The sequence below is a fragment of the Caulobacter sp. X genome, assembly GCF_002742635.1.
GTDB lineage: Bacteria > Pseudomonadota > Alphaproteobacteria > Caulobacterales > Caulobacteraceae > Caulobacter.
Map to the genome: position 1 here is coordinate 113,486 of NZ_PEGF01000003.1, position 53,912 is coordinate 167,397.

61 protein-coding genes (1 of these 61 cut by a window edge) are annotated in these 53,912 nt (G+C 65.8%); 27 read left to right on the top strand and 34 right to left on the bottom strand.

Annotated features, from left to right (window positions below; genetic code table 11):
- Positions 1-9 precede the first annotated feature (9 nt).
- Complete coding sequence (locus CSW60_RS22395) at positions 10-441, top strand: hypothetical protein (RefSeq protein ID WP_099539298.1); 432 nt, start codon at positions 10-12, stop codon at positions 439-441.
- Here the strand turns inward: CSW60_RS22395 and CSW60_RS22400 are convergent.
- Positions 438-1,448, bottom strand: a complete 1,011-nt coding sequence (locus tag CSW60_RS22400; RefSeq protein ID WP_099539299.1) for a phosphoadenosine phosphosulfate reductase family protein — start codon at positions 1,446-1,448, stop codon at positions 438-440. The two genes, CSW60_RS22395 and CSW60_RS22400, sit on opposite strands and share 4 nt — an antisense overlap.
- A gap of 143 nt (positions 1,449-1,591) precedes the next feature.
- On the opposite strand from CSW60_RS22400, the gene CSW60_RS22405 reads away from it, so the two are divergent.
- Positions 1,592-2,305, top strand: coding sequence for a helix-turn-helix transcriptional regulator (locus CSW60_RS22405; protein WP_099539300.1), 714 nt, complete (start codon positions 1,592-1,594; stop codon positions 2,303-2,305).
- Positions 2,306-2,322: 17 nt separating this feature from the next.
- Here the strand turns inward: CSW60_RS22405 and CSW60_RS22410 are convergent, their stop codons facing one another.
- The 20 genes from CSW60_RS22410 to CSW60_RS22510 all read right to left on the bottom strand — a co-directional run bounded on the left by CSW60_RS22410 (position 2,323) and on the right by CSW60_RS22510 (position 23,287).
- Positions 2,323-3,255: an SLOG family protein gene (locus CSW60_RS22410; RefSeq protein ID WP_099539301.1), complete on the bottom strand. Its 933-nt coding sequence runs from the start codon at positions 3,253-3,255 to the stop codon at positions 2,323-2,325.
- A gap of 534 nt (positions 3,256-3,789) precedes the next feature.
- Positions 3,790-5,598: a DNA cytosine methyltransferase gene (locus CSW60_RS22415; RefSeq protein ID WP_099539302.1), complete on the bottom strand. Its 1,809-nt coding sequence runs from the start codon at positions 5,596-5,598 to the stop codon at positions 3,790-3,792.
- 1 nt (position 5,599) lies between these two features.
- Entirely contained in the window at positions 5,600-6,457 is an 858-nt protein-coding gene (locus CSW60_RS23560; protein ID WP_099539303.1) for a hypothetical protein, read from the bottom strand.
- A 13-nt stretch (positions 6,458-6,470) separates the two neighbouring features.
- Positions 6,471-7,184, bottom strand: a complete 714-nt coding sequence (locus CSW60_RS22425; RefSeq protein ID WP_099539304.1) for a RadC family protein — start codon at positions 7,182-7,184, stop codon at positions 6,471-6,473.
- Between the two features lie 58 nt (positions 7,185-7,242).
- Positions 7,243-8,316: a hypothetical protein gene (locus CSW60_RS22430; RefSeq protein ID WP_099539305.1), complete on the bottom strand. Its 1,074-nt coding sequence runs from the start codon at positions 8,314-8,316 to the stop codon at positions 7,243-7,245.
- Positions 8,313-8,927, bottom strand: coding sequence for a hypothetical protein (locus CSW60_RS22435; RefSeq protein ID WP_099539306.1), 615 nt, complete (start codon positions 8,925-8,927; stop codon positions 8,313-8,315). Before CSW60_RS22435 ends, CSW60_RS22430 begins: the two co-directional genes overlap by 4 nt.
- A gap of 9 nt (positions 8,928-8,936) precedes the next feature.
- Positions 8,937-9,380 (bottom strand): hypothetical protein, encoded by a 444-nt coding sequence (locus CSW60_RS22440; RefSeq protein WP_099539307.1) that lies wholly within the window; start codon positions 9,378-9,380, stop codon positions 8,937-8,939.
- Positions 9,381-9,392: 12 nt separating this feature from the next.
- Positions 9,393-9,917: a hypothetical protein gene (locus CSW60_RS22445; RefSeq protein ID WP_099539308.1), complete on the bottom strand. Its 525-nt coding sequence runs from the start codon at positions 9,915-9,917 to the stop codon at positions 9,393-9,395.
- A gap of 120 nt (positions 9,918-10,037) precedes the next feature.
- Positions 10,038-10,625, bottom strand: a complete 588-nt coding sequence (locus tag CSW60_RS22450) for a hypothetical protein (RefSeq protein WP_099539309.1) — start codon at positions 10,623-10,625, stop codon at positions 10,038-10,040.
- A gap of 226 nt (positions 10,626-10,851) precedes the next feature.
- Positions 10,852-11,748 carry an ArdC family protein gene (locus CSW60_RS22460; protein ID WP_099539311.1) on the bottom strand — a complete coding sequence of 299 codons (897 nt, stop codon included), beginning with the start codon at positions 11,746-11,748 and terminating at the stop codon, positions 10,852-10,854.
- A gap of 118 nt (positions 11,749-11,866) precedes the next feature.
- Entirely contained in the window at positions 11,867-16,090 is a 4,224-nt protein-coding gene (locus CSW60_RS22465; RefSeq protein ID WP_099539312.1) for a bifunctional class I SAM-dependent methyltransferase/DEAD/DEAH box helicase, read from the bottom strand.
- A gap of 137 nt (positions 16,091-16,227) precedes the next feature.
- Positions 16,228-18,453, bottom strand: coding sequence for a ParB/RepB/Spo0J family partition protein (locus tag CSW60_RS22470; RefSeq protein WP_143324253.1), 2,226 nt, complete (start codon positions 18,451-18,453; stop codon positions 16,228-16,230).
- A gap of 128 nt (positions 18,454-18,581) precedes the next feature.
- Positions 18,582-18,995, bottom strand: coding sequence for an antirestriction protein (locus tag CSW60_RS22475; protein WP_143324254.1), 414 nt, complete (start codon positions 18,993-18,995; stop codon positions 18,582-18,584).
- Positions 18,996-19,095: 100 nt separating this feature from the next.
- On the bottom strand, positions 19,096-19,332 hold the full coding sequence (locus tag CSW60_RS22480; protein WP_099539315.1) for a hypothetical protein: 237 nt from the start codon (positions 19,330-19,332) through the stop codon (positions 19,096-19,098).
- Positions 19,329-19,910, bottom strand: coding sequence for a hypothetical protein (locus CSW60_RS22485; protein WP_099539316.1), 582 nt, complete (start codon positions 19,908-19,910; stop codon positions 19,329-19,331). The genes CSW60_RS22480 and CSW60_RS22485 overlap by 4 nt, the downstream gene beginning before the upstream one ends.
- Positions 19,911-20,023: 113 nt before the next feature.
- Positions 20,024-20,569 (bottom strand): hypothetical protein, encoded by a 546-nt coding sequence (locus CSW60_RS22490; protein ID WP_143324255.1) that lies wholly within the window; start codon positions 20,567-20,569, stop codon positions 20,024-20,026.
- A 283-nt stretch (positions 20,570-20,852) separates the two neighbouring features.
- Entirely contained in the window at positions 20,853-21,818 is a 966-nt protein-coding gene (locus tag CSW60_RS22495) for a toprim domain-containing protein (protein ID WP_143324256.1), read from the bottom strand.
- 77 nt (positions 21,819-21,895) lie between these two features.
- Entirely contained in the window at positions 21,896-22,774 is an 879-nt protein-coding gene (locus CSW60_RS22500; RefSeq protein WP_099539319.1) for a S1/P1 nuclease, read from the bottom strand.
- Positions 22,771-22,959, bottom strand: coding sequence for a hypothetical protein (locus CSW60_RS22505; protein WP_099539320.1), 189 nt, complete (start codon positions 22,957-22,959; stop codon positions 22,771-22,773). The genes CSW60_RS22500 and CSW60_RS22505 overlap by 4 nt, the downstream gene beginning before the upstream one ends.
- A 7-nt stretch (positions 22,960-22,966) precedes the next feature.
- Entirely contained in the window at positions 22,967-23,287 is a 321-nt protein-coding gene (locus CSW60_RS22510; RefSeq protein ID WP_099539321.1) for a hypothetical protein, read from the bottom strand.
- A gap of 73 nt (positions 23,288-23,360) precedes the next feature.
- Between CSW60_RS22510 and CSW60_RS22515 the strand changes: the two genes are divergently transcribed.
- Together CSW60_RS22515 and CSW60_RS22520 are read left to right on the top strand one after the other, a co-directional pair.
- Complete coding sequence (locus CSW60_RS22515; RefSeq protein WP_099539322.1) at positions 23,361-23,609, top strand: hypothetical protein; 249 nt, start codon at positions 23,361-23,363, stop codon at positions 23,607-23,609.
- Position 23,610: 1 nt separating this feature from the next.
- Positions 23,611-23,859: a hypothetical protein gene (locus tag CSW60_RS22520; protein WP_099539323.1), complete on the top strand. Its 249-nt coding sequence runs from the start codon at positions 23,611-23,613 to the stop codon at positions 23,857-23,859.
- Between the two features lie 22 nt (positions 23,860-23,881).
- Here the strand turns inward: CSW60_RS22520 and CSW60_RS22525 are convergent, their stop codons facing one another.
- Complete coding sequence (locus CSW60_RS22525; RefSeq protein ID WP_099539324.1) at positions 23,882-24,199, bottom strand: hypothetical protein; 318 nt, start codon at positions 24,197-24,199, stop codon at positions 23,882-23,884.
- Positions 24,200-24,676: 477 nt separating this feature from the next.
- Between CSW60_RS22525 and CSW60_RS22530 the strand changes: the two genes are divergently transcribed.
- The 10 genes from CSW60_RS22530 to CSW60_RS23335 all read left to right on the top strand — a co-directional run bounded on the left by CSW60_RS22530 (position 24,677) and on the right by CSW60_RS23335 (position 29,294).
- Positions 24,677-25,435 carry a hypothetical protein gene (locus tag CSW60_RS22530; RefSeq protein ID WP_099539325.1) on the top strand — a complete coding sequence of 253 codons (759 nt, stop codon included), beginning with the start codon at positions 24,677-24,679 and terminating at the stop codon, positions 25,433-25,435.
- Entirely contained in the window at positions 25,432-25,788 is a 357-nt protein-coding gene (locus CSW60_RS22535; RefSeq protein WP_099539326.1) for a hypothetical protein, read from the top strand. The genes CSW60_RS22530 and CSW60_RS22535 overlap by 4 nt, the downstream gene beginning before the upstream one ends.
- 61 nt (positions 25,789-25,849) lie before the next feature.
- A complete protein-coding gene (locus tag CSW60_RS22540) occupies positions 25,850-26,110 on the top strand; it encodes a hypothetical protein (RefSeq protein WP_099539327.1) in 261 nt (86 codons plus the stop codon).
- Entirely contained in the window at positions 26,110-26,376 is a 267-nt protein-coding gene (locus CSW60_RS22545) for a hypothetical protein (protein WP_099539328.1), read from the top strand. Before CSW60_RS22540 ends, CSW60_RS22545 begins: the two co-directional genes overlap by 1 nt.
- A gap of 3 nt (positions 26,377-26,379) precedes the next feature.
- On the top strand, positions 26,380-26,721 hold the full coding sequence (locus CSW60_RS22550; RefSeq protein WP_143324257.1) for a hypothetical protein: 342 nt from the start codon (positions 26,380-26,382) through the stop codon (positions 26,719-26,721).
- Between the two features lie 32 nt (positions 26,722-26,753).
- Positions 26,754-26,996, top strand: coding sequence for a hypothetical protein (locus tag CSW60_RS22555; RefSeq protein WP_099539330.1), 243 nt, complete (start codon positions 26,754-26,756; stop codon positions 26,994-26,996).
- Positions 26,993-27,124 carry a hypothetical protein gene (locus tag CSW60_RS24275; RefSeq protein WP_255409030.1) on the top strand — a complete coding sequence of 44 codons (132 nt, stop codon included), beginning with the start codon at positions 26,993-26,995 and terminating at the stop codon, positions 27,122-27,124. Before CSW60_RS22555 ends, CSW60_RS24275 begins: the two co-directional genes overlap by 4 nt.
- A 49-nt stretch (positions 27,125-27,173) precedes the next feature.
- Entirely contained in the window at positions 27,174-28,103 is a 930-nt protein-coding gene (locus CSW60_RS22560; protein ID WP_099539331.1) for a hypothetical protein, read from the top strand.
- Positions 28,100-28,279: a hypothetical protein gene (locus CSW60_RS22565; RefSeq protein WP_099539332.1), complete on the top strand. Its 180-nt coding sequence runs from the start codon at positions 28,100-28,102 to the stop codon at positions 28,277-28,279. Before CSW60_RS22560 ends, CSW60_RS22565 begins: the two co-directional genes overlap by 4 nt.
- Before the next feature lie 109 nt (positions 28,280-28,388).
- A complete protein-coding gene (locus CSW60_RS23335; RefSeq protein ID WP_143324258.1) occupies positions 28,389-29,294 on the top strand; it encodes a hypothetical protein in 906 nt (301 codons plus the stop codon).
- Between the two features lie 117 nt (positions 29,295-29,411).
- Here the strand turns inward: CSW60_RS23335 and CSW60_RS22575 are convergent, their stop codons facing one another.
- Positions 29,412-29,993, bottom strand: coding sequence for a hypothetical protein (locus CSW60_RS22575; RefSeq protein ID WP_099539334.1), 582 nt, complete (start codon positions 29,991-29,993; stop codon positions 29,412-29,414).
- Between the two features lie 287 nt (positions 29,994-30,280).
- Between CSW60_RS22575 and CSW60_RS22580 the strand changes: the two genes are divergently transcribed.
- Genes CSW60_RS22580 through CSW60_RS23765 form a run of 4 tightly spaced genes read left to right on the top strand, consistent with a single transcriptional unit; the run spans position 30,281 to position 33,828 of the window.
- On the top strand, positions 30,281-31,414 hold the full coding sequence (locus tag CSW60_RS22580; RefSeq protein ID WP_161495684.1) for an acyltransferase: 1,134 nt from the start codon (positions 30,281-30,283) through the stop codon (positions 31,412-31,414).
- Positions 31,415-31,461: 47 nt separating this feature from the next.
- Complete coding sequence (locus CSW60_RS22585) at positions 31,462-32,808, top strand: DUF1173 family protein (RefSeq protein ID WP_099539336.1); 1,347 nt, start codon at positions 31,462-31,464, stop codon at positions 32,806-32,808.
- Between the two features lie 10 nt (positions 32,809-32,818).
- The gene (locus CSW60_RS22590) at positions 32,819-33,199 is read left to right on the top strand and encodes a hypothetical protein (protein WP_099539337.1); all 381 of its coding nucleotides are present in this window, start codon (positions 32,819-32,821) and stop codon (positions 33,197-33,199) included.
- Entirely contained in the window at positions 33,196-33,828 is a 633-nt protein-coding gene (locus tag CSW60_RS23765; RefSeq protein ID WP_201723119.1) for a thermonuclease family protein, read from the top strand. Before CSW60_RS22590 ends, CSW60_RS23765 begins: the two co-directional genes overlap by 4 nt.
- On the opposite strand, the gene CSW60_RS22600 is transcribed toward CSW60_RS23765, so the two are convergent.
- The 3 genes from CSW60_RS22600 to CSW60_RS22610 all read right to left on the bottom strand — a co-directional run bounded on the left by CSW60_RS22600 (position 33,800) and on the right by CSW60_RS22610 (position 36,119).
- Positions 33,800-34,636: an aminoglycoside O-phosphotransferase APH(6)-Id gene (locus tag CSW60_RS22600; RefSeq protein ID WP_000480968.1), complete on the bottom strand. Its 837-nt coding sequence runs from the start codon at positions 34,634-34,636 to the stop codon at positions 33,800-33,802. The genes CSW60_RS23765 and CSW60_RS22600 overlap by 29 nt on opposite strands.
- On the bottom strand, positions 34,636-35,439 hold the full coding sequence (gene aph(3'')-Ib, locus CSW60_RS22605; protein ID WP_001082319.1) for an aminoglycoside O-phosphotransferase APH(3'')-Ib: 804 nt from the start codon (positions 35,437-35,439) through the stop codon (positions 34,636-34,638). The genes CSW60_RS22600 and aph(3'')-Ib overlap by 1 nt, the downstream gene beginning before the upstream one ends.
- A gap of 65 nt (positions 35,440-35,504) precedes the next feature.
- On the bottom strand, positions 35,505-36,119 hold the full coding sequence (locus tag CSW60_RS22610; protein WP_000904906.1) for a recombinase family protein: 615 nt from the start codon (positions 36,117-36,119) through the stop codon (positions 35,505-35,507).
- A gap of 125 nt (positions 36,120-36,244) precedes the next feature.
- On the opposite strand from CSW60_RS22610, the gene CSW60_RS22615 reads away from it, so the two are divergent.
- The gene (locus CSW60_RS22615) at positions 36,245-39,130 is read left to right on the top strand and encodes a Tn3 family transposase (protein ID WP_001138082.1); all 2,886 of its coding nucleotides are present in this window, start codon (positions 36,245-36,247) and stop codon (positions 39,128-39,130) included.
- Positions 39,131-39,229: 99 nt separating this feature from the next.
- On the opposite strand, the gene CSW60_RS22620 is transcribed toward CSW60_RS22615, so the two are convergent.
- The 8 genes from CSW60_RS22620 to CSW60_RS22655 form a co-directional block, all read right to left on the bottom strand.
- Positions 39,230-39,580, bottom strand: coding sequence for a hypothetical protein (locus CSW60_RS22620; protein ID WP_099539338.1), 351 nt, complete (start codon positions 39,578-39,580; stop codon positions 39,230-39,232).
- A 33-nt stretch (positions 39,581-39,613) separates the two neighbouring features.
- Entirely contained in the window at positions 39,614-40,138 is a 525-nt protein-coding gene (locus CSW60_RS22625) for a hypothetical protein (protein ID WP_099539339.1), read from the bottom strand.
- Positions 40,139-40,143: 5 nt separating this feature from the next.
- Positions 40,144-40,536 (bottom strand): hypothetical protein, encoded by a 393-nt coding sequence (locus CSW60_RS22630; RefSeq protein WP_099539340.1) that lies wholly within the window; start codon positions 40,534-40,536, stop codon positions 40,144-40,146.
- Complete coding sequence (locus CSW60_RS22635; RefSeq protein WP_099539341.1) at positions 40,536-41,225, bottom strand: ParA family protein; 690 nt, start codon at positions 41,223-41,225, stop codon at positions 40,536-40,538. The genes CSW60_RS22630 and CSW60_RS22635 overlap by 1 nt, the downstream gene beginning before the upstream one ends.
- A 501-nt stretch (positions 41,226-41,726) precedes the next feature.
- Positions 41,727-43,097: a helix-turn-helix domain-containing protein gene (locus tag CSW60_RS22640; protein ID WP_099539342.1), complete on the bottom strand. Its 1,371-nt coding sequence runs from the start codon at positions 43,095-43,097 to the stop codon at positions 41,727-41,729.
- 611 nt (positions 43,098-43,708) lie between these two features.
- On the bottom strand, positions 43,709-44,758 hold the full coding sequence (locus CSW60_RS22645; RefSeq protein ID WP_099539343.1) for a transglycosylase SLT domain-containing protein: 1,050 nt from the start codon (positions 44,756-44,758) through the stop codon (positions 43,709-43,711).
- The gene (locus tag CSW60_RS22650) at positions 44,755-45,162 is read right to left on the bottom strand and encodes a hypothetical protein (RefSeq protein ID WP_099539344.1); all 408 of its coding nucleotides are present in this window, start codon (positions 45,160-45,162) and stop codon (positions 44,755-44,757) included. The genes CSW60_RS22645 and CSW60_RS22650 overlap by 4 nt, the downstream gene beginning before the upstream one ends.
- 125 nt (positions 45,163-45,287) lie before the next feature.
- Positions 45,288-46,025 carry a hypothetical protein gene (locus tag CSW60_RS22655; RefSeq protein ID WP_143324259.1) on the bottom strand — a complete coding sequence of 246 codons (738 nt, stop codon included), beginning with the start codon at positions 46,023-46,025 and terminating at the stop codon, positions 45,288-45,290.
- 351 nt (positions 46,026-46,376) lie between these two features.
- On the opposite strand from CSW60_RS22655, the gene CSW60_RS22660 reads away from it, so the two are divergent.
- The 8 genes from CSW60_RS22660 to traC all read left to right on the top strand — a co-directional run.
- Entirely contained in the window at positions 46,377-46,697 is a 321-nt protein-coding gene (locus CSW60_RS22660; RefSeq protein ID WP_099539346.1) for a hypothetical protein, read from the top strand.
- Positions 46,698-46,879: 182 nt separating this feature from the next.
- Positions 46,880-47,167, top strand: coding sequence for a type IV conjugative transfer system protein TraL (traL, locus tag CSW60_RS22665; RefSeq protein WP_099539347.1), 288 nt, complete (start codon positions 46,880-46,882; stop codon positions 47,165-47,167).
- Positions 47,168-47,170: 3 nt separating this feature from the next.
- Complete coding sequence (locus tag CSW60_RS22670; RefSeq protein WP_099539348.1) at positions 47,171-47,770, top strand: TraE/TraK family type IV conjugative transfer system protein; 600 nt, start codon at positions 47,171-47,173, stop codon at positions 47,768-47,770.
- Entirely contained in the window at positions 47,767-48,516 is a 750-nt protein-coding gene (locus CSW60_RS22675) for a type-F conjugative transfer system secretin TraK (protein ID WP_099539349.1), read from the top strand. The genes CSW60_RS22670 and CSW60_RS22675 overlap by 4 nt, the downstream gene beginning before the upstream one ends.
- Positions 48,513-49,925, top strand: a complete 1,413-nt coding sequence (locus tag CSW60_RS22680) for a TrbI/VirB10 family protein (RefSeq protein ID WP_099539350.1) — start codon at positions 48,513-48,515, stop codon at positions 49,923-49,925. Before CSW60_RS22675 ends, CSW60_RS22680 begins: the two co-directional genes overlap by 4 nt.
- Before the next feature lie 156 nt (positions 49,926-50,081).
- Positions 50,082-50,915 carry a DsbC family protein gene (locus CSW60_RS22685; protein WP_099539351.1) on the top strand — a complete coding sequence of 278 codons (834 nt, stop codon included), beginning with the start codon at positions 50,082-50,084 and terminating at the stop codon, positions 50,913-50,915.
- Between the two features lie 4 nt (positions 50,916-50,919).
- Positions 50,920-51,405, top strand: a complete 486-nt coding sequence (locus CSW60_RS22690) for a TraV family lipoprotein (protein ID WP_099539352.1) — start codon at positions 50,920-50,922, stop codon at positions 51,403-51,405.
- Between the two features lie 11 nt (positions 51,406-51,416).
- A protein-coding gene (gene traC, locus CSW60_RS22695; protein ID WP_099539353.1) for a type IV secretion system protein TraC crosses the window boundary here: on the top strand, positions 51,417-53,912 show its 5' portion. Its footprint extends 273 nt past the window's final position; 2,496 of the gene's 2,769 nt are visible here — the first part of the coding sequence; the start codon lies at positions 51,417-51,419; its stop codon lies off the right edge, out of view.

The window sequence follows — 53,912 nt, forward strand, 5'->3', positions numbered from 1 at the left end:
CTCGCCCTTATGAGCCCGCTCGCCCAACTTATCTCCTTGGCCTTGCTCGTCGTCGCCGCCCTTGTCGGCCGCCGCGAAGCGCGCCTGGCGGCGCTCGGCAAGGTCACGGCCTTGGGGCTCTATCTAGGGGTCGACGGCCTTTGGGCAGGCCCCACCTCGACCGGCGCCTTGGCGGTCGCCGGGGCGGTTGGCGTTTACTGGGCGCTCCTCGTCGTGCGATCCGGCGCCCCATGGCTGGCGGTCCTGCTGGTGTCCCAGGGGCTGCAGCTGATGGTTCAGGGCGCGGCCTTGATCGGTCTGGCGACCGCCTCTCAAGCGCTCGCCGCCGTCGGAGCCGCTTTGATCGTGCAGGTCGTCGCCATCGCCAGCGCCGCGGCGATGGAGGGATCGCGCCGCTTCAGGCCCCGCTACGTTTCGCTGCTGGGCGCGGGAGAACGCTAGGCAGGACCGGCCGAAGCGTTCTTGAATGCGCCGGCGGGCAAACGCCATTCGGAAGGTGGCACGATAACGGGCGGTAGCGGCGCGCGACCATCGGCGATCGCCAGAAGGTCCGGACGCGATAGGACCTCCGGAAACGCCGTCCCCCGCGCCGCCCGCGCCCTCACGTCGAGCTCGCGGTCGATGGTCAGGCCGGTAAGGGCCTCGTCGGTCGCCAACGCCTCGAAAACCGGCGGAAATCCGACCTCCAGGCTGCGCAAGGCGTCCTCGCCATTGAAGATGCAGGTCCTGCATGAGGTTCTCGGCCAACCGAGCTGATAGGCCGGATGGGCGACGACTCCGTGGCGTGCGAGGATGTTCCACACCTCACCCTCGCGCCAGGCGTGGATCGGTCGCCAGGCGTCGATGTGTCGCCGGCCGGATGTGCGCGCATCGGCGCGATGGGTCTCGAACACAGAGTAGTTGGCGCGCGCCGGACTCTCCTCGGCGCGGCACCCGTCCACGACGAGGAGACGTCTGCCCTGAAGGCGAGGGTCATGGCGCAGCACGATGTCGAGCACGTCGATTTTCAGGACGCCGCTGCACCAGCGAACGCGAAGCGTCGCGGTCACCTGGGGAAAGCGTCGGCGCGTGTTCGCGGGGCCGTTGCCGCCGACCGTGATGCGGCGGCCGCCGGCGGTTTCGAAGGTGACTGGCGCGCTTGGCGCGTTCGTCTTCCAAAGCTCTCGCGCGAACCCGCCTTCGCGCCAGCTGAAATAGATCGGAACACCAACGGCCTCGGCCACCGCGCTGACATAGGCATGGGTCACGGGCCAGTCGAAGCGCGTCGGGCCGTCGCCGTCCACCAGGTGGTGGTGCAGCTCCAGCCGCTCGCGCGGTATGCCGATCTCAAGCAGGTGAAGCAGCGCCGCGACGCTGTCCTTGCCGCCGGAGAAACAGACCAGGATCTTGTCGTATTGCAGCAAGGCTTTGCGGTCTAGGACCGGATAGGCGGCGGCGTCGAACGGCATGGCCTGTCTCCAGGGCGGTTACATCCGCCCCGCTTCGCCCTTCCTCCACCTCCAGCCTGAGGTGTGGGGATATCCCATGTTTATGGATTGTGCCGTCGGGGAACCGGAGTCATGGTCCGCCACGGCTAGGTCAGGATTTGCGTTTGAACCCCTTGGCAGCGGCATATCCGTTCGGAGAACTCGGCGCGCGCCTGAAAGCCGCCCGCCAGTTCAAGAACGTGGCGCTCGAAGACGCCGCCGAGGCCTGCCGTGTCGACGAATGGCTCTACGTCGACCTCGAGCGCGGCAAGTACCCCATCACGCACGCCCAGCTGATCGCGCTCGAAGCGCTGCTTGGCATAGATCGCCATTGGGTCGAGACCGGGATCAGCCCCGTGGCGCGTCTCATCGAGCTGACGGATTCCGACCTGGTCGGAATGTTCGGATCGGCGGTCAATCCTGACCTGCCGGTGGCCGACGTCGCCGAAGGGATCCGTCGCGCATTGAGGGCCAGACTCCTCGTCGGTGACGTGGGCGACATCCCCAATATCGTGCCCGTGGTCGAGCCGGTGCGATTGGCCGATCGGATCGAGGCGGCCGGAAGGTTGGCGGCCAAGGGCGGATTGTTCGGATTCCTGGTGACCTTCGTCGTCCTCCTCTTCGCCGTCGTTGCGACGTCGTTCACCGCAAGCGGCATGTTGCGCGCCTTCATGGGCTTTGCGTCGATCTTCTTGGCCGTGTGGATGCTGGTTGCGGGCGTGGGGCTCATTGTCGCCAGTGTCGCGCGCCGATCGCCGCCAACCGTGGGGAACGCCCCGTCGGTCTCCCCCCTGCCCCACCCCGCGCCCCGGGAGAGGAAAAAGGGCCTCGCCGCGTAGCGAGGCCCCTTGGGCGGTTAGGCCTTGGCGGTGACGGCCTTGGCGAGGATCCGCTGATGACGCAGGCCCGCCTGTTCGGCCTTCTGACCAAGGTTCAGCGCCGGGCCAAAGCCGCTCTCGTTGGCCATCTTCTTGTCGAGGCTGTTGGCCAGGGTCAGAACACAGACCGGATCGAAGGCCAGCATTTCGTCATTGGCTCGGAACGGCGCGGCCTTGCCGTGGCCGTCGAAGTTCACCTTGCAGAGGATGACGTCGACGTTGTTGCGCTGCGCCCAGGTGATGGCGATGCGTTCGGGACCCTTGGCGCCCGTCGTGGCCAGCTTCATGCCAGGAAACTCGGACCTGGCCCAGTTCAGGGCGTCCAGCAGGCGGTTGGCGTCTTCGGCGCTCTTGGCGTGGGGCGCGGCGCGCAGAGCCACCACCTGGTCACCCGGGTCGGCGGCGGCGTGGTCGCGAGCCTTGCGGGCGCGGAGCGCGTCGCGGGCGTCGATCTGGGCGATGGTCGAGGCGGTGCGGCGGACCGAACCCTTCCAGGGCGACCAGGTTTCGCCGGTCTGGACGGTGTAGGTTTCGCTGGCCGCGCTCTGAATGATCTCGACGGCCATGATGATGGCGTCGATCGCGCGGCTTTCACGCGTGGCCTCCTGGATTTCCACGTCGACGATCTCCGATCCGTCGTTGTCGCGGACCAGCTGACGAAGCTTGTCGTTGGCGCGGCCGCCTTCGCGTTCCAGGCGAAGCTTCAGGGATTGGAAGCCGCCGAGCATCGCCTCGGCCATGGCCGGGACGTGGTCTTCGAAGGCGGTGCCGCGCATGGCGTCGAGCATTTCGTTCATGACGGAGACGCCGACATGGCGCAGTTGGTCTTGTTCGGGATGGCCGCGGCCGTCGTCGGCGGCGGCGCACAGGGCTTCAAACGAGGTCAGGTCGCCAGTGAGAAAGAGAGACATGTTCGGGTCCTTTCGCGGTGCTCTTGGGAGGGCGGCTTTCGCCGCAGAGGCCGCCTTCCGGCTGCGCCTCTGGACCTGCCCCGGCCGCGCCGTGGGATAAGGATCAAGGGGCCGCGCAGCGGATCGGACACGACGCCCCGCAGGGGCGCCCTTGAACCTTCGACCACAAGCGGCAAGGTCCAGGATCAAGGCGCAGTCGGAGGCCTTTCGGGCTCAAGGCGCGCCCGACATCGCACCGCGTCCCGAACCCGCTCTTTTGCTGCGGTCGACCGTGGAAGCCCCCGCCGCCGCTGACCGCGAGCCATGAACAAGCTCACCTCGCCGCGATCTCCGCAGACGAGTGACGCCTAACCCGCGCCGTCCGATGCAGCCCGCCGGCTGGCCTTCCGTGCGGCTTTCCATCTTGCTTCGCCTTGGCGTGGTCGCGCGACGGTTCGGCTTCAAAGGTCCGGGCAAGGGTGGTGGCCGACCAAGGCAGGAGCCGCGTATGACGCGTAATACGCGCCATACGCCTTCGAGACGGAGCGCGTCGCCCTAGGCCGCCAGGCGATCGCTGTCGCCGGTGGCGAAGTCCGGCGCCGCGTCGGCGGCCAGGGCCAGCACGCAGGCCTCCATCTTCTCGACCGACACGGCGTTGCCGATCTGCTTGATCTGGTCGGTCTTGGTGCCGACGAACCGATAGGGCCCGGTGTCGCCGACCAACCCCATGGCCGCCGAGAGCTCACCGACCGACATCATGCGAAGCTCGATATCGTAGGTGCGCCCGTCCGGGCCGATCAGAAGATCGCCCTGGAACGCCGCTTGCGGCGCCACGTCCTTCGCGGCCGACTGATCACCAGGCTCACCGTTATGACCGGTCACGATGGCGAGTTCGCCCCGGTTGGCGCCGGTGACCGTGGGCACCGGTTCGGCCTTGGCGTCGCGTGAACGCATCGAACCATCGTGGTGGGTCAAGGGCATGACCATGGCGAACTCACCACGCTTGGACGTCGTCATCGTCGGCACGGGCTCGTTCAAGGATCGCGCCCGGGCGCCGCCGTTGCCCTGGGTCACGGGCAGAACCAGACCAAAGCGCGCTTTCGTCGAGGCCGTGGGCAAGGGTTCGTTGCTGCTCGTACAGCTGAGCCCCGACCCGTCGCCGTAGTACGGCGCGATCAGCGCGTGAGCGCCCTTGGTCGCGATCGTCGGCAGCGGCTCGTTCTTCGACCGGGTCACGCCTCCCGCTTCCTGTGGGAGAATGAAGGCCTCCACAAGAGCTGGTCTGGCGCATCCACGCCGCCTGGCCGCGCCCGCGCCGCCGGTCATGATCGTGGGCAGCGGCTCTTTGGTGGGTCTGGCGACGCCCGTCGAATGTTGGGAGATGACCAGGGGCTCGGCCACGGCGACGTGGCTGGCCTCGGCGGTCAAGGTCGGCACGGTCTCGTCCAGGGTGCGGGCGGCGGCGCCCTTCTTCAGGTTGATCAGCACGGGCTGGGCGACGGCGATGTGCTGGCCGCCGGCGGTCAGGGTCGGAACCGGGACCGTCATGCCGCGCGTCGACATGTGGTTGCGGAGGATCACGAGGAAGGCCTCGTCCCAGCCGTGCTTGACGGCGCCGGCATAGATCCGCGCGATCGTCTTCTCGGCGAGCGGCTTCTTGCGGTTGAAGATCGACTTGCCCCGCAGCGTCGGGTCGATGATTTCCCGCGCCGCGCGCCAGGGCTTCAGATGCGGCTCCTTGACCGGATCTGGATTGCGCGCGTGGGTATGGGCCGGCCAGATAATTCGGCGTCCGTCGCTGCGGCCCATCATGATCAGCCGACTGCGCGTCGTGGCGCCCCCAAAATTTGCGGCGTTCAACTTTTTGAGCTCGAGCGTGTGGCCCAGCCGTTCGATCGCCTCGCGCCAGACCTCGAAATATTCGCCCTCGCGCTCCTTGATCGGCTTGCCGGTGACCTCGTCGACCGGCCCCCATTTGAGGAACTCCCAGACGTTCTCGATGATCAGCCGCTTGACGCGCAGCTGGGTCAGCCAGGGCAGGATATGCCAGGGATCGCTGCGCTGCTGGTCGCTCTTTCGGCGGCCAGCCGACGCCGGACTGAACGAAACGCAGGACGGCGAGGCCATCAGCAGATCGAGGTATCCTTCCGGCACGAGGAGATGGGGCTGGACCGTCGCGATGTCTTGCACGTAGTGGCGCGCGTGAGGGTGGTTGAGCTGGTGGGTGGCGATCGCCACGCCCCAGTGATTGACGCAGACGAGCTCCATCTCGAGCCCGAGCTTGTCGAGGGCGCGCTTGCAACCCGTCGAGGATCCGCCCGCGCCGCACAGCAGGTCGGCGACTAGGAATTTGGGACGCGACATCTCATTCCTCCCAGTCTGCGGGCGCCGTGAGCAACCGGGCCTTGGCGATGCCCCAGGCGTCGGTCCACAGGCTGGCGTCGTCGTCGTCGTCGGCTCGCAGCTCCCGGCCGACGACCTCGATGTAGGCCTCGTTCATGACCATGTTGGCGTCGAGGAAGTCGTGGGAAGCGCAGCAGTCGTCCTTGAGCCCGCGGTTGCGCTCCCGCACCTGGGCCAGCTTGTCGGGGCCAAGGTCGAGGGCCAGCTTCTGGGCGAAGAGGTGCGCCAGCACCAGGCGCTGCACCTGGCCCCAGTCCTCGGTCTCCAGGAGCGCCGGCTTGCCGAGCGCGCCGCCGGCGGCGTCCGTAGCGAACACCACGAAGCGGTCAGCGCCGACCTCGCGCGCCGCCCGGTCTTCGACGTCGATCGAGAGCGCCAGGCGAAGGCGCGGATGGAAGAAACTCGGCGCGCCGTCTTCCTTCCAGCTCTGGTCGAGGAAGCCCGTCGGGATCTTCGGCAGGCTGTCCTGGTCATAGGCCGGAAAATGCTCGCGGATCCGCGAGAAGAACGGGTTCCCCGCCTCGCGCGGCCGGTCCTGCCCGGGCGCTGGCTTCATGCAGAGCGCCGTGGCGTTGACCGTGGCGATCGTCCAGCCCTGACGGGTGTAGTGCGCCGCGATCGACACCATGAACTGGGTCGCCAGGGGACGCAGCGGGCTCTCGGCCTGTTGGACGGCAAGCAGCAGGGTGTCGTCCACGCGGTACTCCGCGATCGACACCGACACCGGCAGACGGTCCTGACCGGCGTGATGGACGTGGCGATGGATGCGCGGCGTCACGCACGCGACGGCTTGGCCGTCGGCGAGTTGATAGGTCTCCATGGGGATCTCTCCGCTAGAGGAGCTGCAGGCTGGCGAAGCTGACGGCTTGATCGCCGGCGATGAGGACGTGGTCGATGAGCTTGATCTCGACGGCGGCGAGGCCGTCCTTGATCTTCCGCGTCATCTCGATGTCCTGGCGGCTAGGTGTGGCCGATGAGCTGGGATGACAATGGCTTATTATTGCCGAGGTCGCCCCTAGACTGAGCGCCCCGTGGACGATCGTGCGCACCGAAGCCGGCGCGAAGTTCACTGTGCCCTCGGTCCACGTCTCCCGAATGAGACGGGCGGCGTTGTCGAGATAGAGCACCCGGAAACATTCGACGGAACGCCCGCGCATGGTGGACATCAGGTAGGCGTTGACCTTCGCCCATGAGCAGAGGTCTTCGCGGTCGAGGACCCGGCCGAGCGACATGCGCTTCACGAACTCGCGCAGGACGCCCAGATAGGTCGCGGTGTCACGATCAACGATACCGGCCAGATGCTCGGGCGGATCATTGAAGATCCGACCCAGATCACCGTGATAGTCGACCAGCTCATGCGCCAGCTGAGCCTGGAACGGTGCGTCGCTGCCGCGCAGGAGCACCGCCAGGAGCTCGGTGTCGGTCAAGGCGCCCGGTCCGGAGGCGTTTGCGCGTGCGAAACTGTCGGCCACCGTCGTTGGGGCGTGCAGGCTGTAGGGCGTGATCGCCTCGGCGACTCCGGGTCCGGAAAGGCAGGCGTATGGCATTGGGGGTCCTCCTCGTGGGGCTCACTCACGAGGTCCCTCCCCTCTCCCCTTTGACGGGCTAGGCCGCGATGCGCATCGGCTCGCCGCAGTCGCCGCGCACCATCCTCACGGCGTCGTCGGGATCCGCTTCAAGGATCCACCCGAGGTAGTCAGCGAGTTTGCGGCGATCTCGGCCCGAGGTGGCGTCAATGGCGCTTCTCAGCTGATCGAAGCTTCCGTACTCCGCGATCAGGTCCTCGAACGCCGCCGCCCGCGCCCGTCGCCCCAGGATCTGGACGAGGCGATCATGCCGCCCGACCGCTCCCTGGCCCGCCGCGACGATGACGCTGCGTAGCGGGTTGCCGTCCGCCGACACGACGACGTCGTCGTCGATGCCGGCGCGCACGATCTGCGAGAGGCGCGGACCCAGACGTGACGCGGCGAACGCGCCCAGGATATGGATCTCGCGCGGTCGGCACGCGCGGAGAAACGCGATGTGCTCATCGGCCGTGAAGGCGGCCGCCTGCGAGGGGATGCCGACGCGGAACCGATCGGTCCCGAGGATCTGGGTGGCCTCGTGATAGGCCTCGGCGGCGGAGCGGCGGCCGCGCTGGATGGGAACGATCGGGACGCAGGTGTCGAAGCGACACGCGATGCTGACCCAGTCAGCGTGGACTTTAAGGGCGTGCAGCGATGCGTCCTGGTCGCCCACCACGTCCGGCGCGACCATGAGAGGCTTCGGGTATTCGTCCTCCACGGCGTTTTCTTCGGCGATCAGCGCCAGCACCTGGTCGTAGGTCGCGAGAACCGGGCGAAAGTCCATGGGCTCTGGCGCCGCGCCGCGCGCGAGCGCGCGCCGGAAGTCACCATAGGCGCCGGTGTCGATGAAGGTTGGACACCGGTAGTCGAGGATAGCGCGCACCAGGGCCTGCATTGTGTTCGCTGAAAGCTCGCCCGCTTCAACGCCCACGCCGTGCTCGGCCCACGCCGCGGGAAGGAGATCCGCGCTGCGGCTAAGGCCAGACGCGAAGATTGTGGTCCGGGCGTGCAGCTGCAGCAAGCGACCCGCGAGCGGATCGCTGGCTGAGTCGAACAGTCCCGAGCGCCGAAGGCCCTGCGCGGCGGCCAGCATGTCGCGCGCGGGGATGGTCACGCCGCCCTCGTCGTCGTCGCCGGCGTCGGGCCGAGGATGTCATGCTCGCGTTCGGCCGCCTTCGGTATTCTAAACGCCTGGCCGGAGGTGAGCGCCCTGAAGGCGGTCACGCTTCGCCGTCCGTGGGGCGCGATGACGATGTCAAACACGTCCTCGTGCGTGCCGTCTCCGAGCGCCAAAGGCGTCTTGAAACGGATGCGCACCCCTGGACGGATCCTGGCCGCCGCTTTGTTCTGGCGGGCTAGCGCGGCGATGTGCTGGCGACATTCGCGTCGCCAGCGGCGTGCGTAGTCGTTCGGCGCCTCCGTCAACAGGTCGAGAATGGACGCCGGCGCGACGCACTCGCCGATGCCCATGCTTTCGTCCATGTCCTTCCAGCCGAAGTGGAAGCCATCTTCGGCCGTCGGGTCGTGTCTGGTCAGGGCGACCAAGGCATAAACTATCGTGGGATTGCCCACCTTCTCGACCTGCGCCGCGGCGATGTAGGTCGAACCGACCATGACGCTCTTGAGGATCGTGTGGCGACGGCCCGGTTGCTCGCTGGTGAAACGGCGATCGAGGTAAGCCCGCTTGTTGGGAAGCAGGCGGTCGCGGGTGAATGTCCAGCCCATGGCGGTCTCCTACTGGATGGGGGCGGGGGGGTGGCCCGCCCAGAGGGCGGAAAGCTCGCGTCGGACGTCACGCCACCAGTCGGTCAGCGCCTCGGCGTCGATCGGCGCGGTGTCGAAGTAGGTGGGGTGGTAGATCAGGGCGCCGTGGATGGCGTGGTCGACGTCGTAGCCGTCGGCGCCGTCCGCCAGTTCGGCGCGGGTGGCCATGACCTGGAGCTGCACGTCGATCCGGTACTTGACGTGTCGGTCCGCCAGCATGGCCTTCGTCAGAGCGAGCGTTTCGCGCCAGTTGGCGCCGATAGCCGGCGTCGGGAGGCCGTGAGTCTTGGCGCAGCTATTGGCGACGAACGTCGCGCACCGATCGGCGGCTTCTTCCGCCGCCGCGAAGGTCGAGAAGATCTGGTGCAGCTGCAGGAGACCGTCGGCGTGGACGGTGAGGATCGTCAGGATCATGGGGGTCGCTCCCTAGTGAAGCGGGCAGCTCCGCAGCTGCAGGAGGAAGGCGCGCTCGGCCTGGGCGCGCAGCTGCGCCACCTGGTCCGGGGTCGCGCCGTAATGGGCCAGGGCTCGGATGGCCGCGTCGGCGGCGCTCTGCAGGGCCTTGGCGGGCGTGATGTTCGGGTCAAGAAGCGCCTGGCCGAGCTTTTGCGCGGCTTGCACCAGGGCCCCAGCCGGACCTCGCGTGCCTTGTTCGCGCGCGGCCTTGGTCGCCATGGCGACCAACAGGCCAAAGCTCTCCGGTCGGCTGGGCCGGCCGGTGAGCGACAGGCAGACGGCGACCGACTGCGCCACGCGGGCGCGGCGATCGCCCAAGGCCTTTCGGCCGGCCCGCGACTTTTCGATCGCGTCGATCGCGGCGATGACCTCGAGCACGCCGGTGGCGACGGCGCGGATTCCGGTCGAAGGCGGGATCTTCGATAGCTCGGCGGACCGATCCGCCCGCGTGAAGAGATCAGGCAGGTGAGGCTGCTGCGGCGCTGGCGTGATCATGGGCGTCTCCTGCGCCCGTCTCGGCCAATCCGGGCGGGCTCGCCCCGCCGGTCCCTCCCTCCTTTCCTTTCGGCGGCCCGCGAAGAAAGAGCCTCGACGCTGGGCGCCGAGGCTCTTGGATTATCGCCCCTTGTCCGACAGGAGCTTTTGGGCCGCCGCGACCCCGCCCAGGAACGAACAATCGTCCGGCCGTGCGTCGTCGTTGGCGTAGATGTGGTCCTCGATCGCTTCCTCCAGGAGGGCCTTGAGCCGAACGATCAGGTCCAGCACGCCGTCTTCGTTGCTGTCGGCTCGTGGGTCGAGCGCCAGGAGTCGTTTTCGCGCATCGGCCAGGCAGACCTTCCGATAGGCGATCAGGGCCGCCTTGCGGGCGGCCGGGTCTTGGCCGTAGGCCTCGGCTTGACGCTCCTCGCCTTCGATGCTGACAAAGGCGCCGCCGACAACGCGCTCGGCGAGGTCGATGAGAAAATGTTCGAACTCGTCGTTGAACCCGTGATGGGCCTCGGTATCGACGATGATCTCGAGGAATCGACCGCTGTTGGAGAAAGTGAACGCCGGGCCATTCGATTCTTCCCACGTCACCTCGCCCGTGGGGTAGTTGAAGAGGTCGTTGGCCTTGGCGTCGGGGTCCCACATCTGGACGACCTGCAGCGGCGTGACGTCCTCGAGGAGCTCGGTGCTGATTTCGTAATAATAGTCGCGCGCCATGGTGCGTCTCCTGATCAGGCGTCGTTCGCCGCGTAGCTGGGGAGGTTCTGGCGCGCCCAATCATGAGCGATCTGCCAGGCTTCGGATTTGGTGGGCGCCGAGCCCACCCAGGCGCCGCAGAACCGGACGACGCGCTGCTGCTTTCGATGGCCGGTCCATTCGGCGCGGACGGAAAACCGGTGATCGCGCCGGCGTCGGCGACCGCGTCTTTGGGATATCGGGCCCATCACGCGGCCAACGGCAGGGCCGCCGCCTCGGCTTGCTGGATCAGGTAGTCGACGGCGCGCTGGGCCGCGGCGGCGGCGGTGAACAGCGCGTTGGGTTGCTCGCGAAGGCGTTTCGCCCAGGAGGCCAGATAGCTGGCGTGGCCGTCGATCAGCGCTTCCGAATAGGGAACACCGCAACGCATGGACAGGAAGTAGCTGCCCAGCTCGGCGATCAGCTCTTCTTCGGCCCGGGCGCGTAGGTCCTTGTGATAGTCGGCGAGGCACTGGCGATCCAGGCGTGACGCATGGCCGGTGCTGTGGATCTGCTCGTGGGCCAGGGTGGCGCAGTAGTCGGCGAAGCTGTCGAACGCCGACGGATGCGGCATTCGGATCGTGTCGATCGCATCGTAGTAGGCCGGCTCGAAGGACCCGTAGGCGATATCGACGGGGTAGTCGCGAAGCGTCGGCGGCAGGGCCGCCTCGCTCCATTTAGGGAGGGGCGGCGGCGCATAGTAGGCCGGGTCCAGGCCTTCGATCTGGTCGGCCGAGAAGACTGTGTAGGCCGCCAAATAGGCCCGGCCGCGCGAGGCCGGCGCGCCGCCGTCACCATCGCCGTCGTCGTTGTCGTTGGCCGAGCGCACCGGCTTGTAGAGCAAGGCCGGCGCGCCTTTCTCGCCCTTGCGCACGCAGGCGTCCAGGGCGAGGGCCTGCTTGAAGGTGAACCAGTGCGCGGAGGTGTAGCCGCGCGCGTCGCGGGCGATCGACAACAACATGGCGTTTGCCCCGGTGAACGGGACGCCGTCGCTGCGCAGCGGGGTCCCCGCCCCGCCCGACTGCCAAGTCTTCCGCCAGGGCGCGACGCCGGCGGCGATGCGATTGGTCAGGTCGGCGACAAGTTCGGTGAGGGCGGTGTTCATGGTGGGGTTCTCCGTTGATCGGCGCTCCAGACCATTCCGGCGCGCTCATCCGCGCCGGTCCTCCCTTTCTCCTCTCGCGTCGCGCAAAGCCGCCCCTCTCTCGAGGGGCGGCTGGCGATCAGGCGACCATGCTCTGGTTGTGGAAGTTCACGACCGGGAAGCGCTGCAGAAGCGCGGCCAGCACGTTGAACCGGTCGATGGGCACGAACCCGCGCGCCTGGAACGAGATCAGCTCGAAGAACACGCCAAGCGACCGCAGGACGTCGGCCTGGGCGCTCGCCCCATCGACCTCCATCCGCATCTGGCCCATGACCCGGCGCGCGACCAGGAAAAGGCCTTCGGCGAGCTCGACGGTCATGCTCTGCTCCATGACGCAGCGCCGGATGTCGATGGGCGCGACGCTGCCTTGCACGGCCAAGCCGAGCTTGGTGCGCAGCTGATGTGCGCCGACTTCGTCGAGCACGCGCCCAAGCCAGCGTCGGCCATCAGGCGCCTTGATCCGCCGGACCTTCACCGAATGGCCCTCGAGGTGCTTCCAGACGGGCAGGATCTCGCCGGTGACGAGGTAGAGGTCGCAGACTTCCTCGGACGGGAGGGATGCGACGCGGTCGTCCCAGAGTGTGATCCACTGGGTCTCGTCCACCTCGACCCAGGCGCTGTCCTGGTACTGCTGCAGGGGCATTCGGCTGGTCTCTTGCGGCGTGATCAGCCGCACGCCGGGGATGATCGCGTCTCCCTCGCCCACCAGGGTGATGCCGAGGATCGCCAGGCCGACGTTGCCCGAGCGTTCGTTGCGCAGCAGGCGGAGGTCGTGGCGGCGCGATCGCGGCGTGATCGCCAAGGCCTCGCGCGCCGAGAGGCGCTCGACCGGCTCAATGGTCTTGAAGTGGATCATCCGCGTCGTCGCGCCGGTCCGCGGGTCGGTGCGGATCACCTGCTCGTCGACCAGCTCCAGCTGGCTCGGCGTCATGTCCTCCATGCCCTTGTCGAGCGTGCCGTCGGCGGCGGCCTTTTCGAGAATGCCTTCATGGATCCGGTCGAAGGCCTCGAAGATCACGTTCTGGTCCTCGACCCGCAGCGCCAGCACGCGATTGAGGTGACGACGCAGTTCCGGTAGGTCCTCGGCGTCCAACAGGTCGCCCTCCTCGTCGCGCAGCATGAGCGCCGTCTTGCGTTCGAACTCGGTGATCGACATGGCGCAGTCGCCGCGCTTCATGGCCTTGTAGAGGGCGATCTGCGCCCGCCGCGCGAACGGCGTTTCCAGATTGTCCGACGGTCTGAACATGCCGCCGCTGTTGGAGCGACGCTCGCCACGCGTGAGGGCCCCCATGCTGTCGAGCCGCCTGCAGATCGTTGAGAGAAATCTACGCTCCCCGGGCAAATTGGTGACGTAGGGCAGAACGGTCGGGGCGCTGGCCTGGTTGGTGCGGTGCGTGCGTCCAAGACCTTGGATCGCGGTGTCCGACCGCCATCCATACTCCAGGGTGAAATGCGCCCTGGGCCTGTCGGCGCTGCCGCTCTTCAGATCGGCGTGGTAGCTGCGCCCCGTCCCGCCGGCTTCCGAGAACACGAGGATCTTCTTGCGGCCGGACTGGAAGGCATCGGTCTCGGCGCGGTTGGCGCTGGAGCCGCGGCGTTCGACCACCATCCGTCCGTTCTTGCGCACCACGCGCTTGCTGCGGCCGGTGACCTCGGCCACCGCGTCGGCGCCGAAGGTGTCGATCACCGAGTCGAGGATGCCATTGCAGGCGGGCAGCATGGCGAGGTTCATCAAGGTTCGTTCGCGAAGGGCCAGGGCCTCCTGCGAAATGACGTTGTTGCCGTCGGCGTCGCGCAACGGCACCGATACGTCCTTGCCGTCCGGACCGGTCTCGACGGTGTAGGCGTTCACCGGGAAGGCCTTCTCGAGGTACTGCAGAACGACGTCGCGGGGCGTCAGGTCGACGACGACATTGTGCCAGGTCTTCGGGTCGGTCTCGGCCAGGCGCCGGTCCAAGGTGGCTTCGTTGGTCGAGATGAGCTGGATGACCACGCTCATGCCCATGTCGAGGCGCTCGCGGATCTTGCCGTGCAGGGACGGCGCCTTGATCCCCGACAGCAGGCCCAGGAAGAAGCGCTGGCTGGTCGATGCGAAGGCGCTGCGCGCGGCCGACTTGGCGTTCTTGCACAGTTGCGCCCCCGACACCTCGAGGGCGGCTTCGACATGGGAGTGGATCATCTGGAAGGCGTCCGCCCAGGCGTTCCAGAGCTTGATGTCGGCCTCGGTCAGCTCGTGGATTTGCGGCTCGATGACCACGCCTTCGAGGCTGATGGACCGCGCCAGGTAGAGGCCGGCGGCTTTGAGGTCTCGCGCGACAATCTCGGCCAGGGCCAGACCGCCAGCATCCGCGGCCGTCAGGAAATCCTCACGGCTGTTGAACGGCGCCTCCGTGCCGCCCCAGAGCCCCAGGCGCGTGGCGTAGGCGAGATTGCGCGCGGTCGTCGCGCCGGTCGCCGATTCATAGACGACGCGGGCGTCCGGCAGGAGGTTCTGCAGCGCCAGGCCCATGCGACCTTGCTGCGAGGCCTTGGTCGGGCCGCGGGCGCCGTCGCCGCCGCCGGCGGCGTTGCCCATGCTGTGGGCTTCGTCGAACAGGATGACTCCGTCGAAGTCCTCGCCGAGCCAGTCGACGATCTGGTCGAGGCGCGACTTGGCCTGGTTGCGACCGAGCTGCCGAAGCGTGGCGTAGGTCGTGAAGAGGATCATCTCGCCGCCGATCTTGTCGGCCTGGCTGAAGCGCGAGTGCGGGACGATGTCGGTCTCGCTGCCGCCGAGCGCCTTCCAGTCGCGGCGGGCGTCGTCGATGAGGACGTCGTTCTTGGAGACCCAGAGCGCCTTGCGGCGGCCCTGGGCGAAGTTGTCCATGATGATCGCCGCGCCCTCGCTGCCCTTGCCGACGCCAGTCCCGTCGCCGATGAAGAAGCCGGCGCGGTAGGGCTTGGCCTCCGGATCGGCCGTCAGGTTCCATGGCTGCTCATCGGTCGGGCGGAATCGGCCGGGCAGATGACGGCTGTGCGCCTCGCCGGCATAGATGACAGCCTCCATCTGTTCGAGCGACAGATAGCCCAGGGCCAGCGTCGCCGTCGGCAGGACGGGCTGATAGCTCGGCGCGGGCGGCGCGATCGAGGCCATGGCCGAGCTTTCCACGAGATTGGCGGGATGGACCGGGTATCCGTCGGCCTTGATGCGCGAGACGCGGTACTCCTGGAAGACGCCGACGTCGCGACCCTCGCCGGTCCAGTCGATCACCTCATAGGTCACGGGCGCGACGCTTTCGAACAGCGCGAACCGCCGTCCGCCAACGCCCGGACCGCGCACCCGCTGCGCCAAAGGAGCACTGACAGTCCGAAAGACCCGTGGCTTGGCGGTCAGTCGCTGCGGCAGGGCCTGCAGGGCGGTGATGACCGCCTCGACGTCGTCGTCGTCGTGGATGGGCGCGATCGGCGCGTCGCGGCCGCGGTCGACGATCAGGAGCGCGGTGTCGACGGACGTGCCGTGCTTGGCGAAGGCGTTGGCCGGAAGATGGACGCGCCCGACGATCGCGCCGTGGGCGCAGAGCGCCTTGGTCAGCGTCAGATCCGTCAGGGCGCGCTGCGGCACGATCGCCACCAGGCGCCCGCCGTCGGCGAGGCATTTGAGGCTCGAGACGAGGTGATCGGCCAGATGTTGGAAGGGCGGATTGGTGATCGCCACGTCGAAGCTGCCCGATGTGTTGATCAGGTCGTGCAGGTGGGCGCCGTCGAGGCCAAAGCGCTCCGCCCCCGGAAACACCCGCTCGAGGATCCCGCGACGGGTCTCCGCCAATTCGTTCAGCGTCAGTTGAGCGCCGCAGATCTCGGCCATCACCGCAAGCAGGCCCGTCCCGGCCGAGGGCTCGAGCACGCGGTCGGTCGGCCTGACCAGGCCAGCCAGGGCGGCAAGCGCCGCGATCGGCGCGGGCGTGGAGAACTGGTCGAGCTCCACCTGCTCCTCGGATCGGCGGGTATGGGTGAGGGCCGCGCGCGACAGGGTTTCGAGGAGCGTGTAGGCCTGTAGAGGGTCATCCTCGAGACGCACGAGACTCACGCCGTGGCGCTTGATGTGCAGCACCGTGGCGACCTCGATCGCCTCGTATGCGTCCTTCCAAGACCAGGCGCCGTTCGCGTCATCACCGCCGAACATCATGGTCATGACCGAGGCCACCGACTTGCGGTCCATCGGTTTGTTCTTTGCCATGGCGTTGGCGATCGCCTTGCCGGCGCCAACGATATTGGCGGCCTTGTCGTCGCGGGCCGCGGGGTCGAAGAGGCTGAGCATGGTCATGACGGGGTCTCGCACCGGGCCGCGCGGAACCCTCTTCCGCGCTTCCCTCCGGTTCGATCTCCCCGCCCCCTTCCTCCGACCTTTCTGCGCGGCGGCAGAAAAAGAGCCCCGACGTTTCCGCCGGGGCTCGATCAGGGTTAGGCCGCGATATCGTCGTCCGCGAAGTGCATGGCGTCTTCGCCCAGCTCGTCGTGGAGGTCGGCGTCGATGACGATGTCCTCGAGGTCGTCGACCGCGTCGTTGGCGGGCGCCTCGGCGCCGGCGCCGCCGGCCGAGGGATCCGTCAGTTCGACTTCATCCTCCGGCGTTTCGGGTTGATCGTCGCCGGCGGTGTCCTCCACATCGTCGGCTTCACCCTCCTCCTCGTCGTCGGAGTCGAAGTCGGCCTGGTCGGCTTCGAGCAACTCGATCGACCAGTCCAGGCCCTTGGGCACGTAGCGGGCGCTCAAGGCCGCTTCTTCGACCGAGGCGACGATCTCGTGCTTCTTGGCCTTGGAGAGGCTGGTCGTATCGAGCTTGAGGTCGTCGGCCATCTTCAGCAGCAGGCCCTTGGAATGGGCGGCCAGGAACTCGGCGTCAGGCGTCCAGTGACGGCTGATGTCGCTGCCCAGCAGTTCCTGGATCTCGGCCGCGTCGGCGCGGCGGCTCGAGCTGACCGAGCCCGTGCCCACTTCCTTCAGGTCGAGGGAGAGCGCGACAAGATCGGCGATCAGCTGCAGGCGGTCGGCGTGCGACAGGCCGTGGACGAAGGCGATCGGCCGCTTTTGCGACTCGACGAGACGATCCTTCCAGGCGCAAACCCGCAGGCGGACTTCGCCGTCGAGCTCAGGGATGACCTCGAACCGCGACGAGTAGAGGTCGCAGGTGATGCGGGCGGCGAAGTTGTAGCTGCCCTCGTGCGTGACCGCCGAGGTCAGCAGCTTGGCCGCCAGGACCGTCAGGGCCACGTCGGGATCGTCCGCCAGGTCGCGGATCAGGCCCTTGGTAGCGACGTCGGTGCGGCGCTCATGAAGGCTGTTGTTGAGACCTTCGACGTCGACCTTCACGCGCGGCGCCGACGCGATCTTGTGGGTGGTGACGGCGTAGGCGCTGCGGGCGTCCTCGGCGGCTTGCTTGGCCTCGGCGGCCTCCTGGTCGGCGCGGATCTCGTCTTCGGTCTTGACCGGCGGGACATAGGCCTTGAGCGCGGGCCTGGCGGTGACCCCGGTTTCCCGATGCGGGAAGAGGGTGATGGCGCCGATCTCCTTCTGCACCTGTTCGTAGGTGTAGAGCTCGGCGTTGGCCCACAGATACTCGGCGATGCGCTGGGCGTCGAACTCGCCGCTCTGCACCAGGCCCTTGATCTCGGTCTCGAAGTCGATGACGGCGCGACGATCGGCGTTGAACTGGGCCTTCAGCTCGGCGCCGACCTGGTGTTCGCTGAGATAGTTCCAGGGCGCTTCCATCCCGGCCGGGATCTCGACGCGATCCTTGGCCGCGATGAAGATCTCGACGCCGCGCTCGGCGAGAATGTCGGTGATCTGCGCGACCTTGCCCTGCCACAGCTCGTCCAGCAGCGGGGTGTCGAGAACGCTGTCGGGGAACTCGCCGAACAGGTCCTGCTCGATCCGGCCGCCGGCCTCGGCGTATTCGGCCATGGTGACCAGGACAAACCGAGGATCCTGGGTCGTGGCTTTGTCGCCGCGGATCATCGACTGGACCGCGACGTCATCGAAGTAGAAGCCGTCCAGGACGCGATCGGCGTGCGCGCGTTGCAGATCCTGGTCCTCGAGGCGCGCCAGCATCCGCAGGTGGCGCGGCTGCAACTTGCCGGCGCGGAACGCTTCGATCGCGCGTGGGTGGACCGAGGCAAGCCGGATCAGCTTGTTCATCTCGGACTTCTTGTAGCCGAGGGCGCGGCCGATCTGGTCGGGCGACATGTTCTTCTTCAGAAGCTTGGCGATCGCCTCGATGCTGTCGGCCGGATGGGGCTGCAGGCGTTCGGTGTTCAGCAGCACCACGGCGCGGGCGATCTGCTCCTTGGTCTCGCAGATGGTGATGCGCACCGGGTGGTCGTTCTCGATGCGGCCTTCGGCCAACAGATGGTCGAAGCCGAACAGACGGCGCCGGCCGTCCAGGGCCATCCACGGCAGTTCCGAGCGCTTGCCGCGGCGGACATAGATCGGCACGACCTGGCCGCAACCGTCGTCGGTGACGAGGGTCTCGGCCATGTTCGGGATCTCGTCATCGGCCGGCACGTCGGCGCGCGGGTTCTCGGGCGCGATGCCGATGTCACAGCGCGGGACCATCATGGTGACCATGTCGGCGGCTTCGGTCTTGGTCGCGACGGCTTCGGGCTTGGTCTTAGCGGACTTGGCGGTCATGGGAATCATCCTGAAAGCCTCGAACCGGGCTCATCCCGGCCCCTGCAGGCTCGCTTCCCGCCTCCCTCCCTCTCTCCTTTCGAACCGCTGCATGAGAAAGGCCCGCGCGACGGCGGGCCTTGAGAGTGTCAGTCGATGGCGCGGTAGATGAGGTCGCGCTCCGGAAGATGCGGGATGAGGGCTCTCAGCCGCTCGTAATGACCAAGGAGCGTCTCGCTGGGGACTTGTTCGAGGCTGGCGGCCAGGGCGACCAACGTCACGACCACGCCGACAGCTTGATGGGACAAATGGCCCTCGAATTGATTTCCGGGGATCATTGCGTCGAGCCCGCCTTCGCCGGCCGGCGCCATGAAGCCGGGGCGCCCGTCGATAAGAAAGAAGTCCCATTGGCCACCGTTGTAGGCGGGGAACCACTTGCGCGTGACGCCATAGACGAGCGCTTCGCCGCGGCTGAAGCAGCCGGGAAAGAGCCGGGGAAGAAAGTCCATCCGCTCATCGTCTGGCACGAGGGTGACGGTTGGACTGTTGGGAGTGGGAACCATGGTGACCTCCTGGCTGATCACCCCTCCCCGCCCTTCCTTCGCCTTTCTTAGGCGCCCACGAAAAAGGCCCGCCTGGTGAGGCGGGCCTTAGCTGGTGGGCCTATCGCGGCGTTGTCGCTCTTGGCGGCGCGATCGGCGGTTCGGCGCCGTCAGGCTTGATGAGATAGGTCGCTCCGAGGAGGGCCCCGAAGAGCGAGACCAGGATGACCAGGCCCAGGAGCGTCCGCTTGGCGTCGCGGATAGCCCGCTGCTCATGGATCGTGTCGTGGCTGGCGACCATGCTTTGGGCGATGCGCCGATATTCGTCGATCCGGTCTTGATCATCTTGGCTGATCATGGCGAGCCTCGCGTTCCGTCCGGCCACACGGTGTGCTCATCATAGAGCACTTTGTCACGGTCGAGTTTGCCGATCTTCATCCCCGTGAGGTCCTGCCCGCGAAGATCGACGCCGGTCAGGTCGCTGTGAGCATAGAGGGTTTTGGCGTCAAAGCCGCCGATTTCGGCGAGCTTTCGCAGGTCCACTTCGTCGGATCGAAGGATGGCCGCGATGCGGGATCCCCAGTCATCCTTGCCCGCCTTTGTTGAAGGCTCGGCGCGACGCGTGCGGCCGACGTTCCGCGAAGGTGAAGCGCGGCGAGACAACGCGGCATGTTCTAGCTCGTCGATCACCTTCCAGTGGCCAAAGAGCTGGCCGCCGTAAGGCAGGCGTCCATCCACCAGCTCGATTTCATGTTCGGCGACACCCGGGCCCTCTGACTCAACGCCAAAGAGCTGGAAGCGGACGTCTCCACGAACACCGACGGTCACCACGTTGTCGCGGGGACGCTGCACATAGGCGAAGGGACCGATAGCGGCGCCTTCGCCAAGGTCGGCTTTCCCGACGGGGTTTGTCAGCAAGAGAAAGAAGGAAATCATAGGTGGCCCCTTTCAGGCTCGATCGGTCACCCGATCCGCCCTCCCTCCCCGCCTTTCATCACCCGCCCCGTGAAATGATCGGCGTGAGAGCGCCTGGCGACGCCGTTCTTGGATCAGACCCGCCGGCGGACGCCGGACCACCCAAAGTCGGGGTCTTGAGGGTCGAGATGGGCTGGTAAGCCGCTCGGGAGATAGGCCGCCAGGTTGGCGAGCGCCTCCACGCGCCCCAGGATCTTCAGGCGCTTGGCGGCGTCCAGGGCGGCCTCCTCGAGGGGAGCGGTCCACCACAGAACATCGCCGCCGCAGCGTTCGGTCACGATGGGATTGGACCATCCGGCCTGCATCCAGCTGTCGAGGCCGTCCTGCACGGCCGAAAGCCACGCCCGGGCCTTCGGGCTGTCGGGGCCTTGCAGGGTGAAGGCGAAGGCCGGTCGCAGCGCCCCCACCTTGCCGGTCTGTACGAGCTGGTAGGCGACCGCTTCAGGCGGGAGGCCATACAGGCTGACGAAAGCAGCAAGGTGGAGCCGTGCGATGTCCTCGAGCACCGTTCGCGTGGCGATGTCGTCATCGCCCGAGGGTTTGGGGATGCGCGCCTGCAGTGGCGCGGGCGGCATGAGGACGCAAGTCGTGGTGGTCAGAAGGGGGCTGGTCTGGCGCATGGCGGTGGAACCTTCAGGCAAGGGCTGGCGATGGGCGCCATAAGCCGCGAACCGATGACGGAACGCGGGCGAGTAGGTCGGGGCCGGGGTCATGGCGGAGCCTGGCCCCAGCCGGCGCCGCGAACGATGCGAGTGGCGACTTCAAGAACCTGGGCCGCAGACGGGTCGGCGTTGGCCATGGCTCTTCGAAAGCCGTCTTCTCCACCCGGGTGCTTGCGCGTCCAAAGGCCTTGGGCGACGGCGGCGGCGTCGGGACCAAAGGGCGGCCGGTGACGCCGCGCGCTCACGCGGTGTTGTCCGCTTGCGCCGAGGCCTCGATCGCAGCGCGGAGCGCTTGCAGGGCTTCTCGCCGGCCCCAGGTGTCGAAGTCGTCGAAATCGACCGGCGGCGCCACGATCTCCGTCGCGACCCTGTGTCGGCGGAAGGTGGCCGCGAGGATCCTGGCTGACCGTTCGCCGTCCGGGCCATTGTCTCGCGCGATGACCGCGCGCTTGAGGCCAGGCGGCGGCGCGAAGAACCGCATGTTTCGGGTGCAGAGCAAGGCGCGCGACGGCAGCTTGAAGCGCTTGCGGGCGTGAAGCGTCGTGAAGGCGCCTTCGGCGAACAGCATCTCCTCGGCGATGGGGTCGATATGGACCGAGCAATGGGCTTCCGGATCGAACACGCCGATGTTCTTGCGCGACAGACGCAGGCCGTGGTCGCGGCGGCCGCCCAGGGTGAGGTAGGTGATTTCGATGGCCGAGAGGTCACCGCTGGGCAGTCGGATGGCCGTCAACAGCGCCGGTCTTGTGAAGTTGGCGCTGGGCCTGAACACCGACACCGGCGTCTCGCCGAGGAAGCGAAACGAGTGGGACGGCAGCTTGTCGGTGATCGCGCGCGCGTGAGCATAGCGTTCGGCGAGCGTTCGGCTGACATCTCGGGCTTGGTTCCAGAGTTCCATCGCCCGCGCTCGCCGAGCCGCGTCATCGGGGGTCTCCGGCAAAGGCTTGGAGGACACCGAACTATAGCCGGTTGGCCGACCGTCGGCGTCGATCAGATGCTTGGCCCGCAGGAGCGCGAGGACCTCACGCCAGGAGACGTGCTTTTTGGTGCTGTAGCAGTTGACGAGGATGCGGCCGTCGTCCCGCAGGCCCAGGGAGACGGAGCGATCATCCTTGGAATGGCCCGGGGCGGGGATATTGGCCTGACGGCCGTTCCGGAAGAGGTCGCCCTTCATGGTCCTGGCGATGTGCGCAAGCGGTCCTGCCATGGTCAGCTCCTGGTACGATCTGGCGCGGATCCTCTCCGCGCGGCTTCACCCCCAGACCGCCCTCCCCCCTTCCTCCGCTAGTCCAGGACAGCGTTGAGAACGGCGGCCAAGCGAACGCCCGCCTTCTGGATCTGTTGCCCCGCCACGGCCCGCGCGCGTTCTTCGTAGGCGGGCGACAGGCGGGTCACTGATCGTGATCTGGCGCAGGCGTTTGGTCCGCCGTACCGGTAGGCGATCTCGACGGCCAAGGTATGGCTCTCGGCGATCCAGCTTGAGGTCTTCGCGCCTGACCAGGCCCTGGCTTGGCTGGGCGTGATCTGGGCATTCAGCGTTTTGGCCAGGGCCTTGGGATTTCGGGCGAGATCCGTAACGACCGTGGTGTCCCAGTAGCCGTGGAGGCTGGTGTCGCGACCGCTCACGGTCTCGATCCGTTCGGCGTTTCCGCCGGCGTCGTGGCAGCTGGAGGCGGCGTGAAGGGGTTGGTGGGCCTCGCCTACGAAATGGGTGAGGTAACGCAGCGCGAGGCCCCGCTCCCGATCCGACTGGCGGGGATCGGAAAGCGTTCTGATGAAATCGTCGATCTTGGTTAGGAGACAGGCTCCCTGGCCGGTCGTGCTGACCCGGCCGGCTTCGAAGGGAACCTGTGGGCAGGCGGCCGCCACGTCCTCGGCGCCGACCTCGAGATTGACATAGTGCCACGAGGCGGTGAGCGCGCGGGCTTCAGCGCTGCTGTCGCGCATCACGTCCGCCCACACGGCAGCGTCCTCGAACGTGGGGCCGACAAGCCCCGTGTCGGTGGCGGCCAGAAGCTGCTCGGCTTTGCGAAGCGCCTTTGGCGACATGCGCGCGGCGGCGATGTCAGCGATGGCCCGGTGTGCGTTGCCGCCCCAGGCGAATGCGCCGCTCGGCGCGCCGATCACGAGCGCCATCGACGTCAGGACGGCGGCGGCTTTCATTCGGCGAGTTCGGCCAGCGCGGCGAGGACCTCGGCGCGATCGGCCTCGGGGTCGATCGGCTCGGCTGGCGTTGTCTGGGGATCTCGGATCTGAAAGCCCACCAAGACCGACAAGGCGATCATGGCCGAACAGCCGATCGTGAAGAGCGCCATGGGCGTATAGTGCAGGGTCTCGAAGGAGATCATCGCGACCTCACCAGTGATAGAGGCGCCAGAGCCTCACGAAGTACCAGAAGCAGGCCAGGACGCAGCCGAAGCCGCAAAGTCCGGCGGCCAGGAGAAGTGGCCGATAGCCCGTGAGGGTCGAAGCCTCTTCGAAGAGGATGCCGAGAGCCATGGCCGCCGCCGCGGTGATCACCGGCGCGCGTTCGCTGCTCGGCAGCCATGGGGGGTGTTCTTTGGCGAGGCTCTTGGCCTGCGCCTCCCGTATGACGCGCAGCGCAGGAGAGCCCTGGTTGGGGACGCGGCTCGCCGGCTTAGCGTTTTCGAGGGGCTTTTCGCTGATCTGGGTCATGGCCGCATCTCCCGAGCGCATATTGGCTAAGGACGGCCATTAGTGCAAGGTACCTTGCACTTTGGAATGAGACGTGATCGACCGGATCAAACACCGTCTGCCCTTCTCGGCGCGAGACTATCGGCGGCTCGCGGCCGTCAGCTTGACGGGAAAGGGCTTTGCGATCGGCGCGAGCGGTTGGCTCGTGGCGAGGGGCGGCGAGTTCGCGATCCTGATCCTGCCAAGCGCCCTTTATTGGGTGGTCATGGCCTGTTTGATCACCTGGACCTGGAACCATCGGACGCGGCGGCGCGACGAAAAGCCCCCTCGGCAAGGAGTCTAGAATGAATGTCGTGATGCGGCGCTTCTGCGCCACGGGCGCGGCGGCGGGCCTGGTGCTCGCTCTTCAGTCGCGGGAAGCCCCATTCGTCGGCTCGCTGGGCGTCGCGGCCGTCTTGATGAGCCTGTTGCTCTTTGGCCTCGTGACCCTGGCGGCCCATCAGGCCCGCATCCATCTGGCCCTGACGACGGCGCGCAAGGCAAATGCCCCACGGCATAAAAATAGCGGCGACACTGGCGAGTGTCGCCGCTGAGGTAGGAACCCGTAGAGCGCGCTTAGAGAATGGCGGTCGCCAGTCCGCTGGTGATGGTCGCGCCGGTTGCGGCCGTCAGACCGATGCCCAAGGCTCCGCCGATCATCTTCCAGTCGAACTTCAAAACCATGCCCACGAGAGCGCCGGAGATGCCGGCGACGGCGGCGAGCTTGCCAAGGGAGCCTTGGGTCCAGCCGGTGATCTTCGTGACGGCGGGGGTAAAGGTGGCGTCGGTGCCGGCATAGGCGATCGCGGTGAGAAGGACGGCGGCGATCGAGGCCAGAAGGAGAAGTTCGAGACCGTGGCGGGCGCTGCGAACCCTCGGAAGTGCGGTTTGCATGTTGAGCTCCATGCTGGGGGGCGGGAGGAAGCGTGTCGGGCGGGCCAAGAGCGTCCAAAGGACCGAAGCGGCAATCGCGTCGGCGCCATGGTCGCCTCAACTCTCGGTTAATAAGCCCTACACCCCGCCGGAGTGCAAGATGGCTTGCACTCGCCGGGAGGCCGGTCATCGCGCTTTTCGCCGAATGCTTCCGGGACTTGCCCAAGATTTCAGCGACGACGAAGACGGCAAAGCTCTACAGCTCATCGAACTTAACGCGGGTTCCCATCGTCCGATAAGGCGCGCGGGCTCGCGCTAAGATACCGCAGGAATTGACATTTTGCGTTCTGAGCCTCCCAAGCGCAGCTTGACCGAACACTGAAACGCTACGGTGGCGCGCGGCTGCATTGGGCACAGTCTCTCTCGGGCCCAGATTTGGGCTTGGAGCGCCGAAAAGTGCAAGGTACATTGCACTCGAATTGGGCCCTTGGAGGCGTCATGACGACGGTCGCTGTCGTAAAGCCTGCCCCGAAACTGCCTAGACTGCGTGTTCCCTGGATCAGTCTGTTTGGCCTGGCGGGCGTGGCGAGCCTTGTCCTCGCGTTTCAGGACAGCCGCCGTGAGTGGACGATATTGCTCTGGGCGCTTTCATCGCTCGCCACGACCTTTGGAGTGTTTGTGGGCCTGGCCGTATGTCACGGAAACGAAGAAGGAGAGAACTTCATACTCGGTGACGTCGGGATCGGCGTCGTGCTCGCATTGGGACTGTGGACGGTGCCGTTCGCGTCCGGCTTGGCGGCGACGGACTACGGCGAGAGGTTCGACGCCCTGCCGGCGGACCAAAGAGTCGCGGCGACTCTTTGGTGTCAGGTTCGCTACCTGGGCAAGGAGTATGAGGAGCCAGTGCGTGATTGCACCTACACGCTGACTGAGACGCCCTTTCGCCAATTCAAGCGGCTGCCCGCCGTCGTCGCCGATCCGGGCGCTCGAGGCGAGCTCTTTCGTCAGATTGAAGCCTACCTGGCGAGGCCGGTGATGGCGGAAAAGGACGCCGTCGTGAAGGCGGACGTTCAAGAGAAGCTTGACGCCTTCCGACATGATCAAGCCGAGGCTCGCGCCCAGCGCGCGCTGATCGCCTCGTTGCCGCCTGCGCTTTATCGCGACGAGAACGGGTGCATCCGCTCGTTGGAAACCGGTGATCGGTCCGGCGCTTGCGTACGCCTGGCCGAGGACGCTGTGCGTGGCGGTGACAAGTGACTAATGGCGCCGACCAAACCGCCGGCCAGCCCGACGCCGATGCCCATCGGGGACCGTGGACCCAAGGGTTTGATCACCGCGCGAGGATCCGAGATCGCGCCGGTCGTTTCGACGCCGCCCTGGGCGTCCTTGGCGCTGTGATGTTCATCGAAGGCCTAGCCTACCTCGCGACGCTGTTCGTCAAGATGCCACCCGGTCTGTCAGCCGGCCTGAACCGGCTCGAGGGCGTGCTGCTCTGGGTCGCCGGCATCATCGCCTTAGCCGCCATCGTGCTCGCCGCGCGCTTGCAAGAAGCGATCGTCGACCACGCCCAGGACATCGCTCGAGGGAAAAAGGATCCAGCCGATGTGTGACTGCTGCGATTGTTGCTGTCGTCGTCGAAACCAGGCGTGCCGCGGCCGGCCATCATCGGGGTTGGTCGATGAGGACGCGCTCGAAGGCTATGCGACGTGGCAGCGCGTGGTCATCGGCATCGCGGCGATGGTGACGATGTTGAGTGTGATGTTGTTCTTCGCTCGGATGACCGAACTCATGTTCCTCGGTCCCCTGGCCGGCGAGAGCCACATTCCCACGCAGTGGATCTTCCTGGGCAGCATCATCGTAGCGGCGCTCGTCTGGTCCCTCGGGCCTCTGCAGGCTGAACCAAATCGGATGTTTAAGGGGAGAAAAGGGTGATGGATTTGATCCAACGCGCGTTCGACGGGGTCTTCTTCAACTATCCGGCCCACTATGTCGCTCTTGGCTATACGGTGATGTTCGCTGGTTCGGTTTTCGCCCTGGCCAGGCTTGGTCCCCTGGCCGTGGTCGGTGAGCTCTACAAGGATCGTCCGATCGCCACGATCGCCTTGACGCTAGCGTCGCCGTTCTTCGTGGCCTGGTTCAGTCTCTTGGCCATGCGGGGCATGAGCGCTGCCATAGGCCAGGCCGTCCCGGGTTTGTGAGCCATGGCGACCGAAGAAAGGCAGTCCTCCCCCACGCCCAAACCCCGACGCGAAGGCGGGCTTTTGGCCGATCCGTACCTTACGGGCGCTCTGTCCGGCGTGATGATCGCGGCATCGTCGATGATGCTCTGGCATTGGCTCGGAGGGCTCGATAGCGACGCCAAAGCACAGCCTCCCCCCGTCAACCGGTCCATCGAGCTGATCGCCTCGATCGACGACGGTTCGGTCTGCAAAGTCTACAAGGTCCGAGCCACGGACGGCCGCTCGCTCCTGATCACCACGGGCACGGGCTGCAGAGCGGTCGAAGCCGCGACCTCGCCGGCCGTTGCCGAGCGCGCACCGTGACTAAACGCCCGTCACCAAAGACCCTGCGACGGATGGCGCGCTTCGCCGGGATCTCGCTGGTCGCCAGCCTGGCGCTGTCGATCGTGGCGGACATTGGGGTCCTGGCGGGCTTCCTGCTCTACATCGACGGCGCTTCGACGCCGCAGATCGCGACGCTCGGCGCGCGCTTGTCGATCATCTGCTCGATCTTCGTGGTTCCGACCGCTCTGATGATCGCGCCGGCCTTCAGCCTGGTTCGACTGCTGCGCCGCTACGCGCCGGAGGCCTTTCGATGAGCTGGCTGACCTTGTTCGGCGCCTACTGTGTCTTCGCGACCTGCGCGCATTTGTTTCCGGCGCGGGCTTACGACGCACTCCGGCCCGTCTCGCACCTGCTTTTGCCGCACGAGAGCGACCATGCCTAGGCGCGTGGAGCCAGGCGCCCCGTCGCCCTGAACCCGGGAGCTGTAAGACATGTCATACACGCAGGACAAAGCCGGCGGGTCGAGTGGGGATCTCCTGGCGGACTGCGGTCGTATCTCCCGAGCGTTGGCGGAGGCGTTCCAAAAGGCGGACGCGGTGTTAGCCCGGGCGATAACCGATCAGTCGAGGGACAAGGCGCGTCGGCGAGGAAAGGCTGTCGCCTCGTTGATCGACGCACTCGTGGTCACGCCGGCGGAGTGCGCGGTCAGATCGGCCGCCGAGGCGAAGTCCAAAGCCTTCGAGAAGCTTCGACAGGAGGCACGCGCCGTGGCGCGCCAAGAGACGTTGCGGCGGGTCGCCGAAAGCGATCAGGGGTCGCTTCACGAGGAGAAGATGGCCTTGTGGTCGCGGCGCGAGACGCGGTTTGAAGTCATACGGTCGGCGGCCTGGGCTTGCGAGGACGCGATCAAGGCCCTGGGCCAGGCGCAATCGGCCTGTGAGGCGGCGTCTTCCACGGAGCTGCTGGACGCCATGTCTTCGAGCCAGATGGTCAGCTGGATGTCATCGGCCAGCACCTTCAGAGCCCGTTCGGCGATGCAGTCCGCGGCGGAAGCGGTCGACCATCTGCGCACCGTCATCCCATCGTGCGTGGCGGATCTGCGGACCGACGAGTTGGACGACACGACGGACCTGGTTTTGGATCTCGTGGTCGATCTGCCGTTCGATTTTGCGTCCTGGTCCAACCTGGCGGCGCTGAGCGACGCCGTCGAGGCGTGCCGAACGACGGCCGCGGCGCTTGGCCCGCTGCGTGTCCGGCTGCGCGGCCTTAGAGAGGACGCCGCCCGCATGAAGTCGCTGGTGTTTGAGGAAGTGATGGCGATTGAAGCGCCTTTCGCCGAGCAGGCGCGTGACGCTCTACTTGCTGAGCTGGGTCCCGACCTGCGCGAAACCCTGGCGCCGCATCTGGAGCCAGGTCCGTGATCAAGTCGGTGTCCACCGGCTTCGTGGCCCTGACCGTGGTCGGCTCGGTCCTGATCTTCGGGCTCACCGTGGCTGGCGTGGTCGTGCCAACGCCGGTGCGCGTGATCGCCTTGGCGGCCACGGCCATCTCGCTAGCCATCTGCATGACGGCGATCGCGCTCCAGAGGCCCTTGTGAGCAAAGCGCCGTCGACGAGGCTCTGGCACATCACCCTCACGCCTTCCGGATCGCCGCCTGGGCTCGTGGGTCAACGGTACGTCCTGAACTATCATTGGGATTTGAACAGATGAGCGACCTCAACCGCGCCCCCTCCCCCACCTCTCCACAAGACAGCCAGAACGAGCGCTCCTTGCTCGCCGTCGGTGTCGATCAGCTGGCATCCGGTATGCAGCCGAACACGGCCGAACCTCAAACGACGAGCTGGGCTTCGGGGAGCTTAGATCGGTTGAAAGCGATCGCGGGGTCGGGCGTGTTCAGAGAAGCTGCTATGGGTTTGGCCAAGAGCTTAGGTGAGCACCTGCGGCGACGGCCAACTAGGTTCGGTGACTGGCAAACCTTTGGCGGATTTAATCTGGGCCTTACGACGATCGAAGCCCCGGCTCGTGCCGTTAGACCTTTATACCGGCTGCTCCGTCGAATAGTGGCCCACCGGCGTGACGTTTACGAATGGTCGGAAGACATTCTAGATCCGCTTCTGGAATCCTTGGCCTATGCTCAGCCAGAGCACGGTTCCCAGGTCACTTTCACCGTGCGTTGGCCGCTTTTTCTCACCCAACTTGTCTTGGTGAGCATGGTGCTCGACAAGTTCGATCCAACGGATGCGGAGCGAAGGTCATTCAAACAGTGCTTCTCAAAGGCCCAGTGGATGGCTGATGTGTTCATGGAGACTGAAAACGCTGAGGTTCTCCGCGAGAGCTGGGCGGAAATCGAGTTTGAACCGGCTGGCGACTATAAAGGCTGGCGTGCCGTCATGACGCGGTTCGACAATCTGCCGGGAGAGCTAAGGAGAGCTTCGCTTCCCCAGGCCATGCTGGATCTTGCCGACTTGAACCTGCAGAGGAAGTATCGCGCCAAGCCCTCACGGCTTGAGGTGCTGCAGGAAAATCACAACCGGACAATGGCTGAACGGCGCACGGCCTGGGAGGCTGAGCTGGCCGACATGCAGGCGAACTCCAATGCCACTGTTATTTGAAACGGCGTAACCGCGGCGCAGCTAGGCGTTGGTGACTGATGGGTTGCGCAAATCGCTTCGCAGTAACGAATTCCTACCGGAAGGTTCCTGGTTTCGGACACCGCAAAGGCTCGCCCGCTAGAGGGCGGCCTTTGCTTCGCGCGCCAGGATCCGCTCGAGCTGCTCCTTCATCCCGGCCTCCATCGGCCAGGGCGGATCGAAAGCCTTCAGCCTGAAATGCCTTCGCAAGCGCTTGGCCAGATCCAGCGCGGCCAGGCCGCGCTGCAGCGCCAGCTTGTTGGCTTCGACGGCCATGTCGACCGCGTCGCCATTTTCCCCGGTGGCGTGGATCATCTCCCGGGCGTGTTTGACGGTCGTGGCGAAGGTCCGGGCGTCGAGATCCAGGTGTCGGTCCAGGGCCTGCCAGCCGCTCGGGTCTTCGGGCAGCTCGGGAAAGTCCGGGAGCCGCGCGACGGCGGCGAAGTCATAGGGCCCGTCCATCTGACTCGCGGCGTTCTGGTGGGGAACGTCGGCGCAGTCCGTGGCGTAGCGTTCGAAGAGCTCGATCAGCTTGGACGCCAGGGCGCGCCCCGCCCGACGACGCGCGCGACGATCGCGCCAGACGCCAAGGGCGAACACCACGGCCCCGGCGACCACGCCGTTGGCGAGGATCTTGCCGCCCTCCAACCACCAGTTCACCGCCGCCCCCGCCCCGCTCATCACCCTCACGCCTCCCCTCGCCCGGACGCCGCCGAGCTTTTCCGAACCGGACGCCGCCGTAAAGCCGCCCGCGCGATGGGATGGCGCCGACCGGACGAGACGCCGCCGGCGGCTCGGGTCGCCAGACCGCCAGCCCGGCGCCGGCCGTAGGCGCGGCGCGCGCCCCGCTTGTGAGACGCCGCCCACTGCGGACTCTGGACAAGCTCTGCCTGTTTTGCGATCAACAGCCCACGGATCGCTGACGCGGCGAGACCTCCTCGAGGTCACGCCTGACGGAAGACAACGGCGTGCGCGATCTGTCCCCTGCCCCACCCCACTCGCACCGTCGGCTCGAGGCCGACATCGCCCGAGGCTTGGCGATCATCCTGGTGGTGATCGGTCACGCCCTGGAGATCCTGTTCTACAACCGCCCGGACGGCGGTTTCTCCGAGGACGCCTTCGCCCTCTGGCGATTGATCTACGCCGGTCACATCCCGGCCTTTTTCGTGATCGCGGGCTTGGTGTCGCCCAGCCGGAATCTACCGGCCCCAACCCGGGCCCACCAGCTCGTCGGCCTGGCGCTGGCGGCTCATCTCGCGATCGCGCTACCGCTCGCGGCCCTGCAGCTGACCCAACACCCGCGCGCGGCGACGACCATTCTCGTCCAGGCCCTACGACCCTTGATCCTGGGGACGGGCTTTTCGGCGCCAAGCCTTTGGTTCCTGATCGCCCTGGCGGGCGTCGAGACGGTTTGGCGGCGAACGCGGGCCAAGGTCGCGGTGCTCGTGCTGACGATCCTTGTCCTGACCGCTGTCGCCCTGGTCGTCCCGCGCGCCGTCCCGAACCTTTGGAGCTTTCGCGACCTTGGCCCAGGCCTGACCTTCTATGCGCTCGGCGCGGCCCTCAAGCGTGTGAGAGGCCGTCGACTGGCGCAGGCCTGCGCTTTCGCCCTTGGGGCCTGGGTATGGGCCGCGGCGAGCAACAAGGGCTGCTATCTTCCCAAGGAGGGCTGGTGTCCGCTCCCTGGAATGGGCGGGCGCTTCGGCCCGTTGATGGCCCTGGGCGCGTTTGGCGACTACCGGCTTTTCTTGCTCTCGGGCGCGAGCGCGGCCGTGGCGCTGCTCGGCGCTGGCGCTGTGCTGGCCAGGACACCCGCTCGCGAAGCTCTGGGCTGGGTGGGCCGTCGAAGCCTTGATCTCTACCTGGTCAACGGCGCGGCGCTGGCTCTGGCCAACCCCGTCCTGAAGGGCCTCCCAATGTCGCCGAACGTGCTGACGGACTTGGTTGGGCTGATGGTGGTGATGGTGTCGCTGCAGGTCTTCGTCGTCCGATTGACGACCGCCCCGCTGTCAAGGTTTCGGGCCTGGGCCTTCAGGCTCACCGATAGGCTCAAAGGCCCAGGACAAGAGGCCTCGGCGCTTCCGTCTCGGCGGGGTTTCTGACACAATCGGACCACGGATCGCACGTCTGAGAGAGGACGCGATCCGTCATGCCTGAACCAACAGCTCATCGCCCGCGCGCCCATGGGGCGGTCTATATGATCAGCGGCGTCGAGGTGGCGCGAGACAGCGACCAGCTGCAGAAGCACCTGAAGGCCGCCTACGAAGTGGGCGGCCGCCATGGCCGGCCGCGCTGCATGTGCGTTCCCGAGGGCGTGGAGATGTATATCTCCAAGGTCGGCGGGCATTTCCTGATCAAGCGGATGCCGGGGGGCGGCGGCCATCACGATCCATCCTGCGCGACCTATGAGCCGCCGGCGGAACTGTCGGGCCTGGGCCAGGTCCTCGGCTCGGCGATCACCGAGGATCCCGTCGAGGACACGACGGTCCTGAAGCTCGATTTCGCGCTGAGTCGGGTTGGCCGCCGCGCCCCGGTCGAGACCGACAGCGAACCCGCAGACAGCGTCAAGACGGCGGGATCCAAGCTCAGTCTGCGCGGCTTGCTGCACTATCTGTGGATGGAGGCGGACCTGACGCGCTGGCACCCCGGGATGGAAGGCAAGCGCGACTGGAACGTGGTGCGGTTCCGCCTGCTGGGCGCGTCGGAACGCAAGGAAGTGAAGGGTTCGCTGCTGCGCGAGACCCTCTACGTTCCCGAACCCTGGCGCGAGAGCCAGCGCGAGGCGATCTCGACGCGCCGCCGCGCCATCTTTCGGCGCAAGGCCTCCTCCAAGGGTCGCAAGGAGCTGATGCTCCTGCTTGGCGAGGTCGAGGACTTCGACATTGGTCGTTACGACTACCGGCTGAAGATCCGCAACGCGCCCGACTGCAGCTTCGTGGTGCCCGAAGATCTCGCCAAGTCGATCGGCAAGCGCTTCGCCTTGGAAATCGCCCTCTTCAAGGAGGCCCAGAGCGCCGAGGAGGAAGGCAGCGATCCGCGTGATTCACGCCGCGGCCACCTGATCGTCTTCGGCACGTTCAGCGTCAACGAGGCCGGGACGCCGCACATGGAGGAGCTGACGGTGATGTTCGTGAACCGCAACTGGATGCCGGTCGAGGACATCTTCGAGATCGAGCTCCTCGAGCAGCTGATGCCGCGTCACCGCTTCGTCAAAGGCCTGCGTCTGAACATGCCCGCTTCGCGGCCGCTGGCGAGCGCGGTGACGCCGGACGCCGAGGAAGGCCCCACGGCGCTTTACATCGTCCGGACGGGCGTCGGTGAGGACTACGAGCGTGTGCTCGAGGAGCTTACCGGCAAGAGCCAGCTGCAGTCGTGGATCTGGCGTCTGGAGAAGGGCGAGATGCCGCCCCTCCCCCGGCGCGTCGATCGCGGCTTGCGTGGGCCGTCGCCGCGCGCGGCCGAGGAAGCCAGCGGCCCGTCCGGCGTTCTCGTCTGAAGGCCGCGCGATGGGTGAGATTATCGACTGGCTGGCCAGAGGGATGACTTGGGGCGTCTTGGTGATGGCGGCCGTGGCCGCCCTCTACCGCTTCTCGCGGGTCGGCCGCGCGCTGTCGTTCGAACGCTGGCGGGAGAGGGTCGCGCGCGCCTGGCGGCTGGACGCCCTTGAGCGGCGCCAAAGGTTGCGGCTGGTGGCGCAGGCGCTCGCCTTCGTCCTGGGCCTGGGGTGGAGCTACCTCACCGAGGATCCGCGCGCGGGATTGCAGGCGACCTGGTTCTGGTTCGGAGCCTTGGCCGTGGTGTTGCGCGCCAAGCGCGTGCTGGACCTATCCGAGCAGTCCAACGAGGCCATCGCCGCGCGCGAGCTGCAGGCGCGGCAGTTCCAATGAGCATCCTGCTTTCGTTGGTCGGCGCGGCGGCGATCTCGGCCGCGCCCCCTCCCCCGCCGCCTCCGGAGCTGCGCTCGCGCGCGCCGACCGAGGTCAGTGTGATCGACGGCTCGACCCTCCTCATCCGGACCTTCCGCGTCGTGCTCGCCGGCGTTGAGGGGCTAGAGCGAGCCCAGCAATGCCAGACGCGCGGCGGCTATCAGGCCTGTGGTCGTGTCGCGACCAATCGCCTGTCCGCTCTGGTGGCGGGTAAGGACGTCGCGTGCGCGATCGTCACCGAAGGGCGTCGGGTGTCCCGAACGCCGGAGCCGGTGCTCTATGGTCGATGCTTCGCCGGCGGCGTCGACCTATCGGCGGTCCTGGTCGACGAGGGCCTGGCGGTCGGCATTTCCGGGACGCCCTATGGGCCGAGCTCGATCCAGGCCTGCCTGGCGCAGCGCGGGGCTTGGTCCGGGGCGTTCGAGGCGCCGTGGACGGTTCGCGCCAGGCAACAGGGGGTCGTTTGCGGGAGAGGGCGAAATCCTACGCTAAGGCTTTGGCCAACGATATTCTCCGGTAAGATTGATGTGTTCCCAGGGGATAGGAGAAGTCGCTTGATATCTAGTATGACGTCTGTCGCACCTGCTTGATCGCGGCCGCGATAGCTAGATCGCGTTGCTCCTCTTCTCCATCCGCGTTCCAAGCTGCGGAAAGGCACCCATAAGCGTACGCCTGGTCGAGCAGGCGACGCGGATCGACGTCCAGCGCACGAGAGAATGCGTCCGCCATCTGTGCAATGCGTCTAGGATCGAGACAAAGGTCGTCTCTGTCAGCCGGATCGTAGAACATATTGGCGGCGCCAAAGCCCACTTCACCGACCAGACCGACGGGATCTATCACCAGCCAGCCGCGACTGGAGAACATGATGTTTTCATGATGCAGATCGCCATGTAGCCCACGCAGTTCCGAGGCATTGCTCATCATTTGATCGGCTATAATCGCCGCGTGGACGTAGTCAGTTTGACAACCTGCGTTTTGATCATCGCGCGCCCGCTGAAACAAAGCTGCAAAGCGATCCCGGATCGGGAGAAGGGCAGAAGGCAGGGGTTCCTCAGATGCGGCATACAGCTTCGCCATTAGTTCCGCTGCAATTTCGGTCGCCTGGTAGTCGCCGTGCTCGGCAACGATGTGAGAGAGCATTCGCTCCCCGGCATATTCGAGCAACATCAGATTGTTCTCACGACCGAGCAACCGGACTGCTCCCCTCCCATTGCGCCATACCAGATAGTCGGCCCCGCGCAGTTCATCAGCAATGTCTTCTATAGGTTTCAATCCCTTGACGATTGCAGGAGTCCCGTCTGGCAATGAAACTTTCCAAACGAGGCTGGAAAAGGTGTCCGCAATGAGAACAGGTTGCGAAACGTGCCAATGAGCAGGAAAAACAGGCGGCATGAACATCAACCCCAAGTCAGAGGGTCCAATCGCAGATAGAAGGCAAGGCGTTCGCGGTCGGGGGCTTCGATCCCCAATACATTGAATAGGACAGCGAAGGCGCGCTCTGCTTCATCTGGCGCTGCCCAGTTCTCTTCGGCGTTAGCAATCATGAGTGCCAAATCGGCATAGCGATCTGCTGTTCCGAGCCGCCCAAGGTCGATCAGACCCGTGCATTGAAGAGTTTTAGGGTCCACCATGAAGTTCGGCATGCAGGGATCACCATGGCAAACAACCATATCGGTGCGCTCTTGGTCGAGCCGCACCGGTAGCTCTCGTTCGACACGAGCCAAAAGATCGAGCTGCGGCGTACTCTTGTCCTCGTCCGGTAAGAAGTCGGGATTGACGGCATTGCGGGACACCACATCAACGGCGCGTCCGAACATTCGCGACAGCCTGCGCTCAAACGGACATTGATCAACCGATAGGCTGTGAACAGCGCCAAGTTGCTGCCCCATTGACGGCCACGCTTTGAGCAAATCCGCTCCAGACAGATCAGCCGCCGGTACTCCCGGAATTGCCGTTATCACCAAGCATGCACCCTCCTGTTCCTCCTGCCAGTTGATCACCTCGGGGCAAGCCACACCTCGACCTTTGAGCCAAATGAGGCGGTCACGCTCTCCAGCGAGCTCACCGCGGCGGGAAGCAGGTGCGATTTTCGCGAAGGCATGCCCGTCACCACGTCGAAAAACAAAATCACCAGATTCTCCGCCTCTGACAGGCAACCAGTCAGAATGCGATTCACCAAAAAAAATATTAGTTCGATTCAATGGAGGTTCCTTCAGTTTTCTGATGAAGCGCGGAGGTGGCTCAACCTGCGAAAAGAAACGAGTTGCTACGTAAGTCCGAGAACATGCTTTCCATGGTCTCTGAGCTCGCCTTTGGGACCGACATATCGGTAGAGAGTGACGCGCTCGATGCCGAGTTCCTTGCAGAGATCGGAAACTGAAGTATCGCGCTGGGCCATGGCGGCTTGCGCGAGACGCACCTGAGCTTTGGTGAGCGCGAATTTTCGTCCGCCCTTGCGACCGCGCGCTCTCGCGGAGGCGAGACCCGCCATGGTGCGCTCTCGGATCAGATCCCGCTCGAACTCGGCCAAGGTGGCGAAGATTCCGAACACCATGCGACCGGACGCAGTCGTGGTGTCGATCTGAGCGCCCTTTCCAGTCAGAACCCGCAGGCCGATCTTGCGGTCTGACAGCTCCTTCACCGTGTTGACCAGATGGGCAAGCGATCGTCCGAGGCGATCGAGCTTCCAGACCACCAGCACATCGCCGTCACGCAATGACTTGAGGCAGGCAGTCAAGCCAGGGCGATCATCACGACCGCCGGAAGCAAGATCATCATAGATATTGTCCCGTTCGACACCTGCGGCGCGCAAGGCGTCGTGCTGCAGGTCGAGAGACTGCGAGCCATCGGCTTTGGAGACGCGGGCATATCCGATCAGCATGTATCACAAACGTTGGTTTGAGGCGGCGCTTCGGCCACGATTGCATTGACCTCTGGAAATGTATCTCAACCAGCTTCATAAACAAAGCGTCTTGAACGCTATCAGATTTTGAAAAAGGAACATGTATGCCGCGTCGCGTCACTCTAACCGATCGGCAGAAAGACGCGCTGTTGCGCTTGCCGACTTCACAGACGGATTTGCTCAAGCACTATACGCTGAGTGATGAAGACCTTGGGCATATCAGGCTGCGTCGGCGCGCTCACAACAGGTTCGGCTTCGCCCTGCAATTGTGTGTCCTGCGCTATCCCGGCCGGGTGCTGGCTCCAGGCGAACTGATCCCTGCAGAGGTCATCGAATTTATCGGAGCGCAGCTTGGCCTGGGTGCCGACGATCTCGTAGACTATGCTGCCCGCGAGGAAACACGGCACGAGCATCTTGCCGAGTTACGGGGGCTCTACGGCTTCCGCACCTTCTCCGGACGTGGTGCGAGCGAGCTGAAGGAATGGTTGTTCCGAGAAGCCGAGATGGCGGTGTCGAACGAGGATATCGCCCGTCGCTTCGTAGCCGAGTGCCGACGCACCCGCACTGTCCTTCCCGCGACATCCACGATCGAGCGGCTTTGTGCCGCGGCTCTCGTCGATGCCGAGCGACGCATCGAGACGAGGATCGCCAGTCGGCTGCCTATGTCGATCCGAGAACAGTTGCTGGCATTGCTCGAGGAGACGGCTGATGATCGGGTGACCCGTTTTGTGTGGCTGCGCCAGTTCGAGCCTGGCTCGAACTCTTCGTCGGCCAACCGGCTGCTCGACCGGCTCGAATATCTGCAACGCATCGATCTCCCCGAGGATCTGCTTGCCGGCGTTCCTGCCCATCGGGTGACTCGTCTGCGCAGGCAGGGTGAACGGTATTATGCCGACGGCATGCGCGATCTCCCGGAGGACAGGCGGCTTGCGATCTTGGCTGTTTGCGTCTCGGAATGGCAGGCGATGTTGGCCGACGCAGTGGTCGAAACCCACGACCGGATCGTCGGCCGTCTCTACCGTGCTTCGGAGCGTATTTGCCATGCAAAGGTCGCAGACGAAGCGGGGGTGGTGCGTGACACCCTGAAATCCTTCGCCGAGATCGGGGGCGCCCTGGTCGATGCACAGGATGATGGCCAGCCGCTGGGCGATGTCATCGCGAGTGGGTCAGGGTGGGACGGCTTAAAAACCCTTGTTGCAATGGCAACCAGGCTGACCGCCACCATGGCCGACGATCCGCTCAATCATGTGCTCGACGGTTATCACCGCTTCCGCCGATACGCTCCACGCATGTTGCGCCTGCTCGATCTGCGAGCTGCGCCCGTTGCACTGCCGCTTCTGGAAGCGGTGACGGCCCTTCGTACCGGTTTGAACGATGCCGCGATGACCAGCTTCTTGCGGCCCAGCTCGAAATGGCATCGCCACCTTCGGGCCCAGAGGGCTGGCGACGCTCGCCTATGGGAGATCGCGGTGCTGTTCCATCTGCGCGATGCGTTCCGCTCCGGAGATGTCTGGCTTACTAGGTCCCGGCGCTATGGCGATCTGAAACACGCACTCGTTCCGGCACAATCCATCGCGGAAGGCGGTCGTCTCGCTGTGCCATTGCGGCCGGAGGAATGGCTGGCAGACCGGCAAGCTCGCCTCGACATGCGGTTGCGCGAGCTTGGCCGTGCCGCTCGCGCAGGCACGATCCCGGGCGGGTCGATTGAAAACGGCGTTCTGCATATCGAGAAACTCGAAGCCGCCGCGCCGACAGGCGCCGAAGATCTGGTGCTCGATCTCTACAAGCAGATCCCGCCCACGCGCATCACCGATCTCCTGCTGGAGGTGGATGCGGCGACCGGCTTCACCGAAGCGTTCACCCATCTGCGCACAGGAGCACCCTGCGCTGACCGGATCGGGCTAATGAACGTTATCTTGGCGGAAGGGATCAACCTCGGCTTGCGCAAAATGGCGGATGCGACAAACACCCACACCTTCTGGGAATTGATCCGCATTGGACGGTGGCATGTCGAGGGCGAAGCCTATGACCGGGCGCTGGCCATGGTGGTCGAGGCACAGGCAGCGTTACCCATGGCCCGGTTCTGGGGCATGGGCACGTCGGCTTCGAGCGACGGACAGTTCTTCGTCGCTACAGAGCAAGGTGAGGCCATGAACCTGGTCAACGCGAAGTATGGCAATACCCCGGGCCTGAAAGCCTATAGCCACGTCTCCGACCAATATGCGCCGTTCGCAACCCAGGTGATTCCTGCAACGGCAAGCGAAGCGCCTTACATCCTCGATGGCCTGCTGATGAACGATGCTGGACGCCATATCCGCGAGCAGTTCACCGACACGGGCGGCTTCACCGATCACGTCTTTGCCGCATGTGCCATTCTCGGCTACCGGTTCGCTCCGCGCATCCGCGACCTGCCATCCAAACGGCTCTACGCGTTCAATCCGTCGGCCGCCCCGGCGCACCTGCGAGCGTTGATCGGCGGAAAGGTCAACCAAGCCATGATCGAGCGCAATTGGCCCGACATCCTGCGCATCGCCGCCACCATTGCTGCCGGGACCGTCGCGCCAAGCCAGATTCTGCGGAAACTCGCCTCCTATCCGCGGCAGAACGAGCTCGCGACAGCCCTGCGGGAAGTCGGTCGCGTCGAGCGCACCCTGTTCATGATCGACTGGATTCTGGATGCCGAACTCCAACGGCGTGCCCAGATCGGGCTCAACAAAGGCGAAGCTCATCATGCGCTGAAGCGGGCAATCAGCTTCCACCGCCGCGGTGAAATCCGCGACCGTTCCGCCGAAGGCCAGCATTACCGCATCGCCGGCATGAATCTGCTCGCCGCCATCATCATCTTCTGGAACACCATGAAGCTCGGCGAGGTCGTTGCAAACCAGAAACGCGATGGAAAGCTGCTATCGCCCGATCTCTTGGCCCATGTTTCGCCGCTCGGATGGGAACACATCAATCTCACCGGAGAATATCGCTGGCCAAAGCCTTAGCGTAGGATTCCGCCCCCTCCCGCAAACGACCCCAACAGGGCTATCCGGTCGCCCCGGTGATGCTCGGCGTATCGGGCGGTGTTCCGTGCGTGAGGGCGGTCAGGCCCATATGATGGAGGCGATGAGCGGCGCGGAGATCATCGCCAGGGCCGCCAATGCGCAGGAGAGGCCCGCTAGCCGCGCGTCAGGGCGCTGAACCGGGTAGTTTGGCCTATAGGCCCCGGCGAACGCGAAAATCGCCCTGATGGCCTCGAGGATCGCGATGAGCGCGGCGAACGTCCAGCCGACGATTGGCATGAACCGCCAAAGCGCAACCGCGACGCCCATCAACGCCAGGCAGAGGGCTGTGTTGATCGCGGCCCAGGCGCGTGGGTGACGACCGCCTTGCCCATCAATGGGCGGGAGCGGTTCGATGACGCCTTCTAGGGGCAGCTGCAGGTGGGCGCGCATGGCCGCACACTACCGCCCTGCCCGCCTTTCTGGCTAGTCGTTGGCGCGCTTGCGGCCATCGACCGCGGGCGGCTTGCGCATGGCCCTGTGGGCAACGCGCGGATGGCGCACTTCGGTGACGCTGGCCAGGTGGTTGTTGTTCAACCGGTCATAGTCGGGCGCGAGGTCCGTCCGCAGCCAGTCGATCTCGTAGCCGACATTGGCCAGGGACATGCAGAAGTCGGCCGAACCCTCGTCGCGGGCGCCGCAGATGACGCGCAGCAGGGTCGGATTGAGGTCGTCAAGATGGTCGCGGAAAGCGTCGTGCTCGAACGGCCGCGTGCCAGCGCGCCAGACGAACACCGTCTCGCCGGGTTCGGGGCGAAGGCGCGTGAGCGTGACGACGCCGGCGTCGCCCTCTGGCCGCAGGTGGAGGACGGGCACGCCGGCGGCGCGTTGCGCGGCGAGATAGCCCTCGATCTCACGGATCTTGTCGCGCATGGCCAGGAGCTCGCGATGGCTCGTGGCGCGGGGCGTCACGTCCAGGCAGAGCACCACGGCGTCGAGGGCGGTTGGCAAGTCCCCTACCCTTCCCAGCCGTTGTCCTTGGCCCACAGGAAGGCCGACATCATGCGGTCGAGCGTGTCCCCGACCTTGGCCTCGCGGCCCTCCGCATGGCACAGGTCCTGGAATCGCGTCTTGACGTCCTTGTGCAGGCGCAAGGTCAGCATTGTCTCGGTCTTCGGGGGCTTTTCCGCCGTCACCGGCGTGGGCTTGGAGATCGGTTGCGGCTCGCGGCGCGCGAAGCCGACGCGTTCGCCAGCTTCCTCCACGGCGCGAATCTCGTCGGCCGACGGCTTGATGGCGGGTAGGTCGAGGTTCGAGGCCAGGTCCGCTAGGCTCGGCTTAGCCGGCGCGGGATCATCGTCGAGGTTCAGGTCGACCTTGAACCCGGGAAGGCGCGTGGCGCTGCTCATCAGGCGACCTCACGCTGCTTGGCCAACTCGGCGAGCGTGGTGACCATTTCCTCGGTCACGGCCGTGGCGTTTCGAAGCGCTACATCGGTGCCCGAAACCTTCTCGGGATCGAGCCCGGAAACCGTCCCGCCGTGCAGGAATATGGCCTTGAAGGCTTCGCGCTCGATCAGCGCGGTGTTCATGATCGGCACGCCGGCCTCTTCGAGCGTGCCGCGAATGGCCTTCATGTTGTTGGAGTTGATCATCGCGGGCACCCGCGTGAACAGAACGCGGTACGGGATCTTGCGTCGCTGGGATTTGCCCGCCTCCAGGATCAGGCGGATGGTCTTGACGGCCTGGTCCGCGTCGAGGCCCGATCCCTGGACGGGGATGATCACCAGGTTCGACATGCTGATCGCGTTCGAAACCCGGCTCGTCGCCGCGCCCTCGAGGTCGACGATGACGAACCGCGACGACTGCGAGGCCTCGTCGATGATGTCGACGATCCGCGATTCCGCCTCGTCGGTCACGACGGCGATGTTGTCTGGCTTACCCGCCAGTTCGGACCACTTCTTCAGCGGCTTGTTGGGGTCCGCGTCGACAATGGTGACGAGATCCTTGGTCAGTCCGGCCAGGACGCCGGCGACGACAAGGGCGCTCGTGGTCTTTCCGACCCCGCCCTTGGAAGAGACGAACGCGATCACGGCCATGGCTTGAGCCTCCGTTGAAAATCCAAGGTCCTACAGGTCTTGCCCGCAACACCGGTCACGCGGGCGACACTGGCGATACGTGCGCCACCCGCGACACCCGCGACACATGCAATACGCGACCCACTCGTCATACCGATCATACTCGCCTCACCTGCGTGACACGCACGACGGGTATGACAGGCCCTGCTTGTAGCACCGGCGTGGCGCGCGTAGCAAGCGTTACCCGTATTGCGCGACACACCGGTATTTCGCGCCTGACGCGTCGGGCACGCGTGGCGGGCGTCTCACGCCTTGCGCGCATCACCGGTAATACGTGTAATACATTCGGAAACCGCTCGACGTGCAACGGTGTACGGATTCGCGGATGCGAGCACGAGAGATCCAAGACTAATACGTGTAATACACGCCTTACCGGTCCTACATGCCTTGCCTGTCTAACCGAACGCGGAACACGAAGCCAATGGCCGACGCACGCCAGGGGAGGGGAGGGGACCTCGCGCATCAGTTCAGCACAGTCAGCGTGCTCGAGCGATAAAGCCCATACCAGGTACGGTTAAGGTCGAGCAGAACGCCATCGGCTTCTCGCGCCAGCCTGGCGAGCGACACCTTGTTGCGCAGGCCAAGAATATAGGCTCTGCCATTGGCGACGTCGGGCTTATAACGCGCGATCAAGGCCACGACGCGGAAGACCTGGTCGCCCATGGCCTGGCGCGTGTCGACGATTTCTCGCCGCGACAGCCCGACCTGGCTCGCGGCAAGGTTTGCATAGCCGTCCAAGGTGCGCTTGGGATCCGAGAACAGCATGTCGGCGTGGAAGACGGCGCCAGCCCGCTCCATGATGTGGGGCAGGGTGCCCAGCATCGCGCCAAGGCCAGGGGTGCGAACGTTATCGGGCGAGGCGTTCTCGTCTTCGTGCATCAAAACAGGCACGCCCTCGGCCGACATTCGCGACCGTTCGGCCAGTTCAGCGGCCACCGCGGCCTCGAAGTCAGCCGCCAACTGGTCCGCCTCCTCATCTCCGGAGGAGACTCCTTTTCTTCTTTGATATTTGTAGCCGTGGGTTGGGGTTCTTTGGTCAGAATTTTGTTGGTCCGCGCCCCTATTTTCAGTCTCCAACAGTCCATCCTGGGCCAAGGCCAAATACTCCACCTCCAGCTCCGAGAGCCTGGCCTCTAGCCGTTCGTAGGCCTGCGTGCAGGCCACGATATTGCGGCTCCGTCGCATACGATCAGCCAAGCGCAGGATCTCGTCCTGGTCGACGAAGTGGGTCCCGAACTCCGGGTGCGCGGCGAAGACCCGCAAGCGATTGAAGAGGGCGCTGATATTGCGCTGAAGCTCGCGCAGCTGGCTCGCCTCGATCTCCGAGACGTTGGCCAGCCGCCTTAGCTCGTCGGCGCGGGCGCACAGCGCCCGCAGATCTATGCCAAACGCCGCCAGGAGCTGACCCGATGCGCGATCGCGTTGGCAAAACCGCTTGCGCGTCGTGCTGTCGCGGAACGCGATCCAGCCGGCGTCGGCCAGCTGCTTGAGCTGCTTGCGGATCGCTTCCTCGCCGACCTCCATCTCCTCGGCCAGGGCGCGGTTGGACTTAAAGACAACCAGGCCCAGGTGCTCGTTCCATTCGCCGCTCGCGCGGCCGCGCTCCAGGAAGGCCGCCGGCGGCGCCGTCTCGAGGAGGGCCTTCAGCAGCTTCTTGGCGGCTCGACCGATCCCCATCGATTCAGAGGTCGCGGCGTTGAGCCAATCCTTGATCTGGAACTTGTCCGTGCCGTCAGGAAGCCCGGCATAGGCCTCTGCGAGCTGGTTGGAACGTAGGCGTGCGGCATTGATCGGACGTAGCCCACGTCCGTCCGCAAGTCCTTGAACTTGCATGGTAACTCCCCGTCAAAGAGGAGGCCGGAATCTAGGCAAAGCTCCGCCGTCGCCTCGAGAGGCGTTTTTCAGTTGACGGGGGCGGGGAGATTGCGCAGTGTCGCGAGGCATTGAAGTTCGCGGCTCGTCCGACGCCAATCGGATGCGCTATCTTAAAGAGCCCCCGCCGGTCGTAAGATCGGCGGTTTCTTTTTGTCCGTACCTCCAGGTGGTGGATCTGATCGGTGCAATGGGCCGCCTGGGCCGAGTCGGGTCAAGCGATTCCATTGGGGCCTAGACCTGAGAGCTGACCGCGCCATTTGACGCATTGTCAACTACTCCGCCAGTATTGGCCCAGATCTAGCTGTGTCTATCTTCGTAAACGACCGGTTAACTTGAGTTTAGCCGCGCCATAATAACATCCCGAGCTAAGTGGTGATTCTGAAACGCATGAAGGCGCCGCCGATTCCTTCAAGGAATCCGGAGCCTTGCGGGGGAATGCCAACACGAGTCCAAGACTCGGAAATTCGGATTCCTGGGCGGCGATCGGGCCGTCCCGCGCTGAGAAAAAACCCCCAGGAAACCGTGGACAACCGTCGCGACGCGTCCTGGGCGAGGGCAGGGCAGGGGACTCAGCTGAAGGCACTGAGAACCTCCCAGGCCGAGAGCGCGCGCCCGCCGCGGAAAAAGAGCCGACGATTCGCTCCCGCCGCTTCGGGAAGGAGTCTCGCCGCCGGGTAATAGGGCGCGACATAGGCCGCGCGGATGAGGCGGCTCGCGCCGGCGGCGCCCAGGACATGAGCGGCGTAAAGTTCACCCTGGGACGGTAAGCGGCCCAGATCCGCGCGCAGCGCTCGCACATTCTGCGCGGTAAGCTCTGCGGCGATGCGTGAGGCGAGCGTGGGGTCATAGCGGAGCGCCAGGATCCGCGCGCGATCGGCCGGGTCGACGACGTAGGCGCGTCCAGCCCGATCAAAGCGGATCAGCCGCGCCTCGCGGGAGAGGCCATGGAGTGCGCCGTAATCGGCGACGCTCTTCAGCCAGGTCTGCTCGATGAACTGGAACAGGCCTCGCGCCGAAGACGTCCGAGACGCGGCGTAGATGTTCCAGGACGACTCTCGTTGAGCCGCGCGTGTGAGATAGGCCTGATCAACGCCGACAACGGCGGCGGCGTCGGCCACCACCTGGTTGACGAGCTGGCTCGAGGCCGGCGCTCGACGCCCCACGGCGCGCGCGGGTCGATCGTGCCGCAACCTCGGCGCATCGAGAATGGAGAGGGCGCCGTCGACCAGATCCGACAGCGTCGGTTCGCGGCGATAGACGCGCTGCACAGCCAGGCGGCCAAGGTCGGGTCTCTGAAGCGCCGCGAGATAAAGCGCCTCGCGCGCCCGTGTCGTCGGGTCGACCGAGAACAGCCGCATCGCGGCCGTCGGATCGCCAACCCCGCCTTCCGGCTGGGCGATGGCCTTGACGACGGCGGGGTCAAGATCCGCCGCCAGTCGAGCGCGCGTCAGCCAGCCGGGTTCGGGAAGAATGACCAGAGCGGCCGCGGCGACGGTTGAGGCGGACGCGATGTAGAAGAGTGCGCGCGGCGAGGGGGCAAAAAGCCCGCGCGCGACCCGCCGCCAGCGAAGTGGAAACGCCGGAGCGGGCAGGGGCCCAAGCTGCAGGGCCGGCGTCATGCCGCGTCGCGCGGCCGCCGAATCCTCACGGTCCGCGCGGGTCGCTTGAGGATGACGGGTTGCTGGACAGTGCTCTGGGCCGCGGTGCGGGCGTTCTCCGAGATGATGAACGCCATCTCCTCGGCCGACCGGCTGGCGATCGCCGCGTAGAGGACAACGGCCGGGTCGTGCCCGAGACGTTCAACAAGCTTGAGAAAGACATCGAGACGTCTGGGGCCGTACTCCTTGGCCTTCGGATTGTCGTGATCAAGCACCGCCCGGAAGTTGCTGTAGCGCGTCAGCGTGCTTCTCGAGATGATCGCCTTCAACTGCGGTCGACGCGTCTCGGCATATTGATGGAGATAGTGGGCCAGCCGCGCGATGACGACGTGAGTGCCCTCTTCAACTCTCCGCGACCACGGCATGTTCGTAACCCAGGCCCAATTCTGAGCCTGTGGTGACACAGGATAATGCGAAGTGCAAGGTACCTTGCACTCATGGGACAGGACTCAGAGCGCCCTTGTCGTTACGCGCGGTTCAATGTTCGCGGCTAGCTGGTCGCCTCGCGCTCGAGCATCCGAGCCCGGAACTCTTCGGCGCTGGCGCTTTCGTTGGCCGCCGCCAACACCGCCGTGGCGTTGTAGCCGATCTCGTTGATCAGGGTCGCGATCTCGGGAAGGGCGGTGCCATCGTCATAGCCGGGTTTCAGCTTTCCCAGGCCGCGGCTCATCGCGCGCTCGAAACGCGCCTGGGTGTCGGGCTTGCGGGCGATCCGTGAACGCACGGCTGGATCCTGCCAGTTCTCGCGGAGCAGGTCGGCGATGAAGTTAAAGCTCTGCAGAGAGCGTTCCTTGAGGACCTCGAGTGCCTCATAGGCCGTGGCCACCAGGATCACTTCGCGCTGGGACTTGTGATGTTTTTCCATCAACGCCTTCAGCGTCGGCTCCATGGCGCGAGGAATGGAGACCGCGCCCTTGCGCTTGCGCAGGTCGATTAGAAAGCGGGACGCCGTCTTCGTGAACTCGTTGGCCCGCATATTGCCAAGGCGCTTGAGGCCCGCCTCGGCGAGCTGCGACATGTCCTTGCCGTTGGGCCCGTAAGCCGCGCGCCTGACAATCGCCTGCCATTCCGCATGGTCCAGGCCGTTGACGACGATCGTCGCCTCCCGACGCTTGGCGCTGCGCGCGCGATACACCAAGCTTGCGACGTCGGTCATCAAGTCGGTGTCGCCACGGCGGGCGGCGCGTGGGCGAGCACCCGTGGATTGATCGTCATTCTGGGCGGCCAAGACCGGTCTCCAACACTTTCGGCGCAAGCCAGCTTGCACAAACTTCACGACCTGTGATCGCGACATGTGCGCGCAGCGTCGACTGCACAAGGGATTGAACGCACGAACGGGTGCAATGTAGCTCACCCTTTAGGCGGCAAGAACCGGAAATTTTCGGTTCCAGGGCGCCAGGCCTGGGGCTGACGACGTCGAACGTGGTCCGAGTGGCCCAAACCCGCGTCACGCGGCCCAATCCTGGGCCTCGCGCTCAGAATCGCGAGTGCAAGCTACCTTGCACTTTTTGAAGGTTAAGTGCTGTTAATCGTATGACGCCGTTCCGGCGTTCGCGATCTTCGAGCAAGGAATAACCTCATGACTCTCCGGAAGATTCTTCCGTCGGCCCGCACCGCGAAGGCCGTCGAAAAAGCCCTGGTCGGCGCGATCGCCGTGGCCGGCGTCACCGCCGCCGCCCACGCCGGCACCGACAACACCTTCAGCGCCACCGTGACTTCGCTGACCGGCTGGGCCAGCGGCTCGCTGGGCAAGCTGGCCGCCGTCGCCGGCATCGGCTCGGCCCTGGTCGGCATGGTGCTGAAGTTCGACTGGAAGATGATCGGCGGCGCCCTGGGCATCGGCCTGACGGCCGCCACCGGCCCGGCCATCGTCAGCGGCCTGGCCACCGCGCTGTTCTAGGTCAACCGGGGCGTCGGGCGCAGTCACACGAGGCTCGAGGCCCTCCACCATTCCTGGCCGGGTAGTGCGATCCGTACTCAAGCACCCGGTCAGGAGTGGTTCCGAAGTCAGCGAACCGGAACACAGGCCGATCCTCGGGGAAATGGATCGGCCCTCATGAACACCGGGATGCGAAGCGGGTCATGTCAAAAGAGAGCTATATTCCGCAATACCTGGATGAGCCCGAGCGGTTTTTGATCTTCACGCCGGACGAGCTCATCGCTGTGGTGGTCCCACTGGCGATCTGCACCGTCGTGCTGAACTTCGCCTACGGCCTTGTGGTCGCCGGGGTCATCTTCTGGTGCTTGCGGAAAGTGAAGCAGGGCGGCGGCCTCCAGCGCCTGCTCTGGATCGGTTACTGGCTGCTGCCGGCCGATGTCACCCAGCTTAAGGCGACGCCCCCTTCGCATCTCCGGGAGATGGCGGGGTGAGCAATGCACGCAGCCGAAGCAATTGAACGGGCTAAACGGCTCAACATCAGAACCACGGCCCTGGGCCTGGGTCTGGCGGTCAGCATCATGGCCAATCTGGCGACAGGGATCGTTGCGTTGGAGTCGCGCCAGGTCATCCTGGTCCCGACGCTTCCCAGCGACACCGCCATCCGGCCCGGTGGCACGCCGCCGCCCGAGTATCTCGAGGGTTTGAGCCGCGAGATCACCTGGACCTTCCTGAACCGCACCCCGGAGTCGGATCGCTATCTCGAGCGCGCGCTGGAGCGCATCGTCGAGCCGGCGACCTACCAGAAGCTCAAGGCCGGCCTGGTCGATGATCGCAAGGCGCGTCAGGAGACGCGCGGCAGTCAAGCCTGGTGGCCCGACGACTTCTACGTTGATCCCAAGAAGATGTACGTCGAGGTGCGCGGCAACCTCGCGGTCTCGAAGGGCAACGAGATCGTCCAGACGTCCCGCAAGATCTACGCGCTGCGCTTCGTCCAGCACGGAGCCACGCTGAGGCTGGCCTCCATCACCGAGATCACCCCCGAGCAGTCGGAGGGCGAGAAGGTCAAGATCACCACCCCAGAGGGCTCCCAATGAAGCTGATCAGCGCAGTGGCGGGCGCCGTCTTGGCGTTCGCGGCGGCGCCGGCCGCCCTGGCCGGCCAGGTCATGGCCAAGGACGGCCGGTTTGAGGCCGACGTCTCCGCCAGACAAATGTCTCGCATCGCCGTCCTCGGCGACAAGATCGAGTCCGTCCGCAAGATCGACGATCCTGAGGGGCCGCAGATCCTGGTGGAGACTGACGCCAAGACTGGAGACGCCTTTATCGGCTTCGATGGCGACGTCAGCGGCCGCGCCTTCTCGGTCTTCCTGGTCACCGAGTCCGGCCGCACGCTGCAGGCGGTTCTCCATCCGGTGGCGGCCGAGGGTCAGACCATCATCGTCAAGCCAGACGGGTCGACCGCGCAGGCCCAGACACTGTCGTCGATGGGGCCTGGGGCGCCCGCGCCACCCCGGGCCGATCGTCGGGAGACCTACACCGAGACCCTGGCTGCTTTCACCCGCCTGATGTTCAACGGCGACGATGTGGACGGCGTCACGCGACGGGCTCTCAACGAGAAGTCACGACCTGCGGGCCCGTTCATGGTTCGCCAGGTGTGGTCCTACGACGTCCCAGGTCTCCATGGGCGCGTGATCTACATCACCAACGCCGGCAAGGAGACCGTTCCGGTGATGGTCGACGCCTTCCTGGTCGAAGGGGTCCTCGCGGCCTCGGCGTCGCACGAGACCTTACGCCCCGGCGAGCAGGGGCGGGTGTTCGTCGTCGAGGAGGGCCAGCCGTGAGCGAGCTGCCCGAAGCCAATGTCCCCGATGAGGTCGTTTACGACGCCAATGACAAGGCCAAGAGCCGGCAGCGCTCGATCTGGCTGATCTTCGGCGGGCTCGCGGCCGTGGTGGCCGTTGTCTATCTCTGGACCACCTTCAAGCCGAACGCCGAGGCGCCGATCTCGGCCCAGAGGGTGAACGCCACCGCCGACGTGCTCAAGACCGGCGACACCGCGCCCGAAGTGGTCAACGGCGATCTGGCCCGACAGGTCGAAAGCCTGAAGTCGGAAAACGCCCGGATCCAGACCGACGCCCTGACCTACAAGTCCCAGATGGAACAGGCCCAGCAGCAGCTGGCCGCCGACCGTGCCGATGCGCAAAACACCATCGCCGCCCTCGAGGACCGTAACCGCACACGCACTGCTCCGACCGCCGCACCCGCTGGCGGACTGGCCAGCGCGTTAGGGGGCGCCCAGGGGACCCCGACCCTTGGACCGTTCCCGGCTACCCCGCTCGCGCCGCGTGGGACCCCGTCGGGGTTAGGTGCGGGCGGGGGCTCCGCCGACGAAGCCGCGCCGCCGCCAAGGCCCCGACGCGCCTTCGCCACGGTGCGCGCGAGCGAGCCCGCGGCCCGACCGACGGGCGACGCGCGCCCCGATGGCGCGAACGCCGCGAGCGGCGACTTCGCCAACAAGCCCGGCGCGGCGGCCGGCGCCAAGGGCCAGACGCAGCAAGCCTCCTACTTCACGGGCAAGCTGGCCAGCTACGACACCGCCAACTATGTGCCTCCCAACGCCTATGCGACCGCCAAGGTCCTGGTCGGCGTCGATGGCGCGGCCGGGGTGGCCGCTCAGGCCGATCCCAAGCCGGTGCTCTTCCGCATCACCGGACCGGCTGTCTCGGTGGGTTCCAACGGTCGCTATCAATCCACCGATCTTCGCGGTTGCCTGGTCAATGGCGCGGCCTACGCCGAGCTTTCCAGCGAGAAGGTCTATGTGAAGCTGCAGCGGATCTCCTGCCCGCTCGGCAAGGACAAGTTTTCCGTCGCCACGGTCGAGGGCTACGCCACGCAGCATGGCAAGTCGGGCGTGCGCGGGCGCGTCGTTGAGCGTTCGGGCGGCCTGACAGCCCGGGCCGCGGTCGCCGGCACCCTGCAGGGCCTGGGTCAGTCCCTGAGCCAGAACTACCGGACCGCGCAGGGTGGCCTCAACGCCGTGACCGGCGCCGGCGGCCTTCTGGGCGGCGAGAAGCTTTCGGGTTCGGAGATCGCGCAAGGCTCGGCCGCCAGCGGCATCAGCAACGCCGCCTCGATGTTGGCCGACTACTACATCAAACGCGCCGAGCAGTATCAGCCGGTCATCGAGATGCCGACCGGGATCTCGATCGAGATCGTCTTCCTGTCGGGCTTCCAGGTGAAGGGCGACTGATGCTGACGATCGCTCTCACCATCCTCCTCGCGCCCTCGCAAATGCCGAGCCCCGCGCCCGTGCGTCCGCGCCCGTCCTGCGAGTGCTGCGCGCCCATTCACAAACCCCTCGTCCTCACGCCCGCGCCCCGCGCGCGTCTTGCACCGGAGTCCTTCCATGAAGTTCACGGCTAAAGTCATCGTCCCCTCCGCCCTGGCGCTTGGCCTGATGGCCGCCGCCGGCGGCGGCGCCCTGGCGCTCTCCAAGACCGCCAACAACAAGCTCGCCGATCGCCTTCAGCAGGAGTTTCCCGCCACCAAGATCAGCGGCGTGAATTGCGACTTCAAGGTCAAGGGTCTGTGCGAAGTCGTCGCCGGCAAGAACGTGTTCTACGCCACGGCCGACGGCCAGAAGGTGTTCATCGGCGAGGTCCTCGACCTCAAGAGCAAGACCAACATCACCGCCGCGCGGATCTCGGAACTGGCGTCGATGGCCAGCGCGGAAGCCAAGATCGCCGGCGGCCCTCAGCAAGCCGCCGCCGACCAGACGCCGCCGCCGGCGGCCGCCGCGCCGGCCAGCGTCATCAAGGTGGATCTGCCCAAGGACAACGCGGTGATCCACAACGCCGGCGCGCCGCTGAAGCTGACGGTGTTCGCCGACTACAGCTGCCACTTCTGCCAGCAGCTCTTCACCGACCTGAAGAGCCATCCCGAGATCGAAATCACCGAGTACCCGATCGCCATCCTCGGCCCGGAGAGTGAGACCAAGGCCAAGCGTGTCCTGTGCTCGAGCGACAAGACCGCCGCGGCGAACGCGCTCTACTACGGCGGAGAAATGCGCACTGCCGGCGAGTGCGAGGCCGGCGCGGCCAAGCTGGCTCAGAACCTGGCCTTCGCGCGACAACACGGGATCCAGGGCACCCCGATGCTGATCCGCAGCGACGGCGCGACCAACAGCGGCTGGATGCCTGGCGACAAGCTGGTCGCCTGGCTCAAGGGCGTGAAGGCCTAGAGCGATGGCCCGCGCCAGCTTCCCCCTTATCGCGCTCACGGCCTGCGGCGCCTTGCTGGCCGGCTGCGCCAGCAACACCAAGGGCTCGTGGGCTTGCAAGGTCGATGAGGGCCGCGCCTGCGCCAGCATCGACCAGATCGACCACGACGAGGGCGCGTCCAGCGGCAAGCGCAAGAAGGGCGCGGTCACCGTGGACGGCGCCGGGGTCGCCAAGTGGTGGGACCGCGCCGACGGCTACGCCCAACCGCCGATCAAGGGCCCGCGCCGGGAAGGCGACCAGGTGATGCGCCTGGTGGTCGCGCCCTGGGTCGACGCCATCGGCGACTACCACGGGCGAACCGAGATCTTCGCGGTGATGCGTAAGGGGGCGTGGTGGGTGGCGCCCGCGCCCGTACCGATCGAGCCGCCCCCCGCGTCCGCCGCCGCTCCGGCGGCCTCACCTGTGAGCGCCGACGACACCTCGTCCGCGCCCGCGCAAGGCGTTCAGTAGGACCATCGGCGATGAGCAGTCTCTTTGGTGACCTAGGGCCCATCCTCAGCCAGCGTCTGGCCAAGCTTGGACAGGCGCTCTTCGACGACGCCCCCGCCGAAGACCGACCGCAGTCGATGCTCGGCGGCGCGGAGTTCAGCGCCTGGCTAGCCCCGCGCTATTACGACCCGATTCATCGCCTCTACATCCAAGGCCGTCAGCGCCCGGGCAAGCCCGGTCCCGCCACCGAAACGGGACTAGGCTTCGTCATCGAGGTGGCGCCGATGCTGGGAGGCTCGGACAACCAACAGCGGATCCTCAACGAGCTCTTCAACGAAGCCATTCCTGACAACGCCCGCTGTCAGGTGATCCAGTATGCCTCCCCCAAGGTCGCGGGCCAGCTCGACCGCTGGGCGGACGAGCGTTCCCGAAGGGGTGGCGTGTTCGCGGAAATCGCCAAGCACCGCCGGGAGCGTTATCGCGGGGCCACCTGGCGCAGCATGTCGCAGCGCGGCGAGTTCCTCATCCGTCACATCCGGGTGTTTCTCTGCGTCGAGATCGACGGTCAGACCTCCGAGCCCTTCATGAAGAAGCTGGCCGAGGTGCGCGAGAAGTGCATCACGAGCTTTGCGTCGCTGGGCTGCATGGCGGTCGACATGGCGCCGGAAGACCTGATCGCGCTCCATCACGACATCCTCAATCCAACGACGTCGATCGAGCCCTCGCGCGGTCACTATGACCCGAATCTCGAGATCAACCGCCAGTGCGTGCGGTACGATACGCGGGTCGCCGTCCACCCCAACCGCCTCACGCTGCGCACACACGCGGTTCCCGATGAATACGGCTCGGCCGACTGGCGCAAGGAGTCGATCGCCCGGCCCGAGATGTTTGAATTTCGGGCGCTGGCGTGCCGCCAATTCCCCGACCACAGCAATCAGAACGCCATGGCCCAGACCATCGGCAGCCTGTTCAACGATCAGCTGCGGCTCGCCAGCCCGACCCTGGCCTGCTTCGCCTTCTCGACCAGCACCTACGAGAAGACCCGCGCCGAGACCGAGATGAAGAGCCTGCGCACGGCGCAGTACCAGGACAAGGGCATGACCCGGCTCTTCCCGGGAATGCGCAAGAGCGCGGACGATTGGACGATGGTGGCCGAAGACGTGGCCGACGGCGCGCGCCTGGCCCAGTGCGGCTTCTTCGTGGTGGCCATGGCCAAGTACGGCGAGGGCGATCAGGTCGAAAGCTTGCTGCGCGCCATCTATCGCAATGCGCGGTTCAGCCTCGAGCGCCACGACTTTAAGCAGCTGCCGACCCTGATGGCCTGCCTGCCGCTCGGTTTCGGCGGCGGGATGGACGAAGACTTCAAGGCCATGAAGCGTCTTCGGCGGATGCCGACCACGGCTGTGGCCAAGTTGGCGCCGCTGCAGGGCGAATACTGCAACACGGTCCTTCCGCACCTGCTGCTCGCCGGTCGCCGCGGTCAGGTGACGTTTTGGTCGCCGTTCGAGAACGAAGGCGACGGCAACCACAACGTCTGCGTGGTCGGCTCCTCCGGTTCGGGCAAATCGGTGTTCATGCAGGACACCGCCGTGGGCCTCCTGGGCGCGGGTTGCCACGTCTTCGTCATCGACAACGGGCGAAGCTTCAAGAACACCTGCACCATGCTGAGCGGCGCGTGGATCCGCTTCTCGCTCGACCGAGACATCTGCCTCAACCCGTTCTCGATCGCCGACCACGACCACAGCGACCAGGAGGACATTTCCGACACCAAGCGCTCGATCGCCAAGCTCGTGGAGCTCATGGCGCGAGGCGAACGCGGCGCCACCGATGAGGAAGGCGGCCTGATCGAAATGGCCGTCAACCAGGTGTTCGACGAACAGGGCAAGGAAGGCTCGATCGACGCCGTCGTCGAGATCCTCGCGGCGAGCGAGGATCGCCGGGGCAAGGATCTGGCGATGTCGCTGGTCACCTACACCAGCAAGGGCGTCTATGGCCGGTTCTTCAACGGCCCCGCCAACATCGAGATCGACAATCCGTTCACGGTCTTCGAGATGGAGGACCTGGACTCCAAGCCCGAGCTGCGCGGCGTCGTCATTCTGCTCGTCCTGGGCCTCCTGCGCAAAGCGATGAAGCGTGGGGGCCGCACCCAGCGCAAGGCGCTGATCATTGACGAAGCCTGGAGCCTCCTGGGCGACGGCGCGGCCGGCGAGTACATCGACGGCTTCGTTCGCCGCTGCCGCAAGGAAGGCGGGGCGATCATCACCGGCACCCAGTCGTTGAACGACTACTACAAGACCTCCGGCGCCCAGAGCTGCTTCGAGAACTCCGACTGGCTCGTGTGCCTGCGCCTCAAGCCCGAGATCATCGAACAGTTCAAGAAGAACGACCGGATCCAGGCCGATGAGGCGATGATTGAGACCCTGAAGACCCTGCGCATGGAGCCGGGTGTCTTCGCCGAGGCCTTGATCAAGGGTCCAAACAGCCGGTTTCTCGCCCGCCTGGCGCTCGACGCCTATTCGGCGACCCTC

Excerpts from the sequence above, each read along its gene's own strand:
- CSW60_RS22640 (WP_099539342.1), bottom strand. The coding sequence starts at position 43,097 with ATGCAAGTTCAAGGACTTGCGGACGGACGTGGGCTACGTCCGATCAAT.
- CSW60_RS22585 (WP_099539336.1), top strand. The coding sequence starts at position 31,462 with ATGCCTGAACCAACAGCTCATCGCCCGCGCGCCCATGGGGCGGTCTAT.
- CSW60_RS22545 (WP_099539328.1), top strand. The coding sequence starts at position 26,110 with ATGGATTTGATCCAACGCGCGTTCGACGGGGTCTTCTTCAACTATCCG.
- CSW60_RS23335 (WP_143324258.1), top strand. The coding sequence starts at position 28,389 with ATGAGCGACCTCAACCGCGCCCCCTCCCCCACCTCTCCACAAGACAGC.
- CSW60_RS22490 (WP_143324255.1), bottom strand. The coding sequence starts at position 20,569 with ATGCGCCAGACCAGCCCCCTTCTGACCACCACGACTTGCGTCCTCATG.
- CSW60_RS22410 (WP_099539301.1), bottom strand. The coding sequence starts at position 3,255 with ATGTCTCTCTTTCTCACTGGCGACCTGACCTCGTTTGAAGCCCTGTGC.
- CSW60_RS22635 (WP_099539341.1), bottom strand. The coding sequence starts at position 41,225 with ATGGCCGTGATCGCGTTCGTCTCTTCCAAGGGCGGGGTCGGAAAGACC.
- CSW60_RS22675 (WP_099539349.1), top strand. The coding sequence starts at position 47,767 with ATGAAGCTGATCAGCGCAGTGGCGGGCGCCGTCTTGGCGTTCGCGGCG.
- CSW60_RS22480 (WP_099539315.1), bottom strand. The coding sequence starts at position 19,332 with ATGATCAGCCAAGATGATCAAGACCGGATCGACGAATATCGGCGCATC.
- CSW60_RS22660 (WP_099539346.1), top strand. The coding sequence starts at position 46,377 with ATGACTCTCCGGAAGATTCTTCCGTCGGCCCGCACCGCGAAGGCCGTC.
- CSW60_RS22435 (WP_099539306.1), bottom strand. The coding sequence starts at position 8,927 with ATGGGCTGGACATTCACCCGCGACCGCCTGCTTCCCAACAAGCGGGCT.
- CSW60_RS22610 (WP_000904906.1), bottom strand. The coding sequence starts at position 36,119 with ATGCTGATCGGATATGCCCGCGTCTCCAAAGCCGATGGCTCGCAGTCT.
- CSW60_RS22485 (WP_099539316.1), bottom strand. The coding sequence starts at position 19,910 with ATGATTTCCTTCTTTCTCTTGCTGACAAACCCCGTCGGGAAAGCCGAC.
- CSW60_RS22600 (WP_000480968.1), bottom strand. The coding sequence starts at position 34,636 with ATGTTCATGCCGCCTGTTTTTCCTGCTCATTGGCACGTTTCGCAACCT.
- CSW60_RS22575 (WP_099539334.1), bottom strand. The coding sequence starts at position 29,993 with ATGAGCGGGGCGGGGGCGGCGGTGAACTGGTGGTTGGAGGGCGGCAAG.
- CSW60_RS22630 (WP_099539340.1), bottom strand. The coding sequence starts at position 40,536 with ATGAGCAGCGCCACGCGCCTTCCCGGGTTCAAGGTCGACCTGAACCTC.
- CSW60_RS22645 (WP_099539343.1), bottom strand. The coding sequence starts at position 44,758 with ATGACGCCGGCCCTGCAGCTTGGGCCCCTGCCCGCTCCGGCGTTTCCA.
- CSW60_RS22450 (WP_099539309.1), bottom strand. The coding sequence starts at position 10,625 with ATGGCGCGCGACTATTATTACGAAATCAGCACCGAGCTCCTCGAGGAC.
- CSW60_RS22395 (WP_099539298.1), top strand. The coding sequence starts at position 10 with ATGAGCCCGCTCGCCCAACTTATCTCCTTGGCCTTGCTCGTCGTCGCC.
- CSW60_RS24275 (WP_255409030.1), top strand. The coding sequence starts at position 26,993 with ATGAGCTGGCTGACCTTGTTCGGCGCCTACTGTGTCTTCGCGACCTGC.
- CSW60_RS22555 (WP_099539330.1), top strand. The coding sequence starts at position 26,754 with ATGGCGCGCTTCGCCGGGATCTCGCTGGTCGCCAGCCTGGCGCTGTCG.
- CSW60_RS22620 (WP_099539338.1), bottom strand. The coding sequence starts at position 39,580 with ATGCGCGCCCACCTGCAGCTGCCCCTAGAAGGCGTCATCGAACCGCTC.
- CSW60_RS23560 (WP_099539303.1), bottom strand. The coding sequence starts at position 6,457 with ATGGAGACCTATCAACTCGCCGACGGCCAAGCCGTCGCGTGCGTGACG.
- CSW60_RS22465 (WP_099539312.1), bottom strand. The coding sequence starts at position 16,090 with ATGACCATGCTCAGCCTCTTCGACCCCGCGGCCCGCGACGACAAGGCC.
- CSW60_RS22445 (WP_099539308.1), bottom strand. The coding sequence starts at position 9,917 with ATGATCACGCCAGCGCCGCAGCAGCCTCACCTGCCTGATCTCTTCACG.
- CSW60_RS22530 (WP_099539325.1), top strand. The coding sequence starts at position 24,677 with ATGACGACGGTCGCTGTCGTAAAGCCTGCCCCGAAACTGCCTAGACTG.
- CSW60_RS22400 (WP_099539299.1), bottom strand. The coding sequence starts at position 1,448 with ATGCCGTTCGACGCCGCCGCCTATCCGGTCCTAGACCGCAAAGCCTTG.
- CSW60_RS22615 (WP_001138082.1), top strand. The coding sequence starts at position 36,245 with ATGCCGCGTCGCGTCACTCTAACCGATCGGCAGAAAGACGCGCTGTTG.
- CSW60_RS22470 (WP_143324253.1), bottom strand. The coding sequence starts at position 18,453 with ATGACCGCCAAGTCCGCTAAGACCAAGCCCGAAGCCGTCGCGACCAAG.
- CSW60_RS22550 (WP_143324257.1), top strand. The coding sequence starts at position 26,380 with ATGGCGACCGAAGAAAGGCAGTCCTCCCCCACGCCCAAACCCCGACGC.
- CSW60_RS22560 (WP_099539331.1), top strand. The coding sequence starts at position 27,174 with ATGTCATACACGCAGGACAAAGCCGGCGGGTCGAGTGGGGATCTCCTG.
- CSW60_RS22425 (WP_099539304.1), bottom strand. The coding sequence starts at position 7,184 with ATGCCATACGCCTGCCTTTCCGGACCCGGAGTCGCCGAGGCGATCACG.
- CSW60_RS22520 (WP_099539323.1), top strand. The coding sequence starts at position 23,611 with ATGAATGTCGTGATGCGGCGCTTCTGCGCCACGGGCGCGGCGGCGGGC.
- CSW60_RS22460 (WP_099539311.1), bottom strand. The coding sequence starts at position 11,748 with ATGAACACCGCCCTCACCGAACTTGTCGCCGACCTGACCAATCGCATC.
- CSW60_RS22415 (WP_099539302.1), bottom strand. The coding sequence starts at position 5,598 with ATGTCGCGTCCCAAATTCCTAGTCGCCGACCTGCTGTGCGGCGCGGGC.
- CSW60_RS22500 (WP_099539319.1), bottom strand. The coding sequence starts at position 22,774 with ATGAAAGCCGCCGCCGTCCTGACGTCGATGGCGCTCGTGATCGGCGCG.
- CSW60_RS22510 (WP_099539321.1), bottom strand. The coding sequence starts at position 23,287 with ATGACCCAGATCAGCGAAAAGCCCCTCGAAAACGCTAAGCCGGCGAGC.
- CSW60_RS22670 (WP_099539348.1), top strand. The coding sequence starts at position 47,171 with ATGCACGCAGCCGAAGCAATTGAACGGGCTAAACGGCTCAACATCAGA.
- CSW60_RS22475 (WP_143324254.1), bottom strand. The coding sequence starts at position 18,995 with ATGGTTCCCACTCCCAACAGTCCAACCGTCACCCTCGTGCCAGACGAT.
- CSW60_RS22495 (WP_143324256.1), bottom strand. The coding sequence starts at position 21,818 with ATGGCAGGACCGCTTGCGCACATCGCCAGGACCATGAAGGGCGACCTC.
- CSW60_RS23765 (WP_201723119.1), top strand. The coding sequence starts at position 33,196 with ATGAGCATCCTGCTTTCGTTGGTCGGCGCGGCGGCGATCTCGGCCGCG.
- CSW60_RS22505 (WP_099539320.1), bottom strand. The coding sequence starts at position 22,959 with ATGATCTCCTTCGAGACCCTGCACTATACGCCCATGGCGCTCTTCACG.
- CSW60_RS22690 (WP_099539352.1), top strand. The coding sequence starts at position 50,920 with ATGGCCCGCGCCAGCTTCCCCCTTATCGCGCTCACGGCCTGCGGCGCC.
- CSW60_RS22685 (WP_099539351.1), top strand. The coding sequence starts at position 50,082 with ATGAAGTTCACGGCTAAAGTCATCGTCCCCTCCGCCCTGGCGCTTGGC.
- traL (WP_099539347.1), top strand. The coding sequence starts at position 46,880 with ATGTCAAAAGAGAGCTATATTCCGCAATACCTGGATGAGCCCGAGCGG.
- CSW60_RS22650 (WP_099539344.1), bottom strand. The coding sequence starts at position 45,162 with ATGCCGTGGTCGCGGAGAGTTGAAGAGGGCACTCACGTCGTCATCGCG.
- CSW60_RS22590 (WP_099539337.1), top strand. The coding sequence starts at position 32,819 with ATGGGTGAGATTATCGACTGGCTGGCCAGAGGGATGACTTGGGGCGTC.
- CSW60_RS22440 (WP_099539307.1), bottom strand. The coding sequence starts at position 9,380 with ATGATCCTGACGATCCTCACCGTCCACGCCGACGGTCTCCTGCAGCTG.
- CSW60_RS22525 (WP_099539324.1), bottom strand. The coding sequence starts at position 24,199 with ATGCAAACCGCACTTCCGAGGGTTCGCAGCGCCCGCCACGGTCTCGAA.